The sequence below is a fragment of the Streptacidiphilus pinicola genome (assembly GCF_003258295.1).
GTDB lineage: Bacteria > Actinomycetota > Actinomycetes > Streptomycetales > Streptomycetaceae > Streptacidiphilus > Streptacidiphilus pinicola.
Map to the genome: position 1 here is coordinate 1 of NZ_QKYN01000110.1, position 55,066 is coordinate 55,066.

General features: G+C 72.5%; 52 protein-coding genes (1 of these 52 cut by a window edge). 31 read left to right on the top strand and 21 right to left on the bottom strand.

Annotated elements, in window-relative coordinates; genetic code table 11:
• Positions 1–76: 76 nt before the first annotated feature.
• The 3 genes from DN069_RS26220 to DN069_RS26230 are packed head-to-tail and all read left to right on the top strand — an operon-like array spanning position 77 to position 3,785.
• On the top strand, positions 77–1,006 hold the full coding sequence (locus DN069_RS26220) for an urease accessory protein UreD (RefSeq protein ID WP_111505060.1): 930 nt from the start codon (positions 77–79) through the stop codon (positions 1,004–1,006).
• 20 nt (positions 1,007–1,026) lie between these two features.
• On the top strand, positions 1,027–2,439 hold the full coding sequence (locus tag DN069_RS26225) for an ammonium transporter (protein ID WP_111504924.1): 1,413 nt from the start codon (positions 1,027–1,029) through the stop codon (positions 2,437–2,439).
• Positions 2,439–3,785 (top strand): ammonium transporter, encoded by a 1,347-nt coding sequence (locus DN069_RS26230; protein ID WP_111504926.1) that lies wholly within the window; start codon positions 2,439–2,441, stop codon positions 3,783–3,785. The genes DN069_RS26225 and DN069_RS26230 overlap by 1 nt, the downstream gene beginning before the upstream one ends.
• 85 nt (positions 3,786–3,870) lie before the next feature.
• Here the strand turns inward: DN069_RS26230 and DN069_RS26235 are convergent, their stop codons facing one another.
• The 3 genes from DN069_RS26235 to DN069_RS26245 all read right to left on the bottom strand — a co-directional run bounded on the left by DN069_RS26235 (position 3,871) and on the right by DN069_RS26245 (position 6,295).
• Positions 3,871–4,410: a hypothetical protein gene (locus DN069_RS26235; protein WP_243639741.1), complete on the bottom strand. Its 540-nt coding sequence runs from the start codon at positions 4,408–4,410 to the stop codon at positions 3,871–3,873.
• 384 nt (positions 4,411–4,794) lie between these two features.
• Positions 4,795–5,373 carry a hypothetical protein gene (locus tag DN069_RS26240; RefSeq protein WP_111504930.1) on the bottom strand — a complete coding sequence of 193 codons (579 nt, stop codon included), beginning with the start codon at positions 5,371–5,373 and terminating at the stop codon, positions 4,795–4,797.
• 43 nt (positions 5,374–5,416) lie between these two features.
• Complete coding sequence (locus DN069_RS26245) at positions 5,417–6,295, bottom strand: LamG domain-containing protein (RefSeq protein ID WP_111504932.1); 879 nt, start codon at positions 6,293–6,295, stop codon at positions 5,417–5,419.
• 239 nt (positions 6,296–6,534) lie between these two features.
• Here DN069_RS26245 and DN069_RS26250 point away from each other — a divergent pair, with 239 nt between their 5' ends.
• Complete coding sequence (locus DN069_RS26250) at positions 6,535–7,551, top strand: LacI family DNA-binding transcriptional regulator (protein WP_111504934.1); 1,017 nt, start codon at positions 6,535–6,537, stop codon at positions 7,549–7,551.
• Positions 7,552–7,557: 6 nt separating this feature from the next.
• Here DN069_RS26250 and DN069_RS26255 read toward each other — a convergent pair whose 3' ends face one another.
• Together DN069_RS26255 and DN069_RS26260 are read right to left on the bottom strand one after the other, a co-directional pair.
• Positions 7,558–9,072: an aromatic amino acid ammonia-lyase gene (locus DN069_RS26255; protein WP_111504936.1), complete on the bottom strand. Its 1,515-nt coding sequence runs from the start codon at positions 9,070–9,072 to the stop codon at positions 7,558–7,560.
• A complete protein-coding gene (locus tag DN069_RS26260) occupies positions 9,072–10,412 on the bottom strand; it encodes an MFS transporter (protein WP_111504938.1) in 1,341 nt (446 codons plus the stop codon). The genes DN069_RS26255 and DN069_RS26260 overlap by 1 nt, the downstream gene beginning before the upstream one ends.
• Positions 10,413–10,628: 216 nt before the next feature.
• On the opposite strand from DN069_RS26260, the gene DN069_RS26265 reads away from it, so the two are divergent.
• A complete protein-coding gene (locus DN069_RS26265) occupies positions 10,629–11,279 on the top strand; it encodes a MarC family protein (protein ID WP_111504940.1) in 651 nt (216 codons plus the stop codon).
• Positions 11,280–11,305: 26 nt separating this feature from the next.
• Here the strand turns inward: DN069_RS26265 and DN069_RS26270 are convergent, their stop codons facing one another.
• Positions 11,306–11,953, bottom strand: a complete 648-nt coding sequence (locus DN069_RS26270) for a TetR/AcrR family transcriptional regulator (protein ID WP_111504942.1) — start codon at positions 11,951–11,953, stop codon at positions 11,306–11,308.
• Between the two features lie 76 nt (positions 11,954–12,029).
• Here DN069_RS26270 and DN069_RS26275 point away from each other — a divergent pair, with 76 nt between their 5' ends.
• Positions 12,030–13,091: an oxygenase MpaB family protein gene (locus tag DN069_RS26275; protein WP_111504944.1), complete on the top strand. Its 1,062-nt coding sequence runs from the start codon at positions 12,030–12,032 to the stop codon at positions 13,089–13,091.
• Positions 13,092–13,107: 16 nt separating this feature from the next.
• Here the strand turns inward: DN069_RS26275 and DN069_RS26280 are convergent, their stop codons facing one another.
• A complete protein-coding gene (locus DN069_RS26280) occupies positions 13,108–13,464 on the bottom strand; it encodes a DoxX family protein (protein ID WP_111504946.1) in 357 nt (118 codons plus the stop codon).
• Entirely contained in the window at positions 13,461–14,081 is a 621-nt protein-coding gene (locus DN069_RS26285) for a TetR/AcrR family transcriptional regulator (RefSeq protein WP_111504948.1), read from the bottom strand. The genes DN069_RS26280 and DN069_RS26285 overlap by 4 nt, the downstream gene beginning before the upstream one ends.
• A 165-nt stretch (positions 14,082–14,246) precedes the next feature.
• On the opposite strand from DN069_RS26285, the gene DN069_RS26290 reads away from it, so the two are divergent.
• The 4 genes from DN069_RS26290 to DN069_RS26305 all read left to right on the top strand — a co-directional run bounded on the left by DN069_RS26290 (position 14,247) and on the right by DN069_RS26305 (position 18,956).
• A complete protein-coding gene (locus DN069_RS26290) occupies positions 14,247–15,647 on the top strand; it encodes a hypothetical protein (RefSeq protein WP_111504950.1) in 1,401 nt (466 codons plus the stop codon).
• A 51-nt stretch (positions 15,648–15,698) separates the two neighbouring features.
• Complete coding sequence (locus DN069_RS26295) at positions 15,699–16,937, top strand: AAA family ATPase (protein ID WP_111504952.1); 1,239 nt, start codon at positions 15,699–15,701, stop codon at positions 16,935–16,937.
• Positions 16,934–18,181 (top strand): vWA domain-containing protein, encoded by a 1,248-nt coding sequence (locus tag DN069_RS26300; RefSeq protein WP_111504954.1) that lies wholly within the window; start codon positions 16,934–16,936, stop codon positions 18,179–18,181. The genes DN069_RS26295 and DN069_RS26300 overlap by 4 nt, the downstream gene beginning before the upstream one ends.
• 136 nt (positions 18,182–18,317) lie before the next feature.
• The gene (locus tag DN069_RS26305; RefSeq protein WP_111504956.1) at positions 18,318–18,956 is read left to right on the top strand and encodes a hemerythrin domain-containing protein; all 639 of its coding nucleotides are present in this window, start codon (positions 18,318–18,320) and stop codon (positions 18,954–18,956) included.
• 13 nt (positions 18,957–18,969) lie between these two features.
• Here the strand turns inward: DN069_RS26305 and DN069_RS26310 are convergent, their stop codons facing one another.
• Positions 18,970–19,842 carry a SigB/SigF/SigG family RNA polymerase sigma factor gene (locus DN069_RS26310; protein ID WP_111504958.1) on the bottom strand — a complete coding sequence of 291 codons (873 nt, stop codon included), beginning with the start codon at positions 19,840–19,842 and terminating at the stop codon, positions 18,970–18,972.
• 181 nt (positions 19,843–20,023) lie between these two features.
• On the opposite strand from DN069_RS26310, the gene DN069_RS41870 reads away from it, so the two are divergent.
• Entirely contained in the window at positions 20,024–20,428 is a 405-nt protein-coding gene (locus tag DN069_RS41870) for a hypothetical protein (protein WP_243639744.1), read from the top strand.
• Between the two features lie 172 nt (positions 20,429–20,600).
• On the top strand, positions 20,601–22,013 hold the full coding sequence (locus tag DN069_RS26320; protein ID WP_111504960.1) for an aldehyde dehydrogenase family protein: 1,413 nt from the start codon (positions 20,601–20,603) through the stop codon (positions 22,011–22,013).
• Positions 22,014–22,031: 18 nt separating this feature from the next.
• Here the strand turns inward: DN069_RS26320 and DN069_RS26325 are convergent, their stop codons facing one another.
• Positions 22,032–23,159 (bottom strand): NADH:flavin oxidoreductase, encoded by a 1,128-nt coding sequence (locus DN069_RS26325; RefSeq protein ID WP_111504962.1) that lies wholly within the window; start codon positions 23,157–23,159, stop codon positions 22,032–22,034.
• A gap of 437 nt (positions 23,160–23,596) precedes the next feature.
• Between DN069_RS26325 and DN069_RS26330 the strand changes: the two genes are divergently transcribed.
• Positions 23,597–24,055: a GreA/GreB family elongation factor gene (locus DN069_RS26330; RefSeq protein ID WP_111504964.1), complete on the top strand. Its 459-nt coding sequence runs from the start codon at positions 23,597–23,599 to the stop codon at positions 24,053–24,055.
• Between the two features lie 70 nt (positions 24,056–24,125).
• Positions 24,126–24,947 (top strand): SAM-dependent methyltransferase, encoded by an 822-nt coding sequence (locus tag DN069_RS26335; RefSeq protein WP_111504966.1) that lies wholly within the window; start codon positions 24,126–24,128, stop codon positions 24,945–24,947.
• Positions 24,948–25,059: 112 nt separating this feature from the next.
• Here DN069_RS26335 and katG read toward each other — a convergent pair whose 3' ends face one another.
• A complete protein-coding gene (gene katG / locus DN069_RS26340; RefSeq protein WP_111504968.1) occupies positions 25,060–27,285 on the bottom strand; it encodes a catalase/peroxidase HPI in 2,226 nt (741 codons plus the stop codon).
• A gap of 117 nt (positions 27,286–27,402) precedes the next feature.
• Between katG and DN069_RS26345 the strand changes: the two genes are divergently transcribed.
• On the top strand, positions 27,403–27,819 hold the full coding sequence (locus DN069_RS26345) for a Fur family transcriptional regulator (protein ID WP_111504970.1): 417 nt from the start codon (positions 27,403–27,405) through the stop codon (positions 27,817–27,819).
• A gap of 124 nt (positions 27,820–27,943) precedes the next feature.
• Here DN069_RS26345 and DN069_RS26350 read toward each other — a convergent pair whose 3' ends face one another.
• Entirely contained in the window at positions 27,944–28,135 is a 192-nt protein-coding gene (locus DN069_RS26350; protein WP_111504972.1) for a hypothetical protein, read from the bottom strand.
• Between the two features lie 98 nt (positions 28,136–28,233).
• Here DN069_RS26350 and DN069_RS26355 point away from each other — a divergent pair, with 98 nt between their 5' ends.
• A complete protein-coding gene (locus DN069_RS26355; protein ID WP_111504974.1) occupies positions 28,234–28,509 on the top strand; it encodes a DUF2277 domain-containing protein in 276 nt (91 codons plus the stop codon).
• 4 nt (positions 28,510–28,513) lie between these two features.
• On the opposite strand, the gene hemC is transcribed toward DN069_RS26355, so the two are convergent.
• On the bottom strand, positions 28,514–29,443 hold the full coding sequence (gene hemC, locus DN069_RS26360; protein WP_111504976.1) for a hydroxymethylbilane synthase: 930 nt from the start codon (positions 29,441–29,443) through the stop codon (positions 28,514–28,516).
• A 119-nt stretch (positions 29,444–29,562) separates the two neighbouring features.
• Complete coding sequence (locus DN069_RS26365; RefSeq protein WP_111504978.1) at positions 29,563–29,934, bottom strand: DUF952 domain-containing protein; 372 nt, start codon at positions 29,932–29,934, stop codon at positions 29,563–29,565.
• A gap of 126 nt (positions 29,935–30,060) precedes the next feature.
• On the opposite strand from DN069_RS26365, the gene DN069_RS26370 reads away from it, so the two are divergent.
• Entirely contained in the window at positions 30,061–30,630 is a 570-nt protein-coding gene (locus tag DN069_RS26370) for a GNAT family N-acetyltransferase (RefSeq protein ID WP_111504980.1), read from the top strand.
• Positions 30,631–30,687: 57 nt separating this feature from the next.
• On the opposite strand, the gene DN069_RS26375 is transcribed toward DN069_RS26370, so the two are convergent.
• The gene (locus tag DN069_RS26375; RefSeq protein ID WP_111504982.1) at positions 30,688–31,911 is read right to left on the bottom strand and encodes an FAD-dependent monooxygenase; all 1,224 of its coding nucleotides are present in this window, start codon (positions 31,909–31,911) and stop codon (positions 30,688–30,690) included.
• Between the two features lie 176 nt (positions 31,912–32,087).
• On the opposite strand from DN069_RS26375, the gene DN069_RS26380 reads away from it, so the two are divergent.
• The 6 genes from DN069_RS26380 to DN069_RS26410 all read left to right on the top strand — a co-directional run bounded on the left by DN069_RS26380 (position 32,088) and on the right by DN069_RS26410 (position 38,325).
• A complete protein-coding gene (locus DN069_RS26380; RefSeq protein WP_111504984.1) occupies positions 32,088–32,378 on the top strand; it encodes a hypothetical protein in 291 nt (96 codons plus the stop codon).
• A 153-nt stretch (positions 32,379–32,531) separates the two neighbouring features.
• The gene (locus DN069_RS26385; RefSeq protein WP_111504986.1) at positions 32,532–32,732 is read left to right on the top strand and encodes a hypothetical protein; all 201 of its coding nucleotides are present in this window, start codon (positions 32,532–32,534) and stop codon (positions 32,730–32,732) included.
• 162 nt (positions 32,733–32,894) lie between these two features.
• A complete protein-coding gene (locus tag DN069_RS26390) occupies positions 32,895–33,713 on the top strand; it encodes an isocitrate lyase/PEP mutase family protein (protein ID WP_111504988.1) in 819 nt (272 codons plus the stop codon).
• Between the two features lie 251 nt (positions 33,714–33,964).
• Positions 33,965–36,517: an ATP-dependent Clp protease ATP-binding subunit gene (locus DN069_RS26395; protein ID WP_111504990.1), complete on the top strand. Its 2,553-nt coding sequence runs from the start codon at positions 33,965–33,967 to the stop codon at positions 36,515–36,517.
• Between the two features lie 32 nt (positions 36,518–36,549).
• Positions 36,550–37,287, top strand: coding sequence for a uracil-DNA glycosylase (locus tag DN069_RS26400; RefSeq protein WP_424556325.1), 738 nt, complete (start codon positions 36,550–36,552; stop codon positions 37,285–37,287).
• 201 nt (positions 37,288–37,488) lie between these two features.
• Positions 37,489–38,325 carry a hypothetical protein gene (locus DN069_RS26410; RefSeq protein WP_133260043.1) on the top strand — a complete coding sequence of 279 codons (837 nt, stop codon included), beginning with the start codon at positions 37,489–37,491 and terminating at the stop codon, positions 38,323–38,325.
• A gap of 200 nt (positions 38,326–38,525) precedes the next feature.
• On the opposite strand, the gene DN069_RS26420 is transcribed toward DN069_RS26410, so the two are convergent.
• The gene (locus DN069_RS26420; RefSeq protein ID WP_111504996.1) at positions 38,526–39,296 is read right to left on the bottom strand and encodes an AraC family transcriptional regulator; all 771 of its coding nucleotides are present in this window, start codon (positions 39,294–39,296) and stop codon (positions 38,526–38,528) included.
• A gap of 102 nt (positions 39,297–39,398) precedes the next feature.
• Between DN069_RS26420 and DN069_RS26425 the strand changes: the two genes are divergently transcribed.
• Positions 39,399–40,214: a sulfite exporter TauE/SafE family protein gene (locus DN069_RS26425; RefSeq protein ID WP_111505064.1), complete on the top strand. Its 816-nt coding sequence runs from the start codon at positions 39,399–39,401 to the stop codon at positions 40,212–40,214.
• Here DN069_RS26425 and DN069_RS26430 read toward each other — a convergent pair.
• A complete protein-coding gene (locus DN069_RS26430; protein ID WP_165845644.1) occupies positions 40,204–41,055 on the bottom strand; it encodes an SAM-dependent methyltransferase in 852 nt (283 codons plus the stop codon). The two genes, DN069_RS26425 and DN069_RS26430, sit on opposite strands and share 11 nt — an antisense overlap.
• Before the next feature lie 195 nt (positions 41,056–41,250).
• On the opposite strand from DN069_RS26430, the gene DN069_RS26435 reads away from it, so the two are divergent.
• Entirely contained in the window at positions 41,251–43,320 is a 2,070-nt protein-coding gene (locus DN069_RS26435) for an MDR family MFS transporter (RefSeq protein WP_111505000.1), read from the top strand.
• 13 nt (positions 43,321–43,333) lie between these two features.
• On the opposite strand, the gene DN069_RS26440 is transcribed toward DN069_RS26435, so the two are convergent.
• Together DN069_RS26440 and DN069_RS26445 are read right to left on the bottom strand one after the other, a co-directional pair.
• On the bottom strand, positions 43,334–44,170 hold the full coding sequence (locus DN069_RS26440) for a GNAT family N-acetyltransferase (protein ID WP_111505002.1): 837 nt from the start codon (positions 44,168–44,170) through the stop codon (positions 43,334–43,336).
• A gap of 54 nt (positions 44,171–44,224) precedes the next feature.
• A complete protein-coding gene (locus DN069_RS26445; RefSeq protein WP_111505004.1) occupies positions 44,225–45,676 on the bottom strand; it encodes an aminotransferase class V-fold PLP-dependent enzyme in 1,452 nt (483 codons plus the stop codon).
• Positions 45,677–45,776: 100 nt separating this feature from the next.
• On the opposite strand from DN069_RS26445, the gene DN069_RS26450 reads away from it, so the two are divergent.
• On the top strand, positions 45,777–47,354 hold the full coding sequence (locus tag DN069_RS26450) for an ABC transporter ATP-binding protein/permease (protein WP_111505006.1): 1,578 nt from the start codon (positions 45,777–45,779) through the stop codon (positions 47,352–47,354).
• 77 nt (positions 47,355–47,431) lie between these two features.
• Here the strand turns inward: DN069_RS26450 and DN069_RS26455 are convergent, their stop codons facing one another.
• Together DN069_RS26455 and DN069_RS26460 are read right to left on the bottom strand one after the other, a co-directional pair.
• Entirely contained in the window at positions 47,432–48,139 is a 708-nt protein-coding gene (locus DN069_RS26455) for an alpha/beta fold hydrolase (protein ID WP_111505008.1), read from the bottom strand.
• Between the two features lie 75 nt (positions 48,140–48,214).
• Positions 48,215–49,195 carry an alpha/beta hydrolase gene (locus DN069_RS26460; RefSeq protein WP_111505010.1) on the bottom strand — a complete coding sequence of 327 codons (981 nt, stop codon included), beginning with the start codon at positions 49,193–49,195 and terminating at the stop codon, positions 48,215–48,217.
• A gap of 129 nt (positions 49,196–49,324) precedes the next feature.
• On the opposite strand from DN069_RS26460, the gene DN069_RS26465 reads away from it, so the two are divergent.
• The 5 genes from DN069_RS26465 to DN069_RS26485 form a co-directional block, all read left to right on the top strand.
• On the top strand, positions 49,325–51,082 hold the full coding sequence (locus DN069_RS26465) for an alpha-galactosidase D (RefSeq protein WP_111505012.1): 1,758 nt from the start codon (positions 49,325–49,327) through the stop codon (positions 51,080–51,082).
• Between the two features lie 61 nt (positions 51,083–51,143).
• Complete coding sequence (locus DN069_RS26470; RefSeq protein ID WP_111505014.1) at positions 51,144–52,067, top strand: Gfo/Idh/MocA family protein; 924 nt, start codon at positions 51,144–51,146, stop codon at positions 52,065–52,067.
• Between the two features lie 99 nt (positions 52,068–52,166).
• Positions 52,167–52,955, top strand: coding sequence for a COG4705 family protein (locus DN069_RS26475; RefSeq protein ID WP_111505016.1), 789 nt, complete (start codon positions 52,167–52,169; stop codon positions 52,953–52,955).
• 143 nt (positions 52,956–53,098) lie between these two features.
• Positions 53,099–54,625: a dihydrolipoyl dehydrogenase family protein gene (locus DN069_RS26480; protein ID WP_111505018.1), complete on the top strand. Its 1,527-nt coding sequence runs from the start codon at positions 53,099–53,101 to the stop codon at positions 54,623–54,625.
• 66 nt (positions 54,626–54,691) lie between these two features.
• Positions 54,692–55,066 carry the beginning of a nitronate monooxygenase gene (locus DN069_RS26485; protein WP_111505020.1) on the top strand. Its footprint extends 663 nt past the window's final position, so 375 of the gene's 1,038 nt are visible here — the first part of the coding sequence; its start codon is at positions 54,692–54,694; its stop codon lies beyond the right edge, outside the window.

The window sequence follows — 55,066 nt, forward strand, 5'->3', positions numbered from 1 at the left end:
GGCCGCCCGCCCGGCAGCTGCCGGCCCGGCCGCCCGCCCGGCTGCTGCCGGCCCGGCCGCGCGCCCGGACCGGCTCGTGCCCGCGCACTACGAGCCGTCCCGCGTCCCCGCCGAGGTGCGGCGGTTCGCGGGACGGCCGAAGGCGCTGGGCGTCGGCAGGCCCGGGAAGATCGGTCTGCTGGAGCTGGGCTTCGAACGCATCGGGCCCCGCACCGAGTTGGTCACCCACTACCAGAAGTCGCCGCTGCAGATCATGCGGCCGCTGTACTTCGACCCGGCACGCCCCGACCTCGCGGTCGCGCTGCTGATGTCCACCGGCGGCGGTGTCGTCCAGGCCGACCGGCTCCGGATGGACCTGCACTGCGGCGCCGGCACGGCCGTCCACCTGACCACCCAGGCCGCCACCCGGATCCACCGGATGGACACGGACTACGCCACCGCGCAGGTCTTCCTCCACGCCGGGGAGGACTCCTACGTCGAGTACCTGCCGGACACGACCATCCCCTACCGCGACTCGCGCTTCTACCAGCGGACCGTGATCACCGCCGACCCGTCGGCCACCGTGCTCGCGGGGGAGACCGTGATGGCCGGCCGGCTGGCCCACGGCGAGCGCAACGCCTACCAGGTGTTCGCCTCGGACCTGGAGATCCGGCGCCCCGACCGCCGGCTCCTCGCCCTGGACACCGTCCGGCTGACGCCCGGCCGGAGCGGCGGCGGCGTCACCGGCCCGGCCGTGCTGGCCGGGCACGACCTGGTGTCCACCTTCTACGCCGTCACCCCGCTGGCCCCCGCCGCCGAGGTCGCCGACGCGCTGCACACCGCGCTGCGTGCCTTCGACGGCCGGGGGCTGCTCTTCGGGGTGAGCGTGCTGCCGGACGAGTGCGGAGCCTGGCTCCGCGTCCTCGGCGGCGATTCACCCACCGTCGGCGCGGCGCTCCGGCACGCCTGGGACGCCGTCCGCCGACTGTTGACCGGCGCGCCCGCGCCGGTCCTGCGCAAGTCCTGATCCCCGACGGAGAGACTCGGATGCCCTCCCACCTCGATACGGGTAACACCGCGTGGCTCATGGCGAGTACCGCCATGGTCCTGTTGATGACCCCCGGCCTCGCCTTCTTCTACGGCGGCATGGTCAAGACCAAACACGTGCTGGTCATGCTCAAGATGAGCTTCGTCTGCCTGGCCCTGGTCACGCTGCTGTGGCTGGCCATCGGCTACAGCCTCGCGTTCGGCAAGGACGTGAACGGCTGGGGCCTGATCGGCACCCCGGCCCACTGGATGATGCACGACGTCGGTATGACCAGCCTGACCGGCAACATCCCGACCGTCATCTTCTCCGCCTTCCAGATGGCCTTCGCCATCATCACCGTCGCCCTGATCAGCGGCTCGATCGCGGGCCGCGCCACCATGCGCGGCTGGCTCTGGTTCGTCGTCGCCTGGACCCTCTTCGTCTACGTGCCGATGGCCCACTGGGTCTTCGCGCCCGACGGCTGGATCGTCGCGCACCTGGGCGCGCGTGACTTCGCCGGTGGTATGCCGGTGGAGATCAACTCCGGCGCGGCCGGTCTCGCGGTCGCCATCGTGGTCCGCAAGCGCAAGGACTTCGAGCGCGAGACGATCCGTCCGCACAACCTGCCGCTGGTCGTCATCGGCCTGGCGCTGCTGTGGTTCGGCTGGTTCGGCTTCAACGCGGGCTCCGCGCTGGAGACCGGCGGCACGGCGCCGATGGCCTTCCTCAACACCCAGCTCGCCGCCTGCGGCGCGATGGTGGGCTGGCCGCTGATCGAGAAATGGCGTCTGGGCCACGTCGAGATGCTGGGCGTCGCCTCGGCGGCCGTGGCCGGCATGGTCGCGATCACCCCCGCCTGCGGTGAGGTCTCCCCGACCGGCGCCCTGCTGATCGGCTTCGTCGCGGGCGTGGTCTGCGCCTTCGCGATCAACCTCAAGTTCAAGCTGCGCTACGACGACACCCTCGACGTGGTCGGCGTGCACGGCTGGGGCGGTGTCGTCGGCGTGCTGGGCATCGGCCTGTTCGCCACCTTCCAGATGAGCGGCAAGAAGGGCCTGTTCTACGGCGGCGGCGTGGACCTGCTGTGGCGTCAGGCCGTCGGCGTGGTCGTCTGTGCGGCCTTCTCCTTCGGCGTGACCTGGCTGATCGCCAAGGCGATCGAGAAGACCGTCGGCTTCCGTGCCGCGGAGGAGTACGAGCACGTCCCCGGCGCGGAGGAGGAGCAGGCTTACGACGACGAGACGATCGCCGAGATCCGCGAGCGCCTGATCCAGGCCCGCGTGGCCGTCCCGGTCGCGGTCGCCGCGACAGGCGCGGGCGAGGCCGAGGGCCGGGCCGCGGCCGCTGCGACGGGCGGCCTCGGCGTCGGCGTCGACGCTGAACTGCTGGCGGAGCTCCGGCGGTTGCTGGAGCTGCGGGAGCAGGAGAAGTGATGCCGCAGCTCTTCGACTCGGGCAACTCCGCCTGGCTGATCATGGCGGCGGCGATGGTGCTGCTCATGGCACCCGGCCTCGCCTTCTTCTACGGCGGCATGGTGAAGACCAGTCAGGTCATCGCCATGCTCAAGATGTGCTTCGGCTGCGTGGTGCTGGTCAGCATCCTCTGGTTCGCCGTCGGCTACTCCCTCGCCTTCGGCAAGGACGCCGGCGGGCTCGGCGTGATCGGCTCCTTCGACCACGTCTTCATGACCGGCGTCGGCCTCGACAGTCGCACCGGATCCGTCCCGACGGTGACCTTCTCCGTCTTCCACATGTCCTTCGCCATCGTCACGGTCGCCCTGATCAGCGGCTCGGTGGCGGGGCGCGCGAAGATGCGGGGCTGGCTGGTCTTCGCCTCCGCCTGGACGCTGCTGGTCTACGTGCCGATGGCGCACTGGGTCTTCTCGCCCGACGGCTGGGTGGCCAAGCAGCTGGGCGCGGTCGACTTCTCCGGCGGCACCGTGGTCGAACTCGCCTCCGGCGCGGCCGGCCTGGCCCTGGCGGCGGTCGCCGGCCGGCGCAAGGACTTCGAGCGCCAGCCGATCCGCCCGCACAACCTGCCGCTCGTCGTGGTCGGGCTGTCGCTGCTCTGGTTCGGCTGGTTCGGGTTCAACACCGGCTCGTCGCTCGGCGTGCCGGGCGCGGCGCCGATGGCCTTCGTCAACACCCAGTTCGCCGCCGGAGCGGCCATGGCGGGCTGGGCGGTGACCAGTTGGTGGCGCACCCGGCAGGTGGGCCTGCTCGACATCAGCATGGGCGCCGTCACCGGCATGGTCGCGATGACCCCGGCCGCCGGCGACCTCACCCCGCTGTGGGCCTCGGTGATCGGCTTCCTGGCCGGTCTGACCTGCGCCTTCGCCATCAGTTGGAAGTACCGCTTCGGGGTGGACGACACCCTCGACGTGGTCGGCATCCACGGCTGGGGCGGCCTGTTCGGCATGGTGATGGCCGGACTCGCGGCCACGGGGCTGATGACGGGCAAGAAGGGCCTCTTCTACGGCGGCGGCTGGGGCCTGCTGGGCAAGCAGCTGGTCGCCGTGCTGATGATCGGTCTGTTCTCCTTCGCCATGACCGCGTTGATCGGAAAGGTCGTCGACCTCACCGTTGGCCTGCGCCAGTCGCACGCGGCCGAGGAGCACGAGCAGGTCTACCAGAACGAGTGGGACGCCCAGTTCAAGGTGATCGCCGACGCTCTGCGCGGCAGCGGCATCGACGAGGGCCGCAAACCGGAGGACCCGAGCGCGCTGCTGGAGCAGGTCCGCAAGATCCTCGCGGCCGACTCCGAGCGACTGCGCGACTGAGCCGGCGCCCGGTCGGACGGCATCTGCGTCAAGGAATGCCGTCCGGCCGGGCCCGGGGCCGGTCAGTGCCCCGCCAGGGCGGCGGTCAGTGCCCGGACGCCAGCTTGATCACGACCACGACCGCGCCCACGCCGAGGTCCAGCAGTCCGACGACCACGGCCGCCAACCGGCTCGCGCCCATGCGCAGACCGCCCGCGCAGCCCCAGACGAACAGTGCGGCGGCCCCGAGCCAGGTGGAGGTGTAGAGCGCGGCGGTCAGGGACAGAGCTCCCAGGGCCGACAGCCCGATGAGCAGGAGCGGAGTCAGCGCGCAGCCGAGCAGCGGACCGCTGACGTAGAGCAGCCGGCGCAGCTCCGCGCCCCGCGCCAGCGCGCCGTAGACGACGTTGTGTGCCTGCTGGTCGGCGATGACGGTCGCCAGCCACAGCCCCAGCGCCGTGGCCGTGACGGCGAGAGCGGCCGAGCCGTGCGACAGGTGTTCGGCCCGGGTGAGTCCGAGGGTGACCGCCATGACGGTCAGGGTGGCGTAGAGCTGCTCTTTCAGGTTCTCGGCCACCATCGCCGGTGGCTTCGTGCCACGCCCGGTCGCGTCCGCCCGCTCCGCCGGCCGACTTTCTTCGGTCATAACCCCCAAGCTAGGTGTTTTCCCGTCAGATCAGGCCTCCCCGCGGCGCACACGCCGAGAAAGATCGCCGCGCTCTCGAGTGTCGCTCCAGGCTCCCGGGGAAAGATCCTCCTCTACCGGATCGGCCGGCGACCGAGGAGGAGATCGACATGGCGGGCATCAAGCAGATCAAGCGAACCGCGGCGCCGCGCCGCCCCCAGCCTCCGCTCGACCTGCGCACGCCGTCAGGTCGCCCGCTGCCGTACTGAGCCCTCGCCCGGCCGGGACCCGACCTCGGTCGGGCGAAGAGCAGCGGGGTGGGGAAGGCCGGCGGCAGGAGCGGCGCCTCGGCCTGGACCGGCTCTTGCCCGGACACGGCGGTTCCTCTCGGTTCGCCCCGACGGGTCACGCCTGCGTGAGCCGGAGGTAGGTGTCGGTGGTGCGGACACCCGTGAGCGGCGAGCCCGCCGCGCAGCCGCCCGTCACGCTGGTCACCGCGTTCGCCGAGAGGCCGGCCACGGTCACGGCCGCTCCCCGGAACAGCCCCGACGTGACCGTTCCGGCGAACACGACGCTCCCCATGTCCACCTGATGCGCCGCCCAGGAGACCCGGGAGGTTCCGGCGGTGTCTCCGTCGGCCTTGTTCCAGCTGATCGCCATGGTGCCGGTCAGGTCGAGCGTGGTCAGCGCCGGATCGGCGAGACAGGTGGCCTTGCCCGATCCGATCAGCGTGGCCTGGGCGTCCACGATGCCGTCCGGCGCACCCGTGCAGCCGGGGCCGGTGCTCAGTCCTGGTCGTGACAGACCCCCGCTGACGCTCTGGGCGAGGGACGCTGTCTGTACGCCGGGGCTGAAGTCCTCCGCGGAGCTGACGGTGCAGGACACGAGTGGCTGGGCCGAGGCGTGCAACGGAGCGGCCAGCGCGAGTGCGGGCGGCGACACGACTGCCAGGGCTGAGACGAGGCCGACGAGGCCGCGGCGCATGATGTTCTCCTTCGGACGGTGATCGGCGTGAACCAGGGGAGTGTCAGGGCGTCACCGGCCCTACGGGCCGTGCCATCGGGCGGTAGACCCGTACGCCGGCGATCTGGGTGGTGATGGGCGTCAGGGTCTTCGGCGCGCGACCCGGCTGGTCGGAGACGCTGAGGTTCACGATCAGATAGGCCTGCCAGTCGACCGGCACGCCCTTGTGATCGCTGAAGACGGCCTTCATGTCCTGCAACGTGTCGCCCAGGTACCAGGTGACGGTGTCCGTGCCGAGCCGGGCGCCGACATAGACCCATTTGCCGAAGCCGAGGAGCTTGTTCCGGACCAGGGCGCCGACGTCGCCGTCCACATGGTTGACGAACTCCGCGACACCGGGTTCCTCGCTGTGCCACTCCAGGATGTCTACCTCGTTGTCGCCGTCCTTCCACGTCCACACGCCGGGCCAGGCGGCGTGGCCCCCGCCGTCGGTCCGGTTGGGCAGACGCAGATGAACCAGCACGAAGTCGTCGGGCTGCACCATGAACCCGTTTCCTCCGCAGGGGCCGCCGTCCCAGGGCTCGGTCGTGAGCAGACCCGTGGCCCACTGACCGAGCGGCGAGCGGGTGAGCGGTCGGGCGCGGAACAGCACACCCCCGCCCTTGACGATCGACATCGACGACGTCGTGATCTTGTCCAGCTTCGAGTTTCCGGGGTTGGTCTGCCCGTCCGGATAGGCGGACGTGCGCGGGCACCACACGGCGCCGGGCCTGCCCCAGTCCGCCTTCTTGAACAGATCGCTGAAGACCACAGGCGCCTGCGGCGGAACGGCCTGAGCGGCCGTTGCCTGCTGGGGCGTCACCAGTGGGATCGCCAGGAGCGGGAGGAGCGCGGAGAGCAGTGCGCCGGGGAGCGGACCGTACTGGGGCCAGGACACCGTCATGTCCCAAAGAAACTCCCGCCCCGCCTGACGCGCACCCCCACAGAGCCGTTCGGGACCGCGGTGAACCACGAACGTTCACGTCGGATTCGCCGCCGCGCCCGCCCAGTGGGCCGAGGGGGCGTATTCTCGAAGCAGAGGCCGTCGCTGTCCCCCCGTCAGCGGCGGCCTCCCGTGCGCGCGGGTGGGACGGGACGCGGGGAGGTCCGTCGGGCCGGACCGCGACCTCATAAGCTGTTCGCGTGCCCAATCGTCAGCGACGCGTCACCTTGCGCGACATCGCGGAGGACACCGGTCTGTCCTCCGCCGCGGTCTCCTACGCCCTGCGCGGCCTGCACGTGCCACCGGAGACCCAGCAGCGGGTGCGCGAGGCGGCGGACCGCCTCGGCTACCGCGTCGACCCGATCGCCAGGGCGCTGGCCTCCGGCCGCACCGACACCGTCGGGGTGCTGTGCGAGTCGCTGGCCGACGTCTGGCAGCAGGGGCTGGCGGCCGCGCTGGGCCGCAGGCTGCTGGCCACCGGCCGGCACGCGCTGATCGTCGACTCCTCCAACGATCCGCGGCTCGAGGTCCAGCTGGCCGCGCACCTGGCGGCGCAGCGGGTGGACGCGCTGATCGTGCTGCCCGTCGACCCGGCCGCAGCGCATTGGCGTCAGATCGCCCAGCAGACCGTGCTGATCTCCATCGGCGACAGCCTCCCCGGGGCGACCACGGCAGCCGAGGTCGTCTTCGACAACGACCTCGGGGTGACCGACGCGCTCGGTCGGCTCGCCTCGGCCGGGCACCGCACGATCGCGGTCGTGACGCCCGGCCTGCCCGGGACCCCGGACCGGCCGGCCGAGGGGGTGGTCCGCCGGGTGGCGGGCACGCTGGGGTTGGCGGTGACCGTGCACACCTCGCCCTACGACCTGGAGGGCGCGACCGAGGTGGCCCGCACGGTGCTCACCGGCCCGGACCGCCCGACCGCCTTCCTGTGCCTGGGCGACTCGATGGCCTACGGCGTCTACGCCGCCGCGCAGGACCTCGGCCTGACCGTGCCGGACGACGTGTCCGTGCTCGGCTACGACGACCAGCCCCTGTCGCGGTTGCTGACCCCCCCGCTGAGCAGCTACCGCTGGCCGGTGGACGAGCTGCTGGACCTCGTCGTCGAGCGCACCGTGAAGGCCGTCGAGGAGGGCAAGCGCAGCCGGCGCAAGGTGCTGGCGCCGGTGGTGCAGCTGCGCGGCTCGATCGCCGGGCCCCCCGACCCGGCGCCCTGACCCGCGTCACCGAGGCTGGACGGGTACGCCGGGCGTGACGGGCGGAGTGGCGTCCGGCAGGCCCAGATCGACGGAGCGCAGCAGCGCCGCCGCCGAGTGGACGTCCTCGGTCAGCTTGTGGTCGGCGAGGTCGGGGTCGAGGACGGCCGCGGCCGCGTGGTGGAACTGGGACAGCTCGCCGTCGCCCGGCGCGGTGCGCTCCTGCATGCGCAGAGCCCGTACGGCCGCCACGAGTTCGCAGGCCAGAATCAGGCGGAAGTGGTCCACCGCCTCCGTCAGACGGCGCGCGGCCGTGGCGGCGAAGCTGGCGTGTTCCTCGACTCCCCGGGAGATCACCGTATGACCGAGCGTCACCGGCTGCGCGGTGCCCCGCAGTTCGGCGAAGGCGCTGTGCGCGGCGTACTCGGTGATCATCAGGCCGCTGCTGCCGTTCTCCGCCTCCGCCAGGAACGGAGGCAGGCCGGTGAAGGCCGGTTCGTTGAGCGCGCCCTGCCGGGCGGTGGTGAGTTGCGCGGTGCCCAGCAGACCCAGCCGCATCTGGTCCAACGCCAGGGCCAGGGACGCCTGGTGGAAACCCCCGTGGTGGTAGTAGTCGTCGCCGTCCAGGAGCGGGTTCTCCGCGCTGGCGTTGAGCTCCACCGTCAGCACGCGGTCGAGCGCGTTCCACGCGTCCAGCGCGGCGCCGTGCACCTGCGGCAGACAGCGGAACCCGAACGGGTCCTGGACCAGCGACGGGCTCCAGTCGGCGCAGGCCAACAGCCCCGACACGCGTCGGGAGACCTCCTGCGCGCCCGGGTGGGGCCGACGGGCGTGGACGGCCTCGGCAAACGGTTCCAAGGAGCCGCGGACGGCGGTGAGCGACAGGGCCGCGACGAGCGGCAGCCGGTCCAGCAGCGTACGGAGATCGGTGGCGGCGAGCGCGGCCTGACCGATCGTCAGAGCGCTGCTGGACAGCAGCGGCAGCGCGTCCCAGGAGTTCAGCACGAGCGGGCGGGGCGGCTCGCCGAGGCCGACGCCGGGCTGCCAGGGCTGCTCGCCGGCGAGGGTCAGGCCGAGCTCGGCCAGCGCGGTCAGGTCGGCGGTGCCCAGCGAGCCGAGCGCGTGGACCTCGGGGACGTGGCCGCTGGTCAGCGCCTGGGCGAGCGCGTCGACGACGGCTCCGTCGATGGCGGACCCCGCACCCAGGAGCTGGTTGAGGCGCACCGCCAGCATGGCTCGGCTCTGCTCGACCGGGACGAGCGGACCGATGCCGCCGGCATGGCTGCGCAGCAGCCGCAGCCCGAACGCGCGGGTGGCCTCCTCGTCCAGTGCGGTGGTGCGGTTGGCGCCGACGCCGGTGGAGTGACCGTAGACGGGCCGCCGCGCGGTGGCCCGGACCGCCGCCGACCGGGCCGCGGTCACCCGCGCCCTGGCCTGCGGGTCCAGGTGGACCGGGAGCAGGGTGCGAGCCAGGGCGGTCACCTGATCCGCCGTCAGGGACGCGCCGTCGAAGCAGACGGCGTCGGGGTGCGGGGCGGTCATCAGTGGTGGAGGCCTTCCGTGGTCACCAGGTTCTTGGTCTCGGGGGCCCAGGCGATGCTGACCACGGTGCCGAGCAGGAGCACCCCGGCGAGCCAGGCCATCGACCAGCCGGCCCCGAGCTGGTCCAGGCTGATCGGCAGGACGAAGGTGCCGACCGCCGACGCGACCCTGCTCGCGCCGTTGAGGAAGCCGACCCCGGCGCCGCGCAGCGCCGTCGGGAAGAGCTCGGGCGGGTAGACCTGCGTGATGTTGGACGCGGCCGACATCACGAACGTGTAGAGGACGAACGGCACCATCAGCACGAGGCCGGAGGCGTTGCTCAGTCCGGCCATCGCCGCCAGGCACACCGTCAGGATCGCGAAGGTCCAGATCGTGAAGGGCCGGCGCCCCATGCGCTGCACCGGCCACAGCCCGACCACGCCGCCGAGCAGCAGGAACAGGTTGAGGACCGTGTTCTGCGTGTTCGCGTCCGAGACGTGCAGCGAGGCGAGGATCGTCGACATGAAGGTGTAGATCGCGAAGTACGGCAGGACCTGGGCGCTGTAGAAGATCGCGCCGAACCAGGTGTTGCGCCGTTGACCGCGGGCGAACAGCGCGGAGTAGCTCGGCGTGACCTGCGCCGCGGCGGGCTGCTCCGGCGTGCGGCCGGGGTCCGGTTGCTCGCCGAGGTAGCGGCGCCGGATCTCGTCCGCCTCGCCGCTCCGGCCCCGGCTCGCCAGCCAGCTCGGCGACTCGGGGGTGCCGATCCGCAGCACCAGGACGAGCGCCGCCGGGAGCGCGCCGCTGGCCAGCAGCAGGTGGGCGGAGGAGTCGGAGAGGGAGATGTAGGTGCCGAGGATGTTGGCCAGCACGTAGCCCACGGTCCACAGGACGGTGAGGGAGCCCAGCAGCAGGCCGCGCAGGCGGCGGGGGGAGAACTCGGCGAGGAGAGTGGGGCCCACGGCGTAGTCGGCTCCGAGTCCGAATCCGATCAGCAGGCGCAGCAGGAACAGGCTCCAGGGGCCGTGTGCCCACAGCTGGGCGGCGGAGGCGAGCGTGATCAGGACGAAGTTGTAGAGGTAGAGCTTCTGGCGGCCGATGGCGTCGGCGACCCGGCCGAGGATCACGCTGCCGAAGAAGAGCCCGATCAGGGCGGAGGAGCCGAGCAGGCCCTGCCAGACGCCGTTCAGGTGCATCGAGGTGGACAGCACGGGCAGGACGGCCCCGATCACCCCCAGCGCGTATCCGTCGGAGAAGTTCGCGCCGAAGGTCGTGGCGGTCACCCGCAGGTGGAACCGGGTGAGAGGTTCCTTGGGTCTGCCGGCGGTCGCGGCCCTGTGGACTGCTGCTTCGGTCGTCATGGAGCGCCTCCTGGCACAGGTGGGGGTGTGCGGAGCGGGCCGCTGACCGCCGTCCCGTGGCTGCCCGCGACCTCGTGAGCGCGACTGCCGGAGGGGCCGGCAGAATGGTGATGCGCTTCACTGATGCGCTTCAGTGAAGCGGTTAAACGGAAAGGGGTCAAGACCCCGACCGCGCCGTTCCGCCGCGTCCCGGCCGGGGTACGGGATCATCGGCCCATGTCTTCGATCACCGGGCCGATCAATGTGACCAGCACCTTCGTCACGTTCTTCGCGGTCGTGGGGCCGCCGAAGGTCATGCTGACCTTCGCCCACGTCGCGCGGGAGCGCACCGTGCCGGAGGCGCGCCGCGTGGCGCTGGTCGCCTCGGCGGCCTCAGCGGTGCTGGGAGCGCTCTGCGCGTGGACCGCGCCCTACGTGACGGAGTTCTTCCACATCAGCCCGGAGTCACTGGAGTTGGCGGGCGGGATCATCTTCTTCCTCTACGCGGTCGGGCTGGTGATCGGCATGCACCTGGGCGCCGACACGGAGGAGGCGGCGGACGAGATGCACCCGCTGGTCTCCGGCTTCCGTCAGCTGCTGCTCCCGTACGTGGTCAGCCCGCTCGCCGTGACCGCGGTCCTGGTGGAGTCCCTCAGCCGGGAGGGCTGGGGCTGGCGTTCCAGTGTCGTGGCGTCCTTCGTCGCCGTGGCGGCGATCGACGCGGTCTGCATGGTCGCGACGACCGGGCTGCTCCGCAAGGTGCACACGACCACCCTCGAGATGTGCTCCCGCCTGCTGGGCCTGCTCCTCGCGGCGGTCGGCGTGGAGCTGTTCCTCACCGGGCTGGACCGCGCGATCAGCGGCTGGGACCGGCTCAGCCAGCACTGAACGGCGCGTGCGCCGTCGCCGCGCTGTCACCGCGGCGGCAGCGCGAGGCGGAGCAGCAGGCGCACCTGGTCGACCAGGTGCGCCGGGTCGAAGGTCTCGGGATCGGTGAGCGCCAGCCGGCCGAAGTGTTCCGCGCAGGCGACGAGCGCGTGGGCGAGGACCTGCGGGTCGAGGCCGGTGACGCCGCGGCCGGCCAGGGCGACGGAGATCCACTCGGCGACGTGGTCGCGGAACCGGGCCCGGTCCGCCTCGATCCGCTCCAGGACGATCGGCGGCATGGCGCCGGGGGGCAGCAGGATCAGCCGCCAGGTGTCCGGGTCGGCGCGGAGCATGGCCGACATCCGGCGTACCGTCGCGGCGGCGAACTCGGCAGGATCGCGCAGCTCGGCCCCGTCTGCGAGCGTCTCCATCAACTGGCCGTAAGCGCGCGCCTGTTGGCGGTCCAGTAGGGCGCCGAGCAGGGCGCCGAGGTTCTCGAAGGCGCCGTAGACGACCGACCGGGCGACGTCGGCCCGCTTCGCGACGGCGTCGATGGAGACCCGGTCGAAGCCGTCGTCCACGATCACGGCCAGGGCCGCGTCCAGGAGCTGCTCGCGTCGTTCCTCGATCGGGACGCGCGGGGCGTAGGGACGCCGCTGGCGCGGCCGGGCGTTCGATGAGGAAGTCGCGGACACCTTGGCAGTTTACGACAGACGTGTCTTAATTTACGACAGCAGTGTCGTATTCATGGGTGGCACGAGGAGCGGCAGCATGGCCAGATCGCAGCGCGGCGAGATCCAACCGCACGAGGACTACGGCTTCTTCGGTCCCGGCTCGGTGGTGTGGAAGGTCTGGAGCTACCCGACCTCGCTGACGGTGGGCTTCCAGCGCGCCGTGGTCGTCGAGGAGCTCGACCCGCCGCTGGTGGCCGCCGTCCACGGGACCCAGGGCATCTACGAGCGGCCCCGCACCCGCTACGACCGGACCCTGCGCTACTTCGCGATGGTGGCCTTCGCCGGCACGCGGGAGGTGTGCAAGGCGGCGGACGTGCTGGTCAAGGTCCACTCCAAGGCGATCGGCCGGCTCCCCTACAGCGAGGGGACCTACGACGCCAACGACCCCGACTCGCAGCTGTGGATCCAGCTGACCGGCTGGCACTCGATCCTCTACGCCTACGAGCGCTACGGCCCGGGCAGGCTCACCGCCGCGGAGGAGGCGGAGTACTGGGAGGCCTGCGCGACCGCCGCCGAGCTGCAGACCTGTTCCCCCGCCGACGTCCCGCGCAGCCGCGAGGGCGTGCGGGCCTACTTCGAGCGGATGCGCCCGCAGCTGTCCGCCAGCCCCATCGCCCGTCAGGCGATGGAGCACCTGTTGCGGACCGAACTCGTGCTGCCGCCGACACCGCTGTGGGCGAAGCCGGCCAGCCTGGCCGTCGCCAAGGCACAGCGGATCGCCACGATCGCCACGATGCCGCGCTGGATGCGCGAGCTGGCCGGGATCCGGCAGTCCCGCCTGCTCGACGCGCTCATCGTGCCCGTCATGCGCGTCTCCTTCGCGGCCGTGCACCTCAGCCCCCGGCTGGAACTGCTGTTGCTGGGCCGGATCTCGCCCTCGACCGTTCCGGTCGTCGCCCCGATGAAGCTCGGCATGACGCCGCGTCACGAGGAGGTGCTGACGCCCGCCGAGGCGCGCGCCCGCCACGGCTACCCCAGGCCCGCCGAGGCCCACCTCGACCTCCGCGCCCGCCAGGCCGCCCGCGTCCTGGGTGAGGGAGAAGCCCCCAGCGACCTGGGGCTCATCGAGTCCCAGGAGTCGCTCGGACCGCTCTCCTGAGGCTGTGCGTAGTGGTTCACGCGTAGGAGACGAGCAGGACGGCGGCCGAAAGCGCCAGCATGCCCAGGCAGTTCAACCAGAACTCCGTCCTGAGGTAGCGCGCCCGCAAGTGCGCGTAGGCGGCGCACAGGAAGTAGGCGACCACGGCTGCGTTGACGGTCACGCCGACGCCGGCGTACCTGAGCCCGACCACGAGCCCGGCGGCGGCCAGCACCTTGATCACGACCAGCGTCCACCACCACTCGCGCGGGAACCCCACGCCGGTCAGGCACTGCTGGATGAAGGCGGGCGGGCGCACCGACATCACCGCGTCGGAGAGCAGCACCACCGCCAGTATCGCCGTGGGCCACCAGAGTTGCGGCGTGCTCGTCATTCCCGTTTCCCTTCCTGATCCTGCCGGACGACGAATCGGACGATCTCCTGCAACTGCGCAACCGCGGCCTGCTCGTCCAGCACGCCGTGAGAGGCCGTCATGAGCAGCCCGAGATAGGCGAAGTAGACGGCCTGCGCCCCGCGCCCCGCGTCGGCCGCACTCAGCCCGGCGCGTGACAGGACCGAGGTGAACTCGGTCAGCAGGGCGAGCGCGAGGTCCACGAAGACCTCCGACGTGTGCGACCCGCGCACGATGATCGCCGCGTACTCCCGGGACAGCTCCCGGTCGCTCTCGAAGTACGTGATGAACGGCGCGACCAGCGCCATGAGCTCCTGCACGGCCGCGGCGGGCGTGAGCGCCCCGTCGCTCTGCGCGAGCGCCCCGCCGCGCTCGCGGTGCACGGCGCCGATCCAGCCGTCGAAGATCGCGACAAGCAGTGCGTCCTTGTCGCCGACGGCCATCACGGTCCCGGTGCTCACCTCCGCGTCCGCCGCGATCTGCCGCACCGTCGTCGCCCCGAACCCCTGCTCCCGGAACAGCCGCTCGGCCGACGCCAGCACCTTCCTCCGCGTCCCCTCCCGCCGCTCCGCGCGAGACTGAACGTGTTCACTGAACATGTTCGGCAGACTAGGCCGCACCGGCCCGCGGACGCAAGACCCCCTCGCGTGCGCCCGAGAGCGGAAAATCGTTGGAGGGGGCGTCGTCGAGGCGCTAGCCTGCTGCGCGATGAAAACTCCTGCTGACGACAGAATGGGGGTCCCGTCCACGCAAGGTGAGTGCTGATGGCCACTCAACCTGCGTACGGGGACTTCCCGCCGCCCTCGCGGTGGCTCCAGCTGTGGCGGCGTGTGCGCGAGTTCGCCGTGCCGCCTTCGATGATCGAGACGGCCGGCGCCCGGCGTGCGGCCGGCGACTGGGGCGGCGCGTGTGCCGCGGCCCGTGTCGACGTCGACCTCAACCTCCGGACGGTGGCATCGCGTCATGGGAGCGACGTCGCGGCGCAGATCCGTGACGACCTGCGACATCTCGCGCCCGACCTGCTGCGGTGGCACATGCCGCGCATCGTTCCCGACGGCCTGCTCCGGCCCGGCCTGACGGTCGGTCTGGCGTGCTACGCGCGGCCCGACGCCGGGCCGCCGCTCCATCTGGTGGCCCGGACCTCACCCGGCTGGGCGGACGCGGGGCAGCGGTTCAGTCTGGCGATCTGGGACCCGACGCGTCCCTTGGCGGACGTCGGGCTGCATCCGCACCCGAGACCCGGCCGCCGGTTCCGCCTTGATCTGCATCGGCACCTGTGGGACGTCCGGCGGACCGATGAGCTGCGGGCTCGCAGCGGAGCGGAGCTTGCCGACCCGGAAGGCCCCGAGCGGTGGGCTGCGGAGGCGGCGATCCTGCTGCGGGCCGAGGCGGGTTCGTCGTGGAACGGCGCGCCTTTCGGGCCGCAGGACGGACCGCGCGACGCCCGTGGTCGCGTCGGTGTGCGGATCGGATCGCGCCGCCTGCTCGTCCTGGACACGGCCACCGGTTCGGGGACGCCGCCGGTCCTGTCCGCGTCGGCGCGTTCGCGGGAGGCCGGGCTTCCGTTGCTCCCGGACGCGTCGATCTGGACGCCACCCGATCTGGCGCTGCTGCGCGCCGGACTGGTCGACGCCGACGCGCTGCACCCGTTCGTGGCCTCGGCCCTGGCGCCGGGTCACAAGTCCGCGGGTCCCCGGGCCGGCGCCGAGAAGGCACCGGGGCAGCAGATCGTCGAGTGCCGTGGCTCCCGGCACCGGATCGCCGTGGTCGACGGCGTGCTGTCGCCGCTCGACCACGACCCCGACGAACTGCGTCGTGAGGAACTGCTGATCGCGCTCGGCGGCCCGCCCTTGCCCTGCCTGCGGACCATCGACCTCGTGCACCGCGGCCCGGACTGCCTCGACGACGTGCGCGGGCGCCTTGACCACGGCGACCTCGCAGGCGCGATCGACGTTGTGGAGGCTCTGCTCGGACCCGACGCGGTGCTGCGTGACGGCGCGCTGCGCGACGAACTCGCCGAAGCCGCTCTGCGCCGGATCGACCACGGGCTCTATCGGGCGGGCTTGATCGCCTCCCGGACCAAGAACGCGCCACGGCCACCGCGTCGCGACGTCCCCGCGCGCCGCTTCCTGCGTTCCCGGCCGCGCTACGGCATCGCCCGCTGACGAACCGCCGCGTCCGCGCATACCCCTTTCGACCAATCCAAAGGTGATCACATGGTCATGTCCGCCCCTGTCCCTTCCCCACTCGACGTAGCCGCCCAGCTGCTGACCCTGCTCACGGACAGCACCACGGAGCCCCGCCCCGACCAGCAACTTGAGGCGCTGACGCTCGCTGTCGCCGCGGACCTGCCCGTGCTGCTGTGGGGTGAGCCCGGCATCGGCAAGACCGCCGCGCTCACGCAGCTCGCCCAGGCGCTGGAACTGCCGTTGACCACCGTCATCGCCAGCGTCCATGAGCCGTCCGACTTCTCGGGGCTGCCTGTCGTCGGCGACGATCCCGCGCGGCAGGGCGTGCCCCTGGCCCCGCCCGACTGGGCGGTCCGCCTGGTGCGGGCCGGAAAGGGCCTGCTGTTCCTCGACGAGCTCTCCACGGCACCACCCGCGGTCCAGGCCGCGCTGCTCCGGCTGGTTCTGGAGCGGCGCATCGGTTCCCTGCAACTGCCGCCCGGGGTGCGGATCGTGGCGGCCGCCAACCCGCGCGCCTCGGCCGCCGACGGTTGGGAACTCAGCCCGCCGCTGGCCAACCGCTTCGTCCACCTGCAGTGGACGCACGACCACGAGGTCGTGGTCCGCGGACTGGGCGGGACCTGGCCGCGCGCCACGCTCCCGCGGCTCGACCCGGACCGGTTGCCGCAGGCGGTGGCCCTCGCGCGACGGGCGGTGTGCGGTCTGCTCTCCGTGCGGCCTGGACTGGTGCACCGACTGCCCGAGAACGAGACCGGCCGGGGCGGTGCCTGGCCCTCCCCGCGCAGCTGGGAGATGACGCTGCGGCTGATCGCCTTCGCGACTGCGGCCGGTTCATCCAGGGATGTGCTCTCCCTCCTGGTCCGGGGCACGGTCGGGGACGGCCCCGGACTGGAGCTGCTGGTGAGCATGGATCGGATGGACCTCCCCGACGCCGAGACGCTCCTCGCAGACCCCCACGCCGCTGTCCTGCCGGAACGAGGTGACCTGCGCCAGGCCGTGCTCGACGGCGTGGTCGCCGCGGTCCGTCGGCGTCCCGAGCCGGCGCGCTGGGACGCGGCGTGGACCCTGCTCGTCCGGGCCGTGGAAACCGGAGCGCCGGACCTGGTGGTCGTCCCGGCGACCACCCTCGCCTCCCTCCGGCGGGAGGGCTGGAACATTCCGCCGGCGATCGAGGCGCTGGCCGGCGCGGTCTCCCTCTCCCGCCGTGCGGACCGCGTGGCCGCCGCCGTGGCGAGCGGCGGGCCGAAGAGCGAGGCGGGCCGATGAGCGCGGGCCCGAGGCAGGGCGAGACGACACGGCTCCTCCTCGACCTCGACAAGCTCCTCGTCGCCAGGCTCTATGCGGCGCGTGTCCGGCCCTACCTGGCCACGGCGCTGTTCGCGTTGCAGGTGGTCGAGTCGAGGCGCACCCCCACGATGGCGGTCGACCGGCACTGGCGCTGCTACGCCTCGCCGGCCTTCGTGGCCCGGGCATCCGAGGCGGAGCTCGCGGCGGTCTGGGTGCACGAGGTCTCCCACCTGCTCCGCGACCATCACAGCCGCAGCGACCGGTATGCCCGTACCCACGGTCTGACCGGCCCCGCGGAGCGGCTGCGCATGAACATCGCCGCCGACTTCGAGATCAACGACGACGCGTTCGGCGACGGGCTGGTCCGCCCGGAGGGCGCCGTCGAGTCGGGTATGGCGCACCTCCCGGAGAACTGGCTGATGGAGGACTATCTGCCGCACCTGCGGCTCGGATCCTTCCCCAGGGACCTGGCCTGGCTCGACTGTGGCAGCGGAGCCGACGGCCTCGACCGCCCCTGGGACCTCGGCCCGGACGGGGCCCACGGGCTGAGCGAGCAGGAGCGCGACGCCGTGCGGTTCCGCGTGGCCCAGGGCATCACCGCCAGGCCGGGCAGGGTCCCGAGGAGCTGGCGCCGCTGGGCCGAGGAGGCGTTCCAACCGCCGCAGCCCTGGCGCGAGTTGCTCGGCGCGGCACTGCGGGCGTCGGCATCCGGCGGGGGAGCGGGCGGCGATTACAGCTTCGGACGACCTGCTCGCCGCGCCGCGAGCCTGCCCGGAATCATCCTGCCCAGCCTGCGCCGGACACCGCCGAGGGTCGCCGTCGTCATCGACACCTCGGGTTCCGTCAGCGACGCGGAACTCGGCGCCGCCCTGCGCGAGGTCGCCGCGATCTGCCGCGCGGTCGGCGGGCGCCGTGATCTCGTCACCGTCGTCCCCTGCGACGCCGCAGCCACCGTGGCGCACCCGCTGTGCAAGGCGGAGGGCATCCCGCTGATCGGAGGCGGCGGCACCGATTTGCGGGCTGGCTTCGACCGTGCGCTCCGGGCCCACCCCCGCCCCGACGTGGTCGTCGCGCTCACCGACGGCCAGACCCCGTGGCCGAGCCGCCGGCCCCCTTGCCGAACGGTGGTGGGCCTCTTCGGCCGGCCGCGGTACGACGAGGACTCCGATGCCCTGGTGGGTCCGCCACCGTCGTGGGCGCGGGTGGTCGAGATCCGGAACTGAGCGGGCCCGCCTCCGGCATCGCGTGCGCCCGAGAGCGGAATGGCGGAGTCTGGTGGGGAGCAGACGTGCGCCGGGAGACCGTTCTGGCGGAGGGGTCGCGCGGTGGCGTCGGGGCCGAGGAACGAGGGCGGATCCGATGACTGACACGCACTATCGGCTGGACTGGTCCGGCGCCATCGGATGGCGTGGTGGACATGTCGACGAGGGTGACCTGCTGGACCAGCTCGAGGCCGAGCACGAGAAGATCCGGTTGCTGTTCGGCGCCGTCCAGGGGATCCCGATCGGGGACCCGGACCGGAAGGCGCAGATGGACCAGGCCGTGCCGGTGATGGTGCGGCACGGGGTGATCGAGGAGGAGTGCCTCTACCCCCTGGTGCAGCGGCTCCCCGAGGACGCGGAGGGTGGACTCTCGCACGTCGGGCGGGACGACCACGCGCGGGCGGAGGCGGCGCTGCGGCTGCTCGGGCAGCTCAAGGCCGACGACCTGGTGTTCACGCGCGAGTTCGCGGTGCTGCAGGAGCACCTGACCGGACACATGTCGTGGGAGGAGGCACGGATCTTCCCGCTCGTCCGGGCGGCCGTGTCGCAGGCGGAGCTGGACGAGATGGGTGTGAAGGCGCGGGAGATCCGCCGGCGCGGCCGGACCACGCCGCAGGCGCCCGCCGGCACCAAGCCGCCGGAGGACCACTTCCGGCCAGGGGAGAAGAGTTTCCGCGAGCGGATGCACGACCGGTTCACCCCGGCGGGCGGCTGGGGCAGCCTGCGTCCGCACTGATCAGGAAGAGATCTCACTCGTCGGCGAGCAGCGCGGCGCGCAGATCAGCCAGGACGCGGGAGAGGATCCGGGAGACGTGCATCTGCGAGATGCCCAGCCGCGCGCCGATCTCGGCCTGGGTCAGCTCGCCGGTGAAGCGCAGCGCCAGGATGGTCCGCTCGCGTTCCGGCAGGGCCGCGATCAGCGGGCGGAGCGTCTCCACGTCCTCGACCTCGTCGAGGGCCGGATCGAGGTATCCGAGGCGGCGGCCCTGCGGGCCTTCGGCCTCGGTCTCGTCGGGGGGTTCCAGGGTGCCGGCGGTGTAGGCGTTGCCCGCCACCCGGCCCTCGGCGATCTCCTCCGGGCTCACGTGCAGGTGCTCGGCCAGCTCCACGTCGGTCGGCTCGTGCTCCAGCTCCTGTTCGAGCTCCTCCGTGGCCTTGGCCAGGCGCAGCCGCAGCTCCTGCAGGCGCCGGGGGACCCGCACCGACCAGCTCGTGTCCCGGAAGTGCCGCTTGAGCTCGCCGGCGATGGTGGGCAGCGCGAAGGTGGAGAACTCCACCTCGCGCGCCGGGTCGAACCGGTTGATCGCCTTGATCAGCCCGACGATGCCGACCTGGAGCAGATCCTCCGCCGGCTCGGTGCGGTGCCGGAACCGGCCTGCGGCGTAGCGCACCAGCGCGAGATTCAGCTCGACGAGCGTGTTACGCACGTACGAGTACTCCGTGGTGCCCTCCTCCAGCTCGCTCAGTCGGAGGAAGAGCGCGCGGGAGAGCGCGCGGGCGTCCTCGGTCTCGACGGCGTGCGGTGAGGGGAGCCGAGCCGGAACGGTCGGGACCGGCGGATCCGACGGTTCGGTCGGTCCGGTCGGGTCGCGATCGGTCGCGGGCAGTCGCGAACGGGGCATGGAGCTTGTTCCTCCGGTGGTAGGCGCCCGCGGCGGCACAGGCCGCGCGGGGCCGTCCCTCGTCGGGGCGTCCACATCACCCCCTACCCGTTCCTGCGCCCGGGAAGCCCGTGCGCCGCGCGTTTGCCAGGCGGTGGACGGGTCAGACGCCGATGGGAACCAGACGAGGAAGGAGCCCGGAATGCTGTTGCTCGGCTTGTTGCTGCTCGCCGCCACCGGGGCGTTCACCGGCCTGCTCATCGCGGACAACCTGTCCGGCGGGCCCGACTACCACGTGACGGTCCTCGGTAACACCATCGCCACCATGAACAGCCTGGAGATCTTCCTTTCCGGCCTGGCCCTGGCGCTGATCTTCTGCCTCGGCCTGGCCATGATGGGGGCGGGCGGGATGCTGTCCCGGCGTCGCCGGACCCGGATGCGCGAGGCGCGGCGCCACGCTGCCCGCCGCGACACGGCCGGCGCGGCTGCGGCCGACGACGACACGATGGCGGAACCGGTGACCTCCGAGGGTGAGACGCCCGCCCCGACCGCCGCGGCGGCCACCGCGGTCGGCGCGCGGACCCACCGCCACCTCTACGGTCACTGAGCCGCGAGCACCGTCCCCGGCGGCGAGTGCCCCGCGCTCGCCGCCGCACGCATGCGCAGGACGACCAGAATCGGTGTGCCGACCGGTTGCAGACGCACCCGTCCTGGCCGAGAGTCAAGGCAGTCAACACCGTCACACCAGTCGACGACGACAGTGAAGTGAGGGGACCGTCATGGCGATCGCGACCGTCGACCCGGCCACCGGACGAACGCTGGCCACCTTCCCGCCGCTCGACGCCCAGGGCGTCGAGGAGCGGTTGCGGCGCGCGGCCGAGGCGTTCGAGCAGTACCGGACCTCCCCGTTCGACCACCGGGCGCAGCTGCTGCGCCGCGCCGCCGACCGGCTCACCGCCGATCGGGAGAAGGTGGCCGCCACGATGGTCACTGAGATGGGCAAGCCGCTGGTCCAGGCGCGCGCCGAGGTCGACAAGTGCGCCAAGTCGATGCACTGGTTCGCCGACCATGCGGCCGGACTGCTCGCCGACCAGATCCCGGACGCCGCGGACGTGGCCGACAGCGGCGCGGCGGGGGTGCGGGTCCGGTTCCGGCCGCTGGGGCCGGTGTTGGCGGTCATGCCGTGGAACTTCCCGCTGTGGCAGGTGATCCGAGCCGCTGCGCCCGCGCTGATGGCGGGCGACGTGCTGCTGCTCAAGCACGCGTCGAACGTGCCGCGTACCGCGCTCTACCTGCAGGAGCTGTTCGCGCACGCGGGCTATGAAGCCGGCTGCTTCCAGACCCTGTTGATCGCCTCGGGGCAGGTCGCGGAGGTGATCCGGGACGACCGGGTCGCCGCGGTCACGCTGACGGGCAGCGAGGGGGCCGGTCAGTCCGTCGCGACGGTGGCGGGGGAGCAGCTCAAGAAGTGCGTGCTGGAACTCGGCGGCAGCGACCCGTTCCTGGTGCTGCCCTCGGCGGACGTCGCCAAGGCGGCCCAAGTGGCCGTCCGGGCACGGGTGCAGAACAACGGTCAGTCCTGCATCGCCGCCAAGCGGTTCATCGTGCACGAGGCGGTCTTCGCCGAGTTCGAGCGGGCGTTCGTGGAGGGGATGCGCGCGCTGCGCGTCGGGAACCCGATGGACGAGCACACCGACGTCGGCCCGTTGGCCACCGAGCAGGGGCGCGACGAGCTGGAGGAGCAGGTCGAGGACGCGCGGGGCAAGGGCGCCCGCGTGCTGTGCGGCGGGCGGCGGCCGGAGGGGCTGGCCGAGGGGCTCGGTGAGGGCTGGTTCTACGAGCCCACCGTGCTCACGGACATCGACCCGGCCATGCGGGTGCACCACGAGGAGTGCTTCGGACCGGTCGCCACGCTCTACCGGGCGGCGGACCTCGCCGAGGCGGTCGCGATCGCCAACGACACGCCGTACGGCCTGAGTTCGAACGCGTGGACGCGCGACCCGGGCGAGCAGGGTGTGCTCGCCCGGGATCTGCAGGCCGGCGGGGTGTACTTCAACGGTATGACCGCCTCGCACCCCGCCTTCCCGTTCGGCGGCATCAAGCGCTCCGGCTACGGCCGGGAGCTGGACGGGCTGGGCATCCGGGAGTTCACCAACCCGACCACGCTCTGGTACGGGCCCGAGGACTCCTGACCCACCCGACAGCTGGGCTCAGCTCAGGGACTTCAGCGAGGCGGCGTCGTAGGGCTTGAGCTCGTCGAAGCGGCCGGCGAGGACCTTGGCGGCCCACTCCGGGTCCTGCAGCAGCGCGCGGCCGACGGCGACCATGTCGAACTCGTCGCGCTCCATGCGGTCGAGGAGGTTGTCCAGGCCCTTGACCGGCGAGCCCTCGCCCATGAACGCGCCGATGAAGTCGCCGTCCAGGCCGACCGAGCCGACGGTGATGGTGGGCTTGCCGGTCAGCTTCTTGGTCCAGCCGGCCAGGTTGAGGTCCGCGCCCTCGAACTCCGGCAGCCAGTAGCGGCGGGTGGAGGCGTGGAACACGTCGACGCCCGCCGAGGCGAGCGGGGCCAGGATGGCCTCCAGCTGCTCGGGGGTCTCGGCCAGGCGCGCGTCGTAGGCCTCCTGCTTCCACTGCGAGAAGCGGAAGATCACCGGGAAGTCTGCGGAGACACGCGCGCGGACCGCGGCGACGATCTCCGCGGCGAAGCGGGCGCAGGAGACCGGGTCGCCGCCGTAGGCGTCGGTGCGGCGGTTGGTGCCCTCCCACAGGAACTGGTCGACCAGGTAGCCGTGGGCGCCGTGCAGCTCGACGCCGTCGAAGCCGATGCGCTCGGCGGCGGCCGCGGCGTCGGCGAAGGCGCCGATCACGTCGTCCAGGTCCTGCTGGGTCATGGCCTTGCCGGTGCCCTCGGTGCCGTCGATGCGCAGGCCGGACGGGCCGACCGCGGGGGCTTCGGCGAACGGCGGCTGGCCCTGCTGGCGGACCATGCCGATGTGCCAGAGCTGCGGAACGATGGTGCCGCCCGCCGCGTGCACGTCCTCGGCGACCCCGGCCCACCCGGCCAGCTGCTCCTCGCCGTGGAAGCGCGGCACCCGGCTGCTCTGACCGGCCGAGTCGTGACCGACGTAGGTGCCCTCGGTGACGATCAGGCCGACGCCGGCGCCGGCGCGGCGCGCGTAGTACGACCGGACGTCCTCGCCCGGCACGCCACCGGGGGAGAACATGCGCGTCATCGGGGCCATCGCGATGCGGTTGGGGACGGTCAGACCGTTCAGCGCGATGGGGCGGGAGAGGATCTCGGCGGCGCGGGAGGTGGCGGACGCGGCGGTGGTCATGGTGTTCCTCAAGGGGCTGGACATTTGATGTGCACAAGTATCTCGCCCCGGTGACAACCGCCGGAACCCGGGGTCGCATTTCCCGGGTCGCCCCTCACCTGCTGTGATCCGCGTCACGCGCGCGACCTGCCGCACCGCGACCTGCCGCACCGCGACCTCCCGCACAGGGCCCTGCCGCATGCGTCGGCCCGGCCGCCCGCGGCGGCCGGGCCGAACGCCCGAAGAGACCGGATTCAGCAGCAGGGACGCTTGCCGTGGTTCGCGCCGTGCTTCCTGCGCTGCTTCTTCCTGCGGCGGCGTTTGGACGACATGGCCACTCCTCTCCGTGCCTGGCCCCCGTTCCACGCTGGCACAGACGGGCGGGCACGGCACCCGCGCGCCCGGTTGCGGGGGTTCCCCGGCGGGGTTTCAGTGGTGGGAACGTCGAGGAGGAGACCATGGCCGGAGAGGCGGAGCCGATCAGCTCCAAGGCGCGCGAGGCGATCGAACGGGATCTGGTCCAGCTGCGCGGCGAGCGCGCGGCCGTCGCCGCCACCCTGCACGACGTCGACTCCACGGGGGACCGCGCGGACCAGGCGGACGAGCTCCAGCGCGCGGAGGAGCTGTCCCGGCTCGACGACCGGATCGAGACGCTCACGCTGCGCCTCAAGCAGGCGTCCGTCGCGGGACCTCCCGGAGTCGAGGTCGTGGGCGTGGGCAGCAGCGTCTCCGTGCGGTTCGCCGACGGAACCGTGGAGGCGGTGGAGATCGGCGAGGTCGCCGAGAACCTCGACAGGACGCTGGTCACCGCCGACAGCCCGCTCGGCCGCGCGCTGCTCGGACGCCGGGCCGGCGACGTGGTCGAGTACGACACCCCGCAGGGCCCCGCCAGCGCGACCGTCGTCTCCCTCGGCTGAGTCCATGCGGGCGTCCTCTAGACTGCGCAGCACAGTTGATCGACTGTCACGACGAGGGGTGGGGCGACGCATGTCCGAGGTGGTCAGAGATTCCGCCGGCAACGGTGACGCGAGCGGTGGCATCGGCTTCGACCCGGAGGTGCCCAGCACCGCGCGCATCTACGACTACCTCATCGGCGGCAAGGACAACTTCGCCGCCGACCGCGCCGCCGCCGAGCACCTGCTGACGATGGAGCCCAGCGCCCGGGCGATCGCGCAGGCCAACCGCCGCTTCATGGTGCGCGCGGTGGAGCTGCTCGCCCAGACCGGGATCCGCCAGTACGTCGACATCGGCGCGGGCATCCCGACCAGCCCCAACGTGCACGAGGTCGTGCGCCGGCACCAGCCGGACGCCCGCATCGTCTACGTCGACTACGACCCGGTCGTGCTCGCCCACACCCGTGCGCTGCGCGCCGAGACCGGCGTCTACGCGCTCGACGCCGACATGCGCAACCCGCACGAGATCCTGGACCGCCTGGAGGAAGCGGGGACGATCGACTTCTCGCAGCCGGTCGGCCTGCTGCTCATCTCGGTGATGCACTTCGTGCGCCGCGACCAGGACCCCGCCGGGATGATCCGCGCCTACACCGAGCGGCTTGCGCCCGGCAGCCACCTGGTGATGTCGGTCGCCAGCGGCGGGCAGCTGGCGCAGGACGAGATCGACAGGGTCGAGGCCGTCTACGCCAACGCCTCCTCGCCGCTGGTGCTCTACACGCCGGCCGCCGTCGCCGACTGGCTCAAGCCGTTCGAGCTGGTCGAGCCGGGCCTGGTCTCCTACTCCAAGTGGCGCGCCGACGAGGCCGAGCCGGGCAGCATCGGCGCCCCGCTCGCGGTCGTCGCCAAGGTGCGCTGACCCGAAGCACGCCAGAAGCACGCCAGAAGCACGCCCGAAGCACGCCCGAAGCACGGGAAACAGGAACGGGCCGGCCCCGAAGGGCCGGCCCGCACTCACGTCTCCGTGCGGATCAACGCACCTCGTAGCGGTCCAGGTCCATGACCTTGGCCCAGGCGGCGACGAAGTCCGTGACGAACTTGGCCTTGGCATCGTCGCTCGCGTAGACCTCGGCGAGGGCCCGCAGCTCGGAGTTGGAGCCGAAGACCAGGTCGGCGCGGCTGCCGGTCCACTTGACGGCGCCGGAGGCGTCGCGGCTCTCGAAGGTGCCGGCGTCGGCGGCCACGGGGGCCCAGGTGGTGTCCAGGTCCAGCAGGTTGACGAAGAAGTCGTTCGTCAGCGTGCCCGGGCGGTCCGTCAGGACGCCCAGCGAGGAGCCGCCCTGGTTGGCGCCCAGCACGCGCAGGCCGCCGACCAGAACGGTGAGCTCCGGCGCGGACAGGTTCAGCAGGTTCGCGCGGTCCAGCAGCAGGTACTCGGCGGGGAGGCGGCTGCCCTTGCCCACGTAGTTGCGGAAGCCGTCCGCGGCCGGCTCCAGCGCGGCGAAGGACTCGACGTCGGTCTGCTCCTGCGTCGCGTCGCCGCGGCCCGGGGTGAACGGCACCTGCACCTCGACGCCGGCGGCCTTCGCGGCCAGCTCGACGCCGACGTTGCCGGCGAGCACGATCACGTCGGCGAGGGAGACCTGCTTGCCGCCCGACAGCTCGGCGTTGGCGGACGCCTGCACGCCCTCCAGGGCGCGCAGCACCTGGGCGAGCTGGTCCGGGTCGTTGACCTCCCAGCCGGCCTGCGGCTGCAGGCGGACGCGGGCGCCGTTGGCGCCGCCGCGCTTGTCGCTGCCGCGGAAGGAGGACGCCGAGGCCCACGCGGTCGAGACGAGCTCGGCGACGGAGAGGCCGGCGTCGGCGATCAGCTGCTTGAGCTTGGTGATGTCGGCCGGGTCCAGGTGGGAGCGGGTGTCGGCCGAGACCGGGTCCTGCCAGAGCAGCTCCTCGCCCGGGACCTCGGTGCCGAGGTAGCGGGCGATCGGACCCATGTCACGGTGGGTCAGCTTGAACCAGGCGCGGGCGAAGGCGTCCGCGAACGCGGCCGGGTCGGCCAGGAAGCGGCGGGAGATCTGCTCGTAGGCCGGGTCGAAGCGCAGCGACAGGTCGGTGGTCAGCATGACCGGCTGGTGCGACTTCGAGGCGTCGTGCGCGTCCGGGACGGTGCCCGCGCCCGCGTTGTCCTTCGGACGCCACTGGTTGGCGCCGGCCGGGCTCTGGAACAGCTCCCACTCGTAGCCGAAGAGGATCTCGAAGAAGCTGTTGTCCCAGGCAGTCGGGGTGTTGGTCCAGGTGCCCTCGAGGCCGGAGGTGATGGCGTCCCCGCCCTTGCCGGTGCCGAAGGTGGACTTCCAGCCGAGGCCCTGCTCCTCCAGCGGCGCGCCCTCGGGGTCGGCGCCGACGTTGTCGGCCGGGCCGGCGCCGTGGGTCTTGCCGAAGGTGTGGCCACCGGCGATGAGGGCGACGGTCTCCTCGTCGTTCATGGCCATGCGGCGGAAGGTCTCGCGGATGTCGCGGGCGGCCGCGATCGGGTCCGGGTTGCCGTTGGGGCCCTCGGGGTTGACGTAGATCAGACCCATCTGGACGGCGCCCAGGGGCTCCTCGAGCTCACGGTCGCCGGTGTAGCGCTCGTCGCCGAGCCAGGTGGTCTCCGGGCCCCAGTAGACGTCCTCGTCCGGCTCCCACACGTCGGCGCGGCCGCCGGCGAAGCCGAAGGTGTCGAAGCCCATGTTCTCCAGGGCGACGTTGCCGGCCAGGATCATCAGGTCGGCCCAGGACAGCGCCTGGCCGTACTTCTTCTTGACCGGCCACAGCAGGCGGCGGGCCTTGTCCAGGTTGCCGTTGTCCGGCCAGGAGTTGAGCGGCGCGAAGCGCTGCTGGCCGGCGCCCGCGCCGCCGCGGCCGTCGCTGATGCGGTAGGTGCCCGCGGAGTGCCAGGCCATGCGGATCATGAACGGCCCGTAGTTGCCGAAGTCGGCCGGCCACCAGTCCTGCGAGGAGGTCAGCACCTCGCCGATGTCCTGCTTGACGGCTGCCAGGTCCAGCGCCGAGAACGCGGCCGCGTAGTCGAAGTCCTCGCCCAGTGGGTTCGCCACCGCGGGGTTCTTGGCCAGGATCTTCAGGTTCAGCTGCTTGGGCCACCACTGACGGTTTCCGCCGCCCTGCGTCGGGTGGGCCGCACGTCCGTGCACGACGGGGCAACCGCCCGCGCTCCCCGCATTCGCGTCGACGTTGGCGTCAAGGTTCTCAGACATGGCCATCCTTGCGGGCTAGGGGAGAGAGTCCGTCTGCGACCCTACCTTAGACATTGTCTAAGTCAACAGGTGTACTAATCTCGAACTTGGTCCGACCTGGCTGATACCCTCGATCCCATGAGTGACCTGCTGGCACGACTCAGAGACCGCCACTGGCGGCTCACCGCGCAGCGGCGCGTCGTCGCGCAGGTGCTGGACGGCGACCACGTCCACTTCACCGCCGACGAGATCCACGCGCGGGCCGTGGCCCTGCTTCCGGAGATCAGCCGGGCGACGGTCTACAACACGCTGGGCGAGCTGGTGGCGCTCGGCGAGGTGCTCGAGGTGAGCACCGACGGCCGGGCCAAGCGGTACGACCCCAACGCCCACCACGCCCACCAACACCTCGTCTGCGAGTCCTGCGGCACGATCCGCGACGTCCACCCCTCGGGCGACCCGCTCGGCTCCCTTCCGGCGACCGAGCGGTACGGCTTCAGCGTCTCGGGGGTCGAGGTCACCTACCGCGGTCTCTGCCCCAACTGCGCTCAGAAGTAATCCCGTCCGGGGTGAGACCGTCTGGTCGACGACCTGCTGCGGTGCTACGCCGCGCCCGGACGCACGGAAGCCTGACCCGTCGGCGCGAGGCGCGCGGGGACGGGTCAGGCTTCCTCAGGTCAGATCAGGGCAGCAGGCGCTCGACGGCGGCGGCGCCTTGCTCCTCCAAGGCCTTGCGAGCCTTCTCGATCAGTGCCGGAGTGGGCTCGCGACCGCTGGCGCGGACCAGGTCCTCCGGGTCCACCGGGTGCTCGGATCCGGTGTGCAGCAACCGGTCCGGCGTGGGCCGCTCGTCGGCGCCCTCGGGCTGGGTCATCTGGTACCTCCTGCCCTGCATGAAAGAAACGCTCTTCCCTGCACTGTAGACCTCCGGCAACCCACCCGCACCGTGCCGCCCCGGCCTAGGCTGGACGCATGTGCCGATCGATCAAGACGCTCCGAGCCCCGGTCACGCCCGACCCCCAGGAGGCCGACATCCACGCGGCCGCGCTGCAGTACGTGCGCAAGGTCTCCGGCTTCCGCGCGCCCGCGGCGCACAACCGCGAGGCGTTCGACAGTGCCGTGGAGGCCATCGCCGAAGCGACGCGTGAGCTGCTGGAATCGCTCGTGGTGCGCGGCGCGCACGCGCATCCGCACCCCCACGACCAGCAGCACGAGCATGAGCACGTCGCGGAGGCGGCCTCCGTCTGAGACGTCAGTGCGGGATCTCGTCGATCAGCTCGCGCGCGCCCTGGCGCAGCAGTTCGAGCGCCGTGGCCATGCCGAGCTCGTCGGGGGAGAGTGCCCCGGCCCACTCGTGCGTGGCCAGGACGCGTTTGCCGTCCGGGCTGAAGACGCGGGCCCGCAGCGAGAGCCGGCCGTCCTTCTCGGCGCGCGCGTAGCCGGCGATGGGGGAGTTGCAGTGGCCCTGCAGGGCGTGCAGCATCATCCGCTCGGCCGCGGCCTCGCGCCACGTCGGGGCGTGGTTGAGCGCGGCCACCGCGTCGACCGTGGCCGTGTCGTCCGCGCGGCACTGCAGCGCGAGGATCCCGGCGCCGATCGGCGGGCACATCTCGTCGACCTCGAGCACCTGCGTGATCCGCTGTGCCTGCCCGATCCGCTCCAGGCCGGAGACGGCCAGCAGCAGCGCGTCGTACTCGCCCGCGTCCAGCTTGGCAAGGCGCGAGTTGGCGTTGCCCCGGATCGGCACGCACTCCAGCTCCGGGTACTCGGCGCGGAGTTGGGCCACGCGGCGAACGGCGCTGGTGCCCACGCGGGCACCCGCGGGCAACTGGTCGAGCCGCAGCCCGGACGGGCTCACGACCGCGTCCCGGATGTCGTCACGCGGCAGGTAGGCCGCGACGGCGGTGCCCTCCGGCAGCGGGCGGTCGCCCGGCATGTCCTTCAGGCAGTGCACGGCCAGATCCGCGCCGCCCGCCAGCAGCGCGGCGTCCACCTCCTTGGTGAACGCCCCCTTGCCGCCCAGCGCGGACAGCGCGCCCAGCCAGCGGTCCCCGGACGTGGTGACCGGCACGACCTCCGTCACCAGCCCCGGATGCCGCTCGGCCAGCAGCGCGCGCACGCGCTCGACCTGGGCGAGCGCCATGGGGGAGGAGCGGGTCACGATCCGGATCACCTGAGGCATGGCACGAGACGATACTCCGTCAGCTTGGAGCCCCCGTTCACCCCCGCCCGTTCCCGAACACCCGCTCCGCCGCGGCATACCACCGTCCCGGCGGGGAGGGGGCGTCGCCGGATGAGGTGTTATCCGCGGTCCGTCCACTCCGTCAGTCCCGTCGGGTGTCCCTCCGCATCCCACTCGACCCGCAGGATGCCGGTGACGGCGTCACGGTTGACCGGGCCGAAGACGTGCGGGAAGAGCGTCCCGGCGGACACCCCGGGCGGCGGGGTCGGGACGGGGGCCTCGAAGACGCACGGGGCGGTGAGGCGGGACTCGTCGATCAGCAGGGCCAGCAGGGGGCGCGGGGCGTCGCGGTAGAACGCGTCGACGACGGCCAGGGTGGTGGGCACGTCAGGGGAGCAGTGGACGAAGCGCTCCTCCTGGAGCGACGCGGGCGCGTAGGGGGCGTCCGGCTCGGCGTCCCAGTCGGCGCGCGGTACCACGTGGTAGATCATGTGCGCATTCAACACCAGATCGCCCACCGGCTGCCGCGCGCTGCTCTTGAAAAGGCATGGCTGCCAGGCAGCCATGGTGCGAACATCGGTCCGCAACGTGATCCATATCTGCGTCCGGAGGTCCGTATGGACGTCGCCTCGCTGCTGCCGTTGACCACGGCCCGGTTGTCGCTGCGTCTGTTCATTCCCGGCGACGCCGACGACCTGTACGCCTACCAGAGCCTGCCGAGCGTGGCGCGCTACTTGTACCGGCCGGCGCACACGCGTGAGCGCAGCGAGCAGGTTGCAGCCGAGCGCGCGGCGCAGACGGCCTGGCGCGCCGACGGGGACAAGCTGGCGCTCGCCGTCTGCCGACGCGATCAGCCCGGCGTCCTTGGCGAGGTGAGCCTCGCCCTGGCCGATGCCCGCGCCGCCCTGGCCGAGATCGGCTGGACCCTCGACCCAGGTCACCAGGGGCACGGCTACGCGACCGAGGCGGCCGCGGCGCTGGCCGGGTTTGCCTTCGACACGCTGGGCGTGCACCGGCTCTATGCACGGCTGGATGTGGAGAACACCGGGTCCGTGCGGGTCTGTGAGCGCCTCGGGATGCGCCGGGAGGCGCACCTGGTCGAGAACGACCTCGACGGGGATCGGTGGGGCAGCGAGTACATCTACGCGGCGCTGTCCGCGGATCTTGGCAGTCGATCAGGCGACTGAGCCCGGCGCCGCCCGACCACCAACCCTCGACGGCTTGCCCGTCACCGACCCACGCTCCTAGCCCCGGCCCAGTGGACGGCCGCCGACGCCCGTACCGCTGTTCGCCTGCCACCAGGCGTCGAAGGACCGCTGGTCCAGCGACGCCCAGTCGGGCGTCCGCTGGACGTGGGCGCGGCCCAGGCTGCGGCCGAGTTCGAGGATCGCGCGGCCGACCGGGGCCCGTTCGGCGTCGTAGGCGGCCAGGCCCTCCGGGACGGAATCCGCCGTGGCGAGGGCGCGGCCGAGAACGGTCGCGTCCTGCAGCGCCTTGAGCGCGCCGCTGCCGGTGTGCGGGCGCGCGATCGCGGCCGCGTCGCCGAGCAGCACCAGCCGTCCGCGTGCGAAGGACGGTGCGGCGAGGTCGTGGATCGGCTGCAGCAGTCGGTTCTCCTTGGGCGTGCCGTGTACCACGTCCTGCCAGTAGCCGGGGAAGTGCTGGGCCACCACCGTGTGTTGATAGTCCGTCAATTCCGCTGACAGTTCCGCCGAGACGGTCGCGTCCGGGTCGGTGAGCCGCTCGGCGAGACGGGCCGGCGGGGTGGTGTAGAAGACCCAGTTGACCTGCAGGCCGCCGTCGCCCCCGGGCGTGCCGGGGATCCGGTAGGCGATCAGGTGGCCGCCGGGAAAGGCCACCGTCGTCGCCGCGTTCTCGGGGAACGCCTCGGCGGGGACCGGGAGTTGCTCGGCGGGCAGGGTGCCGCGCCAGGCCAGGTAGCCGCCCCAGCGGGGGCGCGCCGAGCCCGGCGGCAGCAGGGCGGTACGCACCGACGAACGGTGGCCGTCCGCGCCGACGACGAGGTCGAACCGCTCCTGGGTGCCGTCCGCGAGAGTCACCGTCGCGCGGTCGGGGCCGTCCGAGACGGCGGTCACGGCCGTGCCGCCGCGGTAGTCGACGGCGTCCGGGAGGCGGCGGCGCAGCTCCTGCCAGAGCGAGCCCCAGCTGTAGGACCGGTACGGGAACGGCATCGAGGCGATCTGACGGCCCGCGCGCCGCGCGCCGTCGCGGACCACCCACGGGCGCCGGGCCAGGGTCACGCAGGGCATGTCGGCGTCGAGGTAGCCGGCCGCCTCCAGTTCGGCGTAGCGCTCGTTCTGGATGCCCAGGCCCACGCCCCGGTCCTGGAGGCGTCCCGAGGCGCGTTCCAGGACGACCACCTCGCCCGCCCCGGCCCGGTGCAGCGCCCGCGCCGCCGCGCAGCCCGCGATGCTCCCGCCGACGACCGCCACCCGCTGACCGCGCACGTCTCCCCCTCGAGTCCACGACCCTGCCCGCCCTTGCCAGCCGAGTATGGCGGGTGGCGCCGTTCCGCGGCGATCACCCGTCCGTTGGGGCGAAACGGGGCAAACCTCACTAGAATTGGGCAGATATCCAGGGCGGGCACGATGCGCGCGCCAGGCGCGCGGAGAGGAGGGGCCCGATGGCCGCTCGTCAGTCCAAGAAGCTCCGCCGGAGCGCGGAGGACCTGCTGCGCAGGACGGGGATGTCCGGGGCGATCACCGACGCCGGCACACCGGGCGCCATGCCCAGGCCCATGTCCGGGATGGGCGGACCGGGCGCCGCCGGTCCGATGAACGCCGCCTTCGCCCACCACGCCGCCGACGACCGCCGCGCGCAGCGGACAGGCTCCCGCATGGCCGCCGCGCACGACCTCGTGCCCGGCCACCGGCATCGCGGCGCGGAACAGCACTCCGCCCTGAGCGGGAGGTGACACCCCCGGCGGCGCCGGTGCCACGCCCGTTGGTCACGTTGCGTGACCGTTCGAGATGCGATCGTGAACCGGCGCTGTCAGGGTGAAGCCGTGCGCCGGGAGTTTCCGCCCGGACCACCGGGCACGGCGCCTCACCCCTTCGGGAGAGATCAGATGACGAAGGTCAAGAACCAGCCGCGTAAGCAGAAGCAGTCCGCGGCTCGCACCCCGAGCCGCGTCGAGATGCACGACAAGGCGATGCTCGCGGACATGAAGGCCGGTCAGCAGATGCCGGGCAAGGACCCGATGGCCGACTCCGGCGACATGCCGATGCGCCACCCGCGCAAGAAGGAGAAGCGCTTCGGCCACAACTGACCTGCGGCGGCTCCGGGTTGACCCGGGGGCCGCGTGACCTGCCTGCCGGCCCGACCGCGTGCACCGCGGCCGGGCCGGTGCGGTGCGGAGCGCGTTCGCGGGTCGTTCGCGGGTTTCCGACCAAGACCCGCCGTTGTCAGTGCCGTGTGGTGGGATGGAACCATGATCAAGGCTGATGTCGAACTCGTCGAGAAGGCCCGTCTCTTCCACTCCCTCCACCAGCCCGGCCGCCCGCTGGTGCTGCCCAACGCGTGGGACGTGGCCTCCGCGCGCGTCGTCGAGGCGGCCGGCGCGGCCGCGGTCGCCACGACCAGCGCCGGCGTCGCGTGGGCGCTGGGCTACGCCGACGGCGGTCGGCTCACCCGCGAGGCCGGGGTCGCGGCCATCGCCCGCATCGTCGAGGCCGTTTCGGTGCCGGTGACCGCCGACATCGAGCGCGGTTACGCCGAGGATCTCCCGGGCCTCGCCGAGACGATCCGCGCCGTGATCGCCGCAGGCGCGGTCGGCGTCAACCTCGAGGACTCCCTCCTGCCGATCGAGGAGAGCGCCGCGCGGATCGCCGCCGCGCGGGAGGCGGCGGACGCGCTCGGCATGCCGCTCTTCATCAACGCCCGCATCGACACCCATCGCCTCCCGGCGGACCAGCGCGACCGCCACCACGAGGAGAGCGTCGCCCGCGCGGCGGCGTACGCGGCGGCGGGCGCGAGCGGCGTCTTCGTCTTCGGCGCGCTCAGCGGGGACGCGGTGGCAGCACTGGCCAAGGAGATCACGCTCCCGCTCAACGTCACGGTCGCCGCGGACACCCTCCCGGTCGCCACCCTGGCCGAGGCCGGCGCGGCGCGGATCAGCGCGGGCGCGTCCATCGCGGAGGCGGCGTACGGCGTCGCGGACCGCGCGGCGCGGGAGATCCTCTCCCAGGGCACGGCGTCTGCGACGCAGGGCGGCCTGGACTGGCCGACGCTGAACGGTCTCTTTTCGTGACGAGCTGAGGTTGCACCACCGCTAGGGGGCCGAGGCTCTGCCGATTTGCGGCTCCGCCGTGTGAGCGCGAGAAACCCCCCTGTGCGGATGGCCCTGCGCGTTGAGGACCATCTGCTGATCAGTGGCTTGTCGCGCAGTTCCTCGCGCCCCTGGGGGTAGTGCAGCTGGCGCATCTGCACATGTGCTCCACCGACTTCGGGGGTTGAATGGGACTCGTCCTGCCGACTCGGGGGTGAGGAGGCTGTACTCCCATGTCGATGTCCACCTTCGGCTCCTACGGTGGTCAAGACCCGTTCTCCGATCTGCTCAACCGCTTCTTCGGGATGTCCCCCTCCTCCTCACCCCCGGCGGTCCAGCGCGTGCCGATCGGCAAGCTGCTGACCGAGTCCGCGCGGGAGCTGATCGGTCGGGCGCAGCAGAAGGCCGCCGAGGACGGCAGCGAGGACCTCGACACCGAGCACCTGCTGTGGGCCGCGTGCCTGGTCGATCCCGCCCGGACGCTGCTCGCGCAGGCGGGAGTGGATCCGGACGGGCTCGCGCAGGCGATCGACAAGGTGCTGCCGGGGGTGGCGGGCACGCCGTCCGCGGAGCCGAGCCTGACGCCCGCCGCCAAGCGCGTGCTGATCGCCGCGCACGCGCGCTCACAGGCCGGCGGCGGCTCGTACATCGGGCCCGAGCACATCCTGGCCGCGCTGCTCGACGACCCGGACTCCGGCGCGGGACGCCTGCTCGAGACGGGCGCTGTGGACGTCGACCGGCTGCGCGGGGACTCCGACCGAGCCGCCGCCGGCGAGCACACGCCGTCGAAGCAGGCGAGCAACACCCCCACGCTCGACGAGTACGGGCGCGACCTCACCACGGAGGCGAAGGCGGGCAAGCTCGACCCGGTGGTCGGGCGTGGTGAGGAGATCGAGCAGACCATCGAGATCCTCTCCCGCCGCTCGAAGAACAACCCGGTGCTGATCGGCGAGCCGGGCGTCGGCAAGACCGCGATCGTCGAGGGCCTGGCGCAGCGCATCGTCGCCGACGAGGTGCCGGAGACGCTGCGCGGCAAGCGCGTCGTCGCCCTCGACCTGGCCGGCATGGTCGCCGGGGCGAAGTACCGGGGCGAGTTCGAGGAGCGGCTGAAGAACGTCATCAAGGAGGTGCAGGAGTCGACCGATTCGCTGATCCTCTTCATCGACGAGCTGCACACCGTGGTCGGCGCGGGCGCCGGCGGCGAGGGCGCGATGGACGCGGGCAACATGCTGAAGCCCGCGCTCTCGCGCGGCGAGCTGCACGTGATCGGCGCGACCACCATCGACGAGTACCGCAAGTACATCGAGAAGGACGCTGCGTTGGAGCGTCGCTTCCAGCCGGTGCTGATCCCGGAGCCGAGCGTCGAGGAGACGGTGCAGATCCTGGAGGGCCTGCGCGACGCGTACGAGGCCCACCACCAGGTGCGCTTCACCGACGAGGCGCTGCGCGCCGCCGCCGAACTGTCCGACCGCTACATCTCCGACCGGTTCCTGCCCGACAAGGCCATCGACCTGATGGACCAGGCGGGCGCGCGGGTGCGGCTCAAGTCGCTGAGCCGGTCGAGCGAGGCCAACGACCGCGAGGACCGGCTGGCCAAGCTGAAGCGGGAGAAGGACCAAGCCGTCGCCGCCGAGGACTTCGAGGCGGCGAAACGGATGAAGGAGCAGATCGCCGAGGCCGAGGGCGAGTTGGCGGGCATCGCCGAGCGCCGCGAGGGTGTGATGGCGGTGACGGTCGACGACATCGCCGACGTCGTCTCGCGGCGCACCGGCATTCCCGTCGCGCAGCTCACCCAGGACGAGAAGGCCAAGCTGCTCAAGCTGGAGCAGGAACTGCACGCCCGCGTGGTCGGCCAGGACGAGGCCGTGGTCGCGATCTCCGAGGCGGTGCGCCGCAACCGGGCCGGCATGGGCGACCCGAACCGTCCCGTCGGCTCCTTCCTCTTCCTCGGCCCGACGGGCGTCGGCAAGACCGAGCTGGCCAAGGCGCTCGCGGAGCTGCTCTTCGGTGACGAGGACCGGCTGATCCGCTTCGACATGAGCGAGTTCCAGGAGAAGCACACGGTCTCCCGCCTGGTCGGCGCCCCTCCCGGCTACGTCGGCTACGAGGAGGCCGGGCAGCTGACCGAGAAGGTCCGTCGCAAGCCGTACAGCGTGCTGCTCTTCGACGAGGTGGAAAAGGCGCACCCGGACGTCTTCAACACGCTGCTGCAGGTGCTCGACGACGGCCGGCTGACGGACGCGCAGGGCCGTACCGTCGACTTCCGCCACTGCGTCGTCATCCTGACCAGCAACATCGGTGCGCAGCGGATCCTCGCCCACCACGGTGACGCCGACAGCATCCGCGAGCAGCTGATGGGGGATCTGCAGGGCCACTTCCCGCCCGAGTTCCTCAACCGGATCGACGCCACGATCATCTTCCACGCGCTCACCATGGACGAGTTGAACAAGATCGTGGACCTGCTGCTCAAGGGCAGCGAGCGCCGGGTGAAGTCCCAGGGCATGGAGCTGGACGTCACCCAGGCCGCCCGCGACCTGCTGGTCGCGCACGGCCACCAGCCGGAGTTCGGCGCGCGGCCGCTGCGGCGGACGATCCAGACCGAGCTGGACAACCGCATCGCCTCGCTGCTGCTCGGCGGCGAGGTCTCCCCGGGCGACACGATCGTCGCGGACGTCCAGGGCGACGCCCTGGTCTGCACGGTCAGGAAGTCCGTCACCGCCGCGGCCCAGGAGCCGGCTGCGGACCCGCAGACCGCCGGGAAACCCGAGGAGTCCGAGCAGAGTTGACCCTGCCGGACCGGGTGACCGAGCCCCGCGAGGTGGCGCCGCAGGCGCGAGACCTCGCGGGGCTCGACGCTGCCGTGAGCCACTGCTACGCCTGCCCGCGGCTGGTTGAGTGGCGCGAGGAGGTCGGCCGGGTCCGGCGGCGCTCCTTCGCCGACCAGGCGTACTGGGCCCGCGCGGTGCCGGGGTTCGGCCCCGCCGACGCCTCGCTGCTGCTCGTCGGGCTCGCCCCCGCGGCGCACGGCGGCAACCGCACCGGCCGGATGTTCACCGGCGACCGCTCCGGTGACGTGCTCGTCGCCGCGTTGCACGAGCTCGGCCTCGCCTCCCAGCCCACGTCCACCAGCAGCGACGACGGACTGCGGCTGCACGGGGTGCGGTTCACCGCCCCCGTTCACTGCGCCCCGCCGGACAACAAGCCGACCACGGCGGAGCGCGACACCTGCCGTCCCTGGCTGGTGCGGGAGCTGGACTTGCTGCGGCCGACGGTGCGCGCGGTCGTCGCGCTCGGCGCGTTCGGCTGGCAGGCGGTCCTGCCGGTACTGGCCGGCGCGGGGTGGACGGTGCCGCGTCCGCGCCCGGCGTTCGGGCACGGCGCCCGCGTCCTGCTCGAACCGGTGGCGGACGGGCCGGCGTTGACGCTTTTCGGCTGCTACCACGTCAGCCAGCAGAACACCTTCACCGGTCGGCTCACCCCCGCGATGCTGCGGGATGTCCTGGCCGAGGCGTGGCAGGCGGCGGGCGGCGAGCCGACGCGCCGTCACCAGGGCTGAGAGCGCGCGCCCTCAGTCAACCTCGCTACCCTCGACCGGTGGCGCACGCCGGAAGTGCGCGCGGAAGGGGAGAGGTCACTCATGTCGTTCAACCCAACCGGCCCGTCCGGCGGTCCCGTCCCGGGACCCGGCCCGGGGCCGCTCCCGGGCGCGATGCCCGGTGCTGTCCCAGGCCCGATGCCCGGCCAGGTGCCCGGTGCGATGCCAGGCCCCTACCCGGGGCAGCCGCCGACCGGCGGACCGGGACGGTCCGTCGGCGGAGCGCCGCCGGTCGCGCTGATCGGGGCCGGGGCGATGCTGCTGCTGGAGGCGGTGCTCCTGCTGCTCACCCTGGTCTCGGCGCAGAGCCCGGGGCAGTCGCTGCTCGGCCTCTTCGGGCTGAGCGACCACTGGGCGATCGACGCCCCGACCCAGTTCACCTCCGGTGACATCGCGACCTGCGCCGTACTGGTCGCCGGGATCATCGGCCTCCAAGGTGGGCGCACCTGGGGCCGCCCGGTGATCATGGCGACGATGGGCCTGGTCGCCTACCCGATGGCGACGCTGCTGCTGTCGCAGGTGGTCAGCAGCGAGGGGAGGCACTACCTCACGGAGGGTCACAACCTCTGGTTCAACCTGCTGGTGCTGGTCGAGCTCTTCGTCGCCGCCGGCACACTCGCGGCCGGCCTCGCGACCTCACGCAGCGGCGCGCCCGCGGCTGCCGCATCCGGCCCGGCTGCGATGCCCGGGCCGGTGCCGGGTCAGGCGCCCGTACCGGGCCAGGGGCAGCCGTTCCCGCAGCAGCAGCCCGCGCCGGGCTACGCGCCGCCGCAGGGTCAGCCGGGCTACCCCGCGCAGCCGATGCCGCAGCAGCCCGCGCCGGGCTACGCGCCGCCGCAGGGTCAGCCGGGCCCCGGCTACTCCCCGCCGCCGGTGCCACCCCAGGCCGGCCCGGGCCGGCAGCCCTCCCCGGCGCAGGACAACGTGGCCTACCAGCCGACCCAGTACGCCCCCCGCCCCGGCCAGCCGGGTCAGCCCCCGGCCCAGCCCGGCGCCTGAGGCATCTTCACACGCTCGCGTCGCCCTCCACCTCCACCTGCGCAGGGGCCTCCCGGTGCAGGTGGAGAGTGCGCCCGTCGCCCGCCACCCGGGTGGCGGGCGGGCGCCGGGAGAGAACCCCGACCGAGGCGCCCACCAGGTTGGTCCGCCCTCGAACAACGGGTTTCGTCAGCGCCGCGTCCCTGACGCCGTGGAGGCCGCTACCGGTCCGCGACACGGTACGACGTCGGCGGCCGGCCGAGCAGGCGACCGAAGGCGGCGGTGTAGGCGGCGGGGTTGTCGTAGCCCAGGCGGGACGCGATGCGGGTGACGGGCTCGCCCGCCGCGAGCGGGCCGAGCGAGTGCAGGATGCAGGCGCGCTGCCGCCACTGCGCGAAGCCGAGTCCCGTGCCGCGCCGGAACAGCCGGGCCAGCGTGCGCTCGCTGACGCTGAGTTCCGCGCACCAGCGCGCCGGGGCGTCGTGGATGTGCGGCTGCCGCAGGAACTGCTCACACAGGCGGCGCAGGCGCGGATCCGCGGGCAGCGGCAGGTCCAGGGGGAGAGGCGTCAGGCTCCGCAGCTCGTGCAGGATCAGGGCGACGACCGCCGCGTCGCGGCTGTGCTCCGGGTAGCGCGGTTCCACCTCGACGGCAGCGAGGATCAGTGCGCGGAGCAGCGCCGAGACGTCGACCACCTGACAGCGGGCCGGGAACCACGGCACGGCCGACGGCTCGATGTAGAGGCTGCGGGTGCTGACGCCCGTCATCGCGACCTGGTGGGCGACGGTCGGCGGGATCAGCACCGCGCGGGCGGTCGGCACGGTCCAGGCGCCCTCGGCGGTCTCCACGTGCATCAGGCCGGTGGCCGCGTACAGCACTTGGGCGCGGCGGTGCTCGTGCCAGGGGAGCAGGTGGTCCGGCGGGTAGTCGGTGCCGATGGCCACGACGGCCCGGTCGAGGCCGTCGACCTCGGCGATCGGGATGTTGCGCACGTGCCGAGGCTACGCGTTCGCGCCAGGCAATGTCTGATGCGCGTAGGAGTATGGCAAACCATCGATTGCCCGACAGCAGCCGTGATCCCTAGCGTCGGAACCGTGCTGATCTCCTTCCTCACTCTCCTCTTCTTCGGCTGCCTGACCGGCGTCACGACCGTGCTGTTCGGATTCGGCGGCGGCTTCGTCACCGTCCCCGTCGTCTACGGCGTGCTGAGTCTGGACGGACGTCCAGGCGCGGACGCGATGCACGTCGCCGTGGCGACCTCCGCCGCGGTGATGGTCGTCAACGCCGGGGTCGCGGCGCTGGCCCAGTGGCGGCAGGGGCGGCTTCGGCGCGCCTACCTGTGGCCGCTGGCGGGCTTCGTCGCGCTGGGCGCTGCGGCCGGGGCGTGCGCGGCCGCGCTGATCGATGGCACGGTGCTGCGCGTGCTCTTCGGCGTCTACCTGCTGGTGACGATCGGCGACAGCGTGCTGCGCCGGGGTTTCCTCACGGTCGCGCAGCCGGAACGGCCGCGACCGCTGGGACGCCGCACGGTCACCCTCGGCGGCACCGGCATTGGCCTGGTGGCCGCCGGACTGGGAGTCGGCGGCAGCGTCATGACGGTGCCGCTGCTCCGTCGCCGCGGCCTGCCGATGGCGGAGGCGACGGCGATGGCCAACCCGCTCAGCGTCCCGGTCGCCGTGGCGGGCAGCCTCGTCTACGCCCTCGCCCCCGCAGGAGCAGCAGTCGGCACGGACCGCCTCGGCTTCGTCGACCTCGGCGCGGGCGCTGCCCTGCTGCTCGGCTCGCTGCCGACCATCGCCGTGCTGCGCCGCGTCACCGGCCGCGTGCCCGACCGGATCCACTCGGTCGCCTACGTGGCGCTGCTCCTGGTCGTGCTCGCCGTGATGCTGCTGCTGGGTGTCAACGCTTGACGCCGACGCCGCCCAGGAAGCCGCGGGAGGCACGGAGCTCGCCGACGGAGGCGTCCGCGCCCCAGGCCGCGCACGGGACCAGGCCGGGTGCGAGCAGGTCCAGGCCGTCGAAGAACTCCTCGATGGCCGGCAAGGGGCGCGGGCTGAGCCGGTCCACCATCTCGCGGTAGAGCGCGACGACCTCGAGCGCACGCTCGCGGTCCTCCTCGCCGACCCACTGCGACTCGTGGCAGAGGTGGCTGACGACCAGCCGGCTGCCCGGCGCCAGCGGGTCCAGCAAGCGGCGCACCACGGCGTGCGGCTCGTCGCCTTCGGCGACGAAGTGGAGCACCGCGCCGAGCACCAGGGCCACCGGCTCGCCGTCGCCGATCAGTTCCGCGACCGCCGGGGCGGCCAGGAGCTCCTCGGGCCGGCGCAGGTCGGCCTGGACCACCGCCGTCCCCGGCTCGCCGGGGTGCGCGGCGAGCGCGCGGGCGTGGGTGACCACCAGCGGGTCCCGGTCGACGTAGACGACGCGCGCGTCGGGCCGTACCTCGCGGGCGACCTCATGGGTGTTGTCCGGTGCCGGGATGCCAGTGCCGACGTCCAGGAACCGGGTGATCCCGGCCTCCGCCGCGCTGCGGACGCTGCGCGCGAGGAAGGCCCGGTTGAGGCGCATCGCGTCCCGGCTCTCCGGGACCAGCCGGGTCAGGGCCTGTGCGGCCTCGCGGTCGACCGCGAAGTGGTCCTTGCCGCCGATCAGGTAGTTGTAGATCCTTGCCGGATGCGGTCTGTCCAGATCGAGGGCGGCTGAGGGCGCACTCGTGCCCTCGTCGCCCGGCCAGGTGGACTGTCGTCCCATCTCGGAGCCCCCGTTCCCCGTTCCCACCCCCGGCCGCATCGCGCGCGGACAGGGCATGTGGGAACCACCGTACGCGTCCCGAACACCGCTGCGCCGAAGAACGCGGACGAACGGTCGGGAGGCGAACAGACGCACCGTCACCGTCCCGGCGTGCCGGGCTGGCGCCCGCACGACCCCGGTGTGAGGCTTTCGTCCATGAGCACCGTCGCCGAAACGCCGCAGGCCGCCGCCCCGCCCTTGCTCGACGTGCGTCAGCGCAACATCGTCTTCGGGACGATCGTGCTGGGCATGCTGCTGGCGGCGCTCGACCAGACCATCGTCGGCACCGCGTTGCCCACGATCGTCGCGGACCTCGGCGGCGCCGCGCACATGTCCTGGGTGGTGACCTCCTACCTGCTGGCCGAGACGGTCAGCACGGCGCTGGTCGGCAAGTTCGGCGACCTGTTCGGGCGCAAGTTGATCTTCCAGACCTCGGCGATCGTCTTCATCACGGGCTCGTTCTTCTGCGGGTTCGCCACCAACATGGGGCTGCTGATCGGCTGGCGGGCGCTGCAGGGCATCGGCGCGGGCGGGCTCATGGTCACCTCCATGGCGCTGATCGCCGACGTGATCCCGCTGCGCGAGCGTGGCAAGTACCAGGGCGCGATCGGCGCCGTCTTCGGCGTCGCCACCGTGATCGGGCCGCTGCTCGGCGGGCTCTTCACCGACCACCTGTCCTGGCGCTGGGCCTTCTACGTCAACGTGCCGATCGCGATCGTGGTCGTCGCGGTGGCGGCGCGCACCATCCCGTCGGTCCGCTCGGCGGCGAGGCCGATCGTCGACTACCTGGGCATCACCCTCGTCGCCGTCGGCGCGAGCGCGCTGATCCTGGCGACCAGCTGGGGCGGCAACGAGTACCCGTGGGGCTCGGGCACGATCGTCGGGCTCTTCGTCGTCGGCGCGATCGCGCTCGCGCTGTTCGCCTACGTCGAGACGCGGGCGGCGGAGCCGATGCTGCCGATGCGGCTGTTCCGCAACCCGGTCTTCGCCGTCTGCACAGTGCTGAGCTTCATCGTCGGTTTCGCCATGCTCGGCGCGATGACGTTCCTGCCGACCTATCTGCAGTACGTGGACGGCGTCTCCGCGACCGAGTCCGGGCTGCGGATGCTGCCGATGGTCGCCGGGCTCTTCCTCGCCTCGATCACCAGCGGCAACGTCGTCAGCAAGACCGGCCAGTACCGCTTCTTCCCGATCGCCGGGTCGCTGGTGATGGCCGTCGGGCTGTGGCTGCTGTCGCTGATGAAGCCGAGCACCGGGGTCTGGCTCAGCTCGCTCTACATGTTCGTGCTCGGTGTGGGCATCGGGCTGTCCATGCAGGTGCTCACCATCGCCGTGCAGAACACCGTCGACTACGCCGACCTCGGCACCTCGACCTCCGGCGTCACCTTCTTCCGCACGCTGGGCAGTTCCTTCGGTACCGCGGTGTTCGGCACCATCTACGCCAACACGCTCAAGACCAACCTCGTCGACGGCGTCGCCGCCTCCGCACGGCTGACCGGCGCCGACCCCGCCGCGCTGGCCAAGGCCGCGCAGAGCCCGCAGGGCCTGCACGCGCTGCCCAAGCTGCAGGCGGCGCCGATCGTCTCGGCCTACTCGGAGTCGCTGCACACGGTGTTCCTGTGGACCGTGCCGGTCGCGCTGCTCGGCTTCGTCGTCTCGCTCTTCCTCAAGCAGGTGAAACTGCGTGACACCGCGCGGTCGACCTCGACCGACGTCGGCGAGGGCTTCGCCCAGCCGACCGGCGCGGACTCGGGGCGGCAGCTGGAGTACGCGGTCTGCAAGATCATCTCCGGGGTGGACCTGGACACCGCCCGGCAGATCGTCCGCGACTCCGGTGCGGACGTCGACATCGCCGGAGCCTGGGCGCTGATGGAGGTCGACGGCCTGACACGGACGGTGGGCCACGCCCGGGTCGGCCTGATCGCCGCCCGCAAGCGCCTCCCGCCGGAGGTCCTCGACCCGGTCTTCGACCGTATGGTCGCCGAGGGCTACCTGACGCGCAGCCACGACTTCCTCGACCACACCCAGGCCGGCGCCCAACAGGTCGACACCCTCTCCGCCGCCTGGTCCGACTGGCTGGGCGCGAAGCTGGCCGAGGACCTCGGCCGCCCCGGCGGCGCGGAACTGCGCACCGCCGTCGACGCCATCGCCAAGCGCCTCCTGGTCGAGGACCTCGCCCACGGCCTGCCCCAGGGCCGCGCGACCGCGGCCGTGCGGGCCGCGTAGGCCCTGGCCGGTCCTACACCTTGCGGCGGTGCATCCACTTGTGCCACGCCGTCGCCTCCGAGCTGTGCCCGTTGCGGCGGAACGCCTGCTGCATGGGGACGTTGAGGGTGTCGGTGTCCGACAGGACGGCGTGGAGGCCGAGCTCCCTGGCCGTCCGGTTGGCCAGCCGCAGCAGCGCGTCGGCGTGTCCGCGGCCCCGGTGGCCGGGGTGCACGCCGATGTAGGTGATCGTCCCCACGCCCGGGTCGAACTCGCCGACGCTGACGAAGCCGACCGCTTCCCCCGCCGGGTCCTCGGCCAGCAGCCAGGTCGAGTCGCGACAGTGCCACAGGAAGGCGGCGGCCCAGGCGTCGGCGCCCATGGCGGCCATGGCGTCCGCGTCGATCCGGTCCAGCGTGCCGACCGAACACGCGGCGACGAGGTCGGCGAAGCGTTCCTCGCCGACCTCGGACAGCGGCCGCGCGGTGACGCCCTCAGGAGCGGGCAGGTCGAGACCCTCGTCCTCCCACCAGAACCCCTCCTTCTCCTGCCACAGCTCGAAACCGAAGGACTCGAACAGGGCGATCCGCTCGGCCGGTTCGGCGTGCACGTCGGCGTTGGTCGCGGCGTTGAGCACCTGGCCCGGTTCGGCGGCCGCGACGACCGCGTCCAGCACCCGTCGGGCGGCGTCCAGCCGGCCCGCCTCCCAGCGCAGGTTGACCAGGCGTCCGGTCTCGTCGCCCATCCAGGAGCGCGCCAGCAGCTCGCCCTGGGCCACCGCAGCCCCGCCCTGCTCGGCGACGAACGGGGAGCGGGCCCCGAGCGGGTTCCCGTCGACGACGTCGTCCAGCCGCCTGATCGTGATCACCATCCGGCGATGCTCTCACAGCGCAACCACGGCAGAACGGCGCAGATGGAGGCGGACTCAGCAGCGCAGACGGGGTCGGAGCCGGACGGCGGCGTCGGCGGCGGGCCGGTCGCGGTAGGTGTCCTCGACGAAGAGCAGGAAGACCGCGAGATCCTCGGGGGAGGAGGCGATGCCGAGGGAGACCCGGACCGCTCCGCCCGAGGGCAGACCCAGCCGGGTCAGGTAGTCGTCCAAGGTGCCCGACATCCGCCCGACGGTGCGTCCGCGCAGCAGCCGGCGCGAGATGGCGAACGCCTCCTCGCCCGCGCCCGGATTGCAGAAGCAGCCGGTGCGCAGCGAGATGCCGCAGGCCGTGGAGTCCCGGCCGACCGCGCGCTCGTCGACGACCCGCCCCTGCGGGTCGAGCACGTTGAGCGCGATCGTGCCGCCGCGGCGCTCGGTGTCCTCGGGGCCGTAGACGCGCACCAGCGGCCGGCCGCCCGAGTGCCGCAGGGAGCGCAGCCCCGTCAGGAGCCGCCCGGTGAGGTCGCTGACGTGCGAGGAGATCGCGTCGAGGCCGACCGAGGCGATGTGGTCGAGCCCGGTGGCCACGTCCGGGATGGCCAGGAAGTTGAGCGTGCCGTCCTCGAACGCCGACTCGTCCTCGGCCATCCGGTGCCAGCCGCCCTCCGCGCTGACCACGTGGATCGTTCCGCCGGAGAACCACGGCCGGCGCAGCATGTCGAGCGAGTCGCGCCGGGCGACCAGGCAGCCGACGCCGGTCGGATAGCCGAAGACCTTGTACCAGCTGGCGGTGACGAAGTCCGGCTTGACCACCGAGAGGTCGAGCGACTGGGTGGGCAGGTAGGCCGCCGCGTCGAGCAGCACCGCGTAGCCCCGGTCGTGGGCGAGCTCGATCCACTCCAGCGGGTGCCGCACGCCCGTGAAGTTGCTCTGCGCCGGGTAGGCCAGCAGTCCGGCCCGGCCGCGGTCCTCCGGCCGCCGCGTCCGGCCGCCGTCGAGCGCGGCGGCCATCGCGTCGTCGCCGACGCGCAGGTCCGGGGTGCTGAACGGCACCTGGACCACGCGGGCGTGACCTGACCGGGCGAACTCGCGCAGGCCGTTGACCGAGTTGTGGTTGTCCAACGGCAGCACCAGTCGGCTGCCGCGCCGGAACGGGAAGGCCTCGCCCACCAGGCGGCAGGCGCCGGTCGCGTTGGCGGTGAAGATCGCCGCGTATTCGGCGGGATCGGCGTTGAGGTGCTCCAGCACCCGGGCCCGGGCCCGCTCGACCAGTTCGGTGGCGGCAGCCGAGGTGGGGTTGTCGGAGTGCGGATTGCCGTAGCACGCCCCGGTGATCCGGGCCTTGTGGGCCGCGAGTTGGGATCGGGCCGGGAGCCCGGCGCCGGTGTAGTCGAGGTAGGTGTGGCCGTGCTCGTCGAGGTAGCCGTACTCGTCCGCGCGCAGGCGCGCGAACCGCCCGGGGTCCGCGGATAAGCGGGCAGCCGTGGTCGTCCTGGTCTCGCTCATGTGTCAAATCCCCCGTGTCATCGCGGTGTTGACCGCTGTCCTACAGTGTGGACCGGGTCGGCCGGTGGCGACAGGGGGAGCGACTGTGAGGAGCCAGGGGATGCGGATCGAGGCCCGTGGGCTGGCGGTTCGGCTGCGGGACGGCCGCGAGCTGCTCAGTGGCGTGGACGTCGCCGTGGCGCCCGGGGCGATGCTCGCGATCGCCGGGCCGAGCGGCGCCGGCAAGACCACACTGCTGGAGGAGCTGGCCACCGGACACCCCGCCGGAACGATCGGCTTCGTCCCCCAGGACGACATCGTGCACCTCGATCTGCCGCTGGCCCGGACGCTCGGCTACGCCGCGCGGCTGCAGTTGCCCGCCGGCAGCCCGCGCGCGGAGGTGGAGGCGGCTGTCGCCCGTGTGCTGGACGCGCTCGGGCTGGAGCAGCTGGCCGGGCAGCGCGTCGGCTCGCTCTCGGGCGGCGAGCGCAAACGCGCCAGCATCGCCGTCGAGTTGCTGACCCGGCCCCGTGCGCTCTTCCTGGACGAGCCGACCTCCGGCCTGGACCCGGCAGCGGCAGCCCGACTGCTGGGCGTGCTGCGGGAGTTGACGGGATCGGGCACGACGGTGGTGCTCACCTCGCACAACCCGTCCGATCTCGCGCACGCCGACGAGGTCGCCTTCCTGATGGGCGGCCGGCTGTTGTACCAGGGGCCTTCCGCGCAGTTGCCCGCCGCCTTCGGCGTGATCAGCATCGAGGAGGTGTACGGCGTCGACCCGGCGACGGTCGTGCCCGTCACGGCTGCCGAGCCGACCACTCGGGAGCCGGTCGAGGAGTCAGCGCCGGGGGCCGCGTTCGCGCCCGTCGGCGCGGTGCGGCAGTGGTGGCTGCTGACGCGGCGGTCCACTGCCATCCTCACCCACAACCGGCTGTCGGCGGCGGTCGCGGTCGGCTCGCCCCTCATGATCGCGGTGATGTTCGCGATGCTCTTCCGGCCGCACGCCTTCGCGCCGGGGTCGGACAACCCGGGCAGCTCCGCGATGATCATGTTCTGGATCGCCTTCGGCGCCTTCTTCTTCGGCCTGACCTACGGGCTGCTGCAGATCTGTACGGAGCTGCCGATCGTGCGGCGCGAGCGACGCACCGTGCTGCGTCTGGGGCCCTACCTCGCCTCGAAGCTGACGCTGCTGCTCCCGGTCCTGGCGGCGGCGAACGCGCTGCTGCTTCTGGTGTTGCGCGCCACCGACCGGCTGCCGGGGGCCGCCGCGAGCGTCTACGGCTCCCTCTTCGTCACCACCCTGCTCGCGTCCGCGAGCGCGCTGACGCTCGGGCTGCTCGCCTCGGCCGCCGTGTCCGACCCGGGCCAGGCCACGTTGATGCTGCCGCTGCTCTGCTTCCCGCAGGTGCTCTTCTCCGGCGCGTTCGTGCCGGTGCCGCAGATGGGCGCGGTCGGCTCGGGGCTGAGCTGGGCGATGACCAACCGCTGGGCGTACGAGGCGCTGGGCCGCGGCATCGGCCTCGACACGCTCTGGGCCCACGGCTCCTCGCCGCTCGGCCCGCCGCTGCTCGCCTCCTACGGCCGCACCTTCACCGGCTCGGCCGCCGAGGGCTGGGCCTGGCTCGGCGGCTACGGCCTGCTGTTCCTCGCCGGCGCCTGGCTGGTGCTGGCCCGCAAGTGCCGCCGCACCGGCCGCTGAACCAGGCAGCAGGACTGCCGGCCCGGCCGGGGGCGGCCCCGGCGGGCTACGCCCCGGCGGGCTACGCCCCGGCGGAGCTACGCTTCGGCCTGCGGCCGGACCGTGCGTTCCAGATGGTCCGCCAGGTCGCGCGGCCGGCTGAGCGCGGCGAGGTGGCCGCCGGGGATCTCCTCGACCTCCAGGCCGAGCCGCTCGCGGGCCTGGGCACGCTGGAACTCCAACGGGAAGAAGCGGTCCTCCCGCCCCTGCAGGAAGCGCGTCGGCACGTCCGGCCACGCCGCAAGAGGCCAGGGCTGCCCGAACAGCGCGGCGGGCGGCGCGGCTCCGCCCCTGGCGAAGGCCTCCTCGGTGACCTCCGGCGGCACGTCGTGGAAGAAGTCGACCCGCAGGTCGAACTCGGGATCGACGCCGCGTCCCATCGCCGCCGCGTACTCCGAGCGCGCCTTGGCCTGGCCGGTGTTCTCCCACCACTGGCCCGCCGTCTCCCCGGGCAGCGGGACCATCGCGTTGAGCAGCACCAGCTCCGCGGCCGGCAGCCGGCCGCAGACCAGCGGAGCGGAGAAGCCCCCGAGCGACTGCGCCACCACGACCAGCGGCTCGGAGCGCGGCCCCGCCTCCTCCACGGCCGCGACGATGGCGTCGGCGAACTCCGGCAGACCCGCGGACTCCTCGCCCGGCAGATCCATGGTGATCGTGTCGTGCCCGCGCGCCCGCAGCTCGGACACGACCCGATGCCAGAACCAGGCGCGGCCGTCGGCCCCGGGAACGAGTGCGAAGGTCGCCATCGTCCTCTCCTCCCACCTTCCTTCGACGACGCTGTCAGTCCCCGACGCTAGCCGCTCCCACTGACAGGGGCGGGTTCATCGGCCGACGACCCGCCGGAGCCAGCGCAGCCGCGCCTCCCGGGCGTCCCGGCTGACGGTCGCCTGCGGCGCGATCGTGTCGAAGCCGTGGAACGCGCCCGGCCACACGTGCAGCTCGGCCTCTCCGCCGGCCCGCCAGAGCCCGTCGGCGTAGGCGACGGCCTCGTCCCGGAAGGTCTCGGCCGAGCCGACCTCCAGATAGGCCGGTGGCAAGCCGGTCAGATCCGTGGCCCGGGCCGGGGCGACGTACGGTGACACGTCGTCGGTGCCGTACCGGTCGCCGAGCAGCGCCCGCCAGGCGGTCGCGTTGGAGGCGCGGTCCCAGGGGTCGTGGCCGGCGAGCTGGTGCGCCGAGAAGCTCTCGCCCCGGTCGTCCAGCATCGGGCTCAGCAGCAGTTGCCCGATGGGTGCCGGTCCGCCGCGGTCGCGGGCCAGCTGGGCCAGCCCGGCGGTGAGGCCGCCGCCCGCGCTCTTGCCGCCCAGGACGATGCGCTGCGGGTCGACGCCCAGCTCGCCCGCGTGCCCGGCCACGTGGAGCAGCCCGGCGAGGCAGTCCTCGACGGGTTCGAGGTAGCGCGCCCGGGGCGCCAGCCGGTACTCGACGGAGACGACGGCCAGACCGAGCGGGAGGGCCCACTCGCGCAGCACACGGGGCAGCACGGACCAGGCGTTGCCGGTCACCATCCCGCCGCCGTGCAGGTAGTAGAGCAGGGGGAGCGGCCCCTCGGAGCCGGCCGGTCGCGCGCTGACGAGCGTCACCTCAGGGCCGTCGCCGCCACCTTGGGCGCTCAGCTCCTCGACCTCGAACCGGCCGTCGGCGCGCAGCTCGTGCAGCGTCGGCCGGGGCCGCGCGGCGGCGTCCTCGGCCTGCCATGCGGCCAGGCTCTCCGGGGTGAGTGGCCGCCTGGCGTCCGGGCCCAGGGCGTCGAGCGCGGTGCGCAGCTCCGGGTCGAACGGGGGGACACCGGCGAAGCCCACAAGCGGACTCCCTTCCGCCGAGAATCAACAAATCCAAAACCGTGACTGATCACAATGCCACAGATATTGACACCCCGTCCGGTGGGCGCTTGCATGCACATGCCCGACTCTCGGAAGGGGAGTTAACACATGACCCTGCGCCTCCGCAGCGTCACCCGACGCTGCGTCAGTTCCCTTGCCGTAGGCGCTCTCGCCGTCGGCGGCCTGCTGCTCGGCCCGCTCGCCCTCGCCCCCGCCGCGCACGCCGAGAGCAACGGCGTCGGCCTCACGCCCGCGCTCGGCTGGAGCAGTTGGAGCTTCGTCCGGCACAGCCCCACCGCCGCCGTCATCGACGCCCAGGCGGACGCCATGAAGAGCAGCGGCCTGGCCGCCGCCGGCTTCCAGTACGTCAACGTGGACGACTTCTGGTACCAGTGTCCCGGCAGCCAGGGCCCCAACGTCGACCAGTACGGCCGCTGGCAGACCGACACCACCAAGTTCCCGCCCTCCGGCGCCACCGACGGCATCGCCGCGGTCGCGGCCCATGTCCACGCCGACGGGCTCAAGTTCGGCCTGTACATCACCCCCGGCATCTCCGCGCAGGCCGTCGCGCAGAACACCGCGATCGAGGGTACGGCCTACCACGCCAAGGACATCGCCACCACGACGGCGGAGAAGAACTACAACTGCCACGGCATGGTCGGCATCGACTACAGCAAGCCGGGCGCGCAGGCGTTCGTGAACTCCTGGGCGAACCAGTTCGCCTCCTGGGGCGTGGACTACGTCAAGATCGACGGGGTCGGCACCAGCGACGTCGGCGACGTCCAGGCCTGGTCCGCGGGCCTGAAGCAGACCGGCCGCCCGATCCACCTGGAGCTCTCCAACAGCCTCGCCATCGGCAGCGCCGCCACCTGGCAGCAGTACAGCAACGGTTGGCGCACCGGCGGCGACATCGAGTGCTACTCCTGCGAGTCGGGCAGCAGCTACCCGCTCACCCAGTGGTCCAACGTGCAGTCCCGCTTCGGCCAGGTCGCCAACTGGCAGCCCTACGGCGGGCCGGGCGCCTTCAACGACTACGACTCGCTGGAGGTCGGCAACGGCTCCAACGACGGCCTGACCGCCCCGGAGCGGCAGTCCATGATGAGCCTGTGGGCGATGGGCGCCTCTCCGCTGATCCTCGGCACCGACCTCACCCACCTCGACGCCACCGACCTCGGCTACCTGAAGAACAGCGCCGTCCTCGCCGTCGACCAGGACGCGGTGGACGCCTCACGCATCGTCAACAGCGGGAACCAGCAGGTCTACAGCAAGACCGAGAGCAACGGCGACGTCGTCATCGGCCTGTTCAACTACAGCGGCACCTCCAGCACCACCGTCACCGTCCCGCTCTCCGCCGCCGGTATCGGCGGCAGCGCCACGGCCACCGACCTGTGGACCGGCGGCTCGCTCGGCACGATCAGCGGCAGCTACAGCGTCACCCTCGCCCCCGGCGCCGTCCAGCTCATCCGCGCCGTCCCGAGCTCCGGTTCCGCGGTCCGCGTCGAGGCCGAGGCCTCGGGCAACACCCTCGCGGGCGCGGCCCGCGTGGCCACCTGCGCGGCCTGCTCCGGCGGCGCCAAGGTCGGCTACATCGGCAACGGCGCGGCCGACTACGTGACGGTCAACGGCATCAACGAGCCCTCGGCGGGCTCCCGCACGCTGACGATCCAGTACCTCCTCAGCGGCTCCCGCTCCTTCTCCGTCAGCGTCAACGGCGGCCCGGACATCCAGGTCCCCCTGACCGGCACGAGCTGGTCGACACCGGCCACGACCAGCATCCCGATCACGGTCGCCGCGGGAACGAACACCATCAGGTTCCACAACGACACCGCCTACGCCCCGGACCTGGACGTGATCACGGTGGGGTGAGGCGGATCCGTTTCGGCGTAGGGTCGGTGCGTTGGTGATCACTCGTTCGCTTGGAGCGTCCATGCCTGACTCCTTCGTGTCCGACGACCGTCTCCCGGTCGGGGTGATCGGTCTCGGGGACATCGCGCAGAAGGCCTACCTGCCGGTGCTCAGTGCCCTCCCGGGCCTGGACCTGCGGCTGATGACGCGCGACGGCGCGAAGCTCGACCGGCTCGGCGCGGCCCACCGGGTCGGTCCCGAGGATCGCTTCACCGACCTGGGTGAGCTGATCGACAGCGGCATCCGGGCCGCCTTCGTGCACGCCGCCACGGACCAGCACGTGCCCATCGTCGAGCGGCTGCTGACGGCCGACGTCGACGTCTACGTCGACAAGCCGCTCGACTACACCCTCGACGGCGCCCGCCGCCTGGTCGAGCTGGCCGAGCGACGCGGCCGTTCGCTGATGGTCGGCTTCAACCGCCGTTTCGCGCCCGGCTACGTGCAGGCCAAGCAGTCGCCGCGCGACCTGATCGTGCTGCAGAAGAACCGCGTCGGGCTCGCCGAGGCGGCACGCACGCTCGTGTTCGACGACTTCGTGCACGTCGTCGACACGTTGCGGTTCCTGGTCCCCGGCGAGATCGAGCACGTGGACGTACGGGCCCGGAGCCGGGACGGCCTGGTCGAACACGTCGTGCTGACGCTGGCGGGGGACGGCTTCACCGCGCTCGGGATCATGAACCGCGCCAGCGGCTCGACCGAGGAGGTGCTGGAGGTCTCCGGTGCCGACGCCAAGCGCGTCGTCATCAGCCTCGGCGAGGTGATCGACCACGACGGCGGGCAGACCGTCACCCGTCGCGGCGACTGGACTCCCGTCGCCCGCCAGCGCGGCGTCGAGCAGGCCGTCCTCGCCTTCCTCGACGCCCTCCGCGCCGGCAAGACCGTGGATGCGCGGGACGCGCTGCGGACGCACGAACTGTGCGAGGAGATCGTGCGGCGTATCGGATAGTTTGCAATGTTTTGCCCGTTTCCATAAGTCGGTGAAGATTTCCAGCTGGGGGTTCCCGCGGTACGAAGGCGTCATCCGGGTGTGAAAAGCTCTGCGGCTATGGCGAGAGATCAACTGCTGCAGGCGGACCACGGTCGGGCGGACGCCCGCCAGGCGCTGAGCAAGGTGCCGGAAGTCACGGTGCTCTTCTGGATCATCAAGGTGCTCACCACGGGCATGGGCGAGACCACCTCGGACTTCTTCGTGAAGAAGTACGACCCGTTCCTGGTCGTGCCCGCCGCGGGCGTGGTGCTCGCCGTCGCGCTCGCGGTGCAGCTGGCCGCCAAGCGCTACAACGCGGCGATCTACTGGTTCGCGGTCGTCATGGTCAGCGTCTTCGGGACCATGGCCGCCGACGTCCTGCACGTGCAGCTCGGCGTTCCCTACATCGCCTCCAGCGTCTTCTTCGCGGTCGTGCTCGCCGGGATCTTCGCGCTCTGGTACCGCACGGAGAAGACGCTCTCGATCCACAGCATCACCACACGGCGTCGCGAGCTCTTCTACTGGGCGACCGTGCTCACCACCTTCGCGCTCGGCACCGCGACCGGCGACATGACCGCGAGCACCCTGAAGCTCGGCTACTTCGCGTCCGGCCTGCTCTTCGCCGCCCTGATCGCCATCCCCACGATCGGCCACTGGAAGCTGGGCCTGAACGCGATCTTCGCGTTCTGGTTCGCCTACATCGTCACCCGCCCGCTGGGTGCCTCCTTCGCCGACTGGATGGGCGTGTCCCATGAGCGCGGCGGTCTGAACTGGGGCACCGGCTGGGTCAGCCTCGTGCTCGGCGTGCTGATCGTCGCGTTCGTCGGCTACCTCGGCGCCAGCCGCAAGGACGTCGCCCGCGCCTGAGCGGGAGATGACGCAAGTGTGACGTCCGCACGGATGAGCGTGCCCGGCGCGATCGCCTCCACCAGAATGGCAGGGCGCGCAGCGGCCCGCGGTTCCGAGCGGGAACGGCCTGCGCTCCCCAGCTGAGGAAGCAGGAGAGGCTCATGGCGGCGGCAGTCGATCCGGACCGGTCGGAGTGGGACGTCATCGTGCTGGGCGGTGCGGCGGCCGGCGAGAACGCCGCGCAGTACGCCGCCCAGTTCTCCGGCCTGGAGACGGTCCTCGTCGAGGCGGAGCTCGTGGGCGGCGAGTGCTCGTACTGGGCGTGCATGCCCAGCAAGGGTCTGCTCCGGCCGGTCGAGGTACTGAACAACGCTCGCCACCTGCCCGGCGTCGCCTCGCTGGTGGGCCGCGCCGGCGTCGACGTCGGGGCGGTGCTGGCCCGCCGCGACGCCATCGTCAACAATCTCGACGACGCGAGCCAGGTGAAGTGGGCGCTCGACACAGGTATCGACGTGATCCGCGGCTACGGCCGGCTGACCGGTGAGCGGACCCTCGCCGTGACGGCGCCGGACGGCTCGGTGCGGACCATCACCGCCCGCCACGCCGTCGTGATCGACACCGGCACCAGAGCCGCCGTCCCGGACATCCCCGGCCTGCGCGCCGCGCATCCGTGGACCTCGCGGGACGTCACCCACGTGCACCGGATCCCGTCCCGGACCGCGGTGCTCGGCGGCGGCGTGGTGGGCTGCGAGTCGGCCACCTGGCTGCGCGGCCTGGGCGTCGAGGAGCTGACGCTGATTCACCGGGGCCCGGGGCTGCTGGAGAAGGAGGAGCCCTTCGCGGGCGAGCTGGTCGCCGCCGAACTGCAGAAGAGCGGGGTCGACCTCCGGCTGGGCCGGTCCGTCGTCGGCGTGCGACGCGACGACGCGGGCAACACCGGTGTCGGCCTGCCGCACGGTGGCCCGGCCACGCTGACCCTGGACGACGGCTCGGAGCTGACGGTCGACGAGATCGTCGTGGCGCTGGGCCGGACGCCGTCCACCGGTGACATCGGTCTCTCCTCGATCGGCCTGCCGGACGGCGGCTTCCTCGCCGTCGACGACCAGCAGGCCGTCCAGGGCGTGCCGGGGCAGTGGCTCTACGCCATCGGCGACGTCAGCGGCCGGGCGCTGCTCACGCACATGGGCAAGTACCAGGCCCGGATCGTCGGCGAGGTCATCGCCTCCCGAGCCGGAGCGGCGGGCGTCACCGGCGTCACCAAGGCTCCGGGCGGCTTCGCCGCCGAGCTGAGCAGCGCCGAGGGCCACCGGGCGGTCCCGCAGGTCACCTTCACCGACCCGGAGGTCGCCTCCGTCGGTCTGAGCGAGCGCCGGGCCCGCGAGGCCGGTATCGACGTCGAGACGGTCGAGTACGACATGGCCGCACTCGCCGGCACCTACCTCCTGCGCGAGGACTACGCGGGCCGCGCCAAGCTCGTCGTCGACAGCGCGACGGACACCCTTGTCGGCGCCACCTTCGTCGGCAGCGGCATCGCCGACCTGCTCCACGCCGCGACCGTCGCCGTGGTCGGCCGCGTCCCACTCTCCGCACTCTGGCACGCCGTGCCCAGCTACCCGACCCCGAGCGAGATCTGGCTCCGGCTGCTGGAGACCCTCAACCGGCAGCGCCGCCTGGGCGACCAGGGCTGAGACCGCGCGCCCGACCCCTACCCAACGACGCTGCCGAACGACGCTGCCGAAGGAATGAGAGAGCGCATGACCTCGCCCCTGGAAGCATTCCGGCTCCACCTCCCGGTGCTGGCCGCGCCGATGGCCGGTGGGCCGAGCACGCCGGCGCTCGTCACCGCCGCGGCGCGGGCCGGGAGCCTCGGGTTCCTCGCGGGCGGATACAAGACGCCCGAGGCGCTGGCCGCCGAGATGGCCAAGGTACGGAGCGCGGGCGGGCCGTTCGGGGTGAACCTCTTCGCACCCAACCCCGTCCCGGTCGACCGCGCCGCGTTCGAGCACTACGCCGCCTCGCTCGCCGAGGACGCACGGGCGCTGGGGCTGGACCCGGCCACGCTCGGCGGGTCCCCGGTCGAGGACGACGACCGCTGGGCCGAGAAGATCGACCTGCTGCTCACCGACCCG

Excerpts from the sequence above, each read along its gene's own strand:
- DN069_RS26365 (WP_111504978.1), bottom strand. The coding sequence starts at position 29,934 with ATGATCTACCACGTGGTACCGCGCGCCGACTGGGACGCCGAGCCGGAC.
- DN069_RS26230 (WP_111504926.1), top strand. The coding sequence starts at position 2,439 with ATGCCGCAGCTCTTCGACTCGGGCAACTCCGCCTGGCTGATCATGGCG.
- DN069_RS26480 (WP_111505018.1), top strand. The coding sequence starts at position 53,099 with ATGGCGGCGGCAGTCGATCCGGACCGGTCGGAGTGGGACGTCATCGTG.
- DN069_RS26275 (WP_111504944.1), top strand. The coding sequence starts at position 12,030 with ATGGCCAGATCGCAGCGCGGCGAGATCCAACCGCACGAGGACTACGGC.
- DN069_RS26410 (WP_133260043.1), top strand. The coding sequence starts at position 37,489 with ATGCCAGGCCCCTACCCGGGGCAGCCGCCGACCGGCGGACCGGGACGG.
- DN069_RS26265 (WP_111504940.1), top strand. The coding sequence starts at position 10,629 with ATGTCTTCGATCACCGGGCCGATCAATGTGACCAGCACCTTCGTCACG.
- DN069_RS26300 (WP_111504954.1), top strand. The coding sequence starts at position 16,934 with ATGAGCGCGGGCCCGAGGCAGGGCGAGACGACACGGCTCCTCCTCGAC.
- DN069_RS26330 (WP_111504964.1), top strand. The coding sequence starts at position 23,597 with ATGGCCGGAGAGGCGGAGCCGATCAGCTCCAAGGCGCGCGAGGCGATC.
- DN069_RS26335 (WP_111504966.1), top strand. The coding sequence starts at position 24,126 with ATGTCCGAGGTGGTCAGAGATTCCGCCGGCAACGGTGACGCGAGCGGT.
- DN069_RS26280 (WP_111504946.1), bottom strand. The coding sequence starts at position 13,464 with ATGACGAGCACGCCGCAACTCTGGTGGCCCACGGCGATACTGGCGGTG.
- DN069_RS26390 (WP_111504988.1), top strand. The coding sequence starts at position 32,895 with ATGATCAAGGCTGATGTCGAACTCGTCGAGAAGGCCCGTCTCTTCCAC.
- DN069_RS41870 (WP_243639744.1), top strand. The coding sequence starts at position 20,024 with ATGCTGTTGCTCGGCTTGTTGCTGCTCGCCGCCACCGGGGCGTTCACC.
- DN069_RS26245 (WP_111504932.1), bottom strand. The coding sequence starts at position 6,295 with ATGACGGTGTCCTGGCCCCAGTACGGTCCGCTCCCCGGCGCACTGCTC.
- DN069_RS26320 (WP_111504960.1), top strand. The coding sequence starts at position 20,601 with ATGGCGATCGCGACCGTCGACCCGGCCACCGGACGAACGCTGGCCACC.
- DN069_RS26355 (WP_111504974.1), top strand. The coding sequence starts at position 28,234 with ATGTGCCGATCGATCAAGACGCTCCGAGCCCCGGTCACGCCCGACCCC.
- DN069_RS26440 (WP_111505002.1), bottom strand. The coding sequence starts at position 44,170 with ATGGTGATCACGATCAGGCGGCTGGACGACGTCGTCGACGGGAACCCG.
- DN069_RS26235 (WP_243639741.1), bottom strand. The coding sequence starts at position 4,410 with ATGACCGAAGAAAGTCGGCCGGCGGAGCGGGCGGACGCGACCGGGCGT.
- DN069_RS26310 (WP_111504958.1), bottom strand. The coding sequence starts at position 19,842 with ATGCCCCGTTCGCGACTGCCCGCGACCGATCGCGACCCGACCGGACCG.
- DN069_RS26240 (WP_111504930.1), bottom strand. The coding sequence starts at position 5,373 with ATGCGCCGCGGCCTCGTCGGCCTCGTCTCAGCCCTGGCAGTCGTGTCG.
- DN069_RS26260 (WP_111504938.1), bottom strand. The coding sequence starts at position 10,412 with ATGACGACCGAAGCAGCAGTCCACAGGGCCGCGACCGCCGGCAGACCC.
- DN069_RS26455 (WP_111505008.1), bottom strand. The coding sequence starts at position 48,139 with ATGGCGACCTTCGCACTCGTTCCCGGGGCCGACGGCCGCGCCTGGTTC.
- DN069_RS26380 (WP_111504984.1), top strand. The coding sequence starts at position 32,088 with ATGGCCGCTCGTCAGTCCAAGAAGCTCCGCCGGAGCGCGGAGGACCTG.
- DN069_RS26285 (WP_111504948.1), bottom strand. The coding sequence starts at position 14,081 with ATGTTCAGTGAACACGTTCAGTCTCGCGCGGAGCGGCGGGAGGGGACG.
- DN069_RS26350 (WP_111504972.1), bottom strand. The coding sequence starts at position 28,135 with ATGACCCAGCCCGAGGGCGCCGACGAGCGGCCCACGCCGGACCGGTTG.
- DN069_RS26475 (WP_111505016.1), top strand. The coding sequence starts at position 52,167 with ATGGCGAGAGATCAACTGCTGCAGGCGGACCACGGTCGGGCGGACGCC.
- DN069_RS26325 (WP_111504962.1), bottom strand. The coding sequence starts at position 23,159 with ATGACCACCGCCGCGTCCGCCACCTCCCGCGCCGCCGAGATCCTCTCC.
- DN069_RS26370 (WP_111504980.1), top strand. The coding sequence starts at position 30,061 with ATGGACGTCGCCTCGCTGCTGCCGTTGACCACGGCCCGGTTGTCGCTG.
- DN069_RS26225 (WP_111504924.1), top strand. The coding sequence starts at position 1,027 with ATGCCCTCCCACCTCGATACGGGTAACACCGCGTGGCTCATGGCGAGT.
- hemC (WP_111504976.1), bottom strand. The coding sequence starts at position 29,443 with ATGCCTCAGGTGATCCGGATCGTGACCCGCTCCTCCCCCATGGCGCTC.
- DN069_RS26470 (WP_111505014.1), top strand. The coding sequence starts at position 51,144 with ATGCCTGACTCCTTCGTGTCCGACGACCGTCTCCCGGTCGGGGTGATC.
- DN069_RS26445 (WP_111505004.1), bottom strand. The coding sequence starts at position 45,676 with ATGAGCGAGACCAGGACGACCACGGCTGCCCGCTTATCCGCGGACCCC.
- DN069_RS26305 (WP_111504956.1), top strand. The coding sequence starts at position 18,318 with ATGACTGACACGCACTATCGGCTGGACTGGTCCGGCGCCATCGGATGG.
- DN069_RS26395 (WP_111504990.1), top strand. The coding sequence starts at position 33,965 with ATGTCGATGTCCACCTTCGGCTCCTACGGTGGTCAAGACCCGTTCTCC.
- DN069_RS26255 (WP_111504936.1), bottom strand. The coding sequence starts at position 9,072 with ATGACCGCCCCGCACCCCGACGCCGTCTGCTTCGACGGCGCGTCCCTG.
- DN069_RS26435 (WP_111505000.1), top strand. The coding sequence starts at position 41,251 with ATGAGCACCGTCGCCGAAACGCCGCAGGCCGCCGCCCCGCCCTTGCTC.
- DN069_RS26385 (WP_111504986.1), top strand. The coding sequence starts at position 32,532 with ATGACGAAGGTCAAGAACCAGCCGCGTAAGCAGAAGCAGTCCGCGGCT.
- katG (WP_111504968.1), bottom strand. The coding sequence starts at position 27,285 with ATGTCTGAGAACCTTGACGCCAACGTCGACGCGAATGCGGGGAGCGCG.
- DN069_RS26345 (WP_111504970.1), top strand. The coding sequence starts at position 27,403 with ATGAGTGACCTGCTGGCACGACTCAGAGACCGCCACTGGCGGCTCACC.
- DN069_RS26430 (WP_165845644.1), bottom strand. The coding sequence starts at position 41,055 with ATGGGACGACAGTCCACCTGGCCGGGCGACGAGGGCACGAGTGCGCCC.
- DN069_RS26290 (WP_111504950.1), top strand. The coding sequence starts at position 14,247 with ATGGCCACTCAACCTGCGTACGGGGACTTCCCGCCGCCCTCGCGGTGG.
- DN069_RS26450 (WP_111505006.1), top strand. The coding sequence starts at position 45,777 with ATGCGGATCGAGGCCCGTGGGCTGGCGGTTCGGCTGCGGGACGGCCGC.
- DN069_RS26295 (WP_111504952.1), top strand. The coding sequence starts at position 15,699 with ATGGTCATGTCCGCCCCTGTCCCTTCCCCACTCGACGTAGCCGCCCAG.
- DN069_RS26465 (WP_111505012.1), top strand. The coding sequence starts at position 49,325 with ATGACCCTGCGCCTCCGCAGCGTCACCCGACGCTGCGTCAGTTCCCTT.